The following is a 55,333-nucleotide window of genomic DNA, read 5'->3' on the forward strand; positions in this document are numbered from 1 at the left end:
CCGCAGCTGGGGTGGACCGATCGATATTCTTGTATCCCACGAATCGTGTCCCAAACATCACCCGAACATCGGCGCCCGGTGGTTGGCGGCAGAATGTAGCCCGTGGATCAGGGCAAAGGGTTGGTGCTGGTCGTCGAGGACGAGCGGCCGATCGCCGACCTGCTGCGCATGTATCTGGCCCGCGAAGGGTTCGGGGTGCACGTCGAGCACGACGGCACGGCCGGGCTGGCGGCGGCGCGGAAGCTGCGGCCGGTCGCGTGCGTGCTGGACATCGCGCTGCCGGGGCTCGACGGCACGGAGATCTGCCGGCGGTTGCGGGAGTCGGGCGACTGGACGCCGGTGCTGTTCCTGACCGCGCGGGACGACGAGGTCGACCGGATCCTGGGGCTCGAGCTGGGCGGCGACGACTACATCACCAAGCCGTTCAGCCCCCGCGAGCTGGTGTCGCGGGTCAAGGCGGTGCTGCGGCGCACGCAGGGCCCGCCGGACGTCGAGCAGGTCCGCACCGTCGGGCCGGTCACGCTCGACCCGGCCCGGCGGGAGTGCCGGGTGGACGGCGTCGCGGTGGCGCTGACCTCGACGGAGTTCGCGCTGCTGGCGCACCTGATGAACCGGCCCGGCCGGGTCTTCACCCGGGAGGAGCTGCTCGGCTCCGTGTGGGGGTACGCCGCGCATTCCGGCACCCGGACGGTCGACGTGCACGTGGCGCAGGTGCGCGGCAAGCTCGGCGACGCGGCGGCGGTGCTCCGGACGGTGCGCGGCGTCGGGTACACCGCCGATGCTTAGGTCCATCCTCGGACGCAGCGCGCTGGTGACGTGCGTGGTCGCCGTCATCTCGGTCCTGGTGACCGCGCTGGTCGGGGCGCCGCTGGCGGTCCAGGAGGCGAACAGGTCCGCCAAGACGCGGCTCGCCGACGAGGCGACGCTGACCGCGGAGTTGCTGCGGCCGCGGTTCAACACCGCCAAGAGCGAAGACGAGCAGGTGATCGTCAAGCGGCTGCGGGCCCGTGGGATCGAGGTGTACCTGATCCGGGGCGGTCAGCCGGATCGGCCCGGGCTGCCGGACGGCGTGGTCAAGACGATCGGGGCGGGGCGGCAGGTCGCGGTACGCCGGGCGATGGTCGACAAGAAGGTGCAGCTGCTGGTGGGGCGGCCGGTCGGCAACGCGGGCAACGGGGTGGTGCTGACCGAGGAGCCGCCGAGCGGGACCCTGGCGCGGCTGTGGGGACAGCTGTGGATCGCGCTGCTGGCCGGGCTCGGGGCAGGGCTGTTGGCGGGCGTGCTGCTGGCCAGGCGGATCGCGCAGCCCATCCGTACCGTGGCGGCCGCGGCGAACCGGCTCAGCGCCGGCGACCGGACGGTCACCCTCGATCCTCGCGGGCCGACAGAGGTCGCGGATCTTGCTCGGGCGGTCAACGCGTTGACCGCGGCCCTCGCCACCAGTGAGGGGCGGGAGCGTGACTTCCTGCTGTCGGTGTCGCATGAGCTGCGGACCCCGCTGACCACGATCCGTGGCTACGCGGAGGCCCTCGCCGACGGGGTGGTCGGTCCCGACGGGGCGCAGCGGGCGGGGCAGACGGTGCTCGGCGAGGCGGAGCGGCTGGACCGGTTGATCGCCGACCTGCTGGTGCTGGCCCGGCTGGAGGCCGCCGACCTGCCGGTCGAGGTGGTCGACGTGGACCTGACGCAGTTGGTGGCGGCGACGGCCGAGGCGTGGGGCGGGCGGCTCGCGGCGGCGGGGCTGCTGCTGCGCACGGAGCTGCCGCCGATGGCGGTCCCGACGCGCACCGATCCCGGCCGGATCCGGCAGATCGTCGACGGCCTGCTGGAGAACGCGCTGCGGGTCGTGCCCTCGGGTGCGCCGGTGGTGCTGGCGCTGGTGTGGCAGCAGGCGTCGGCGTCGATCGAGGTCCGCGACGGCGGGCCGGGGTTCACCGACGACGATCTGGCGGTGGCGTTCGAGCGGGGTGCGCTGTCGCGCCGCTACCAGGGGGCCCGCAAGGTGGGCAGCGGGTTGGGGCTGGCGCTTGCGGCGCGGCTGGCCCGGCGGCTCGGCGGCGGGATCGCGGCGGGGCACGCCCCGGAGGGTGGCGCGAGGTTCACGGTCACGATCCCCCTCTGAGTTTGGGTCGGGTGATCCGAGGTAGTGCACCCTTCAGCCCAGTTCCGAGGAGGTACCCCGATGCGACGCTCACGGATTGGTTTGCTGTTCTGCGCTGTGCTCCTGGTGATCGTCGGTTCGCTGCCAGGGGTCGCCCTGGCGGATCCGACGCCGTCGGGCCACCCCAGCAAGCAGGACATGCTCGCCGGTGTATTGCACGGTGAGGGCATCGTGCAGACGAAGAAGGGCCCGGTGCGGGTCGCGATGCAGAACGGCACCGCGACGGCGGCGACGGACACGTCACTGACGATCCGATCGACGGACGGCTACACGAAGACATGGACCTTGGCCAACAACGTCAGGGTGTATGACCATCACAAGAGTGTGCCGGCAAGCACGCTGCAGGCCGGCTCCAGCGTGGTGGTGGGCGGCCCGATCACGGTCAACGGCGGCTCCGCGACTCCGGCAGCGACCCCCAGCACGACCTACACGGCGCAGATCGTACTGGTCCAGTCGACGCCGTCAGGCGCGCCGACCACTTCCTAAGTCCCTAGGGACGCAGCAGTCCTTAGGGACGCAGCTCCGCGATACAGCACTTGACACTGCCGCCGCCCTTCTTGAGCTCGGTCAGTTCCACCGGCACCGGCACGTAGCCGGCCTGGCGGAGTTTGGCCGCAAGGGCGGTGGCTTCGCTGTTGAGGACCACGTGGCGGCCGTCCGAGACGAGGTTGATCCCGAAGGACAGGGCGTCCTCCTCGTCGGCGACGACCGCGTCCGGGAACAGCTGCGCAAGCACGGCCTGCGACGCGGCGGAGAACGCGCCCGGGTAGTAGACGATCGTGCGGTCGTCGAGGGACGCCAGGGCCACGTCGAGGTGGTAGAAGCGCGGGTCGACCAGGCGCAGCGAGATCACCGGCCGGCCGAGCACCTCCTGCGCCTCGGCGTGCGCGGCGACCTCGGTCCGGAACCCGTGCCCGGCCAGGACCACGCCACCGCCGAGCGCGTCGGGCAGGTAGGCGAAGTCGCCCTCGCCCTCGTTGGTCTCCGTCGGCGCGACGAACGCCCAGCCCTGCTGCTCGTAGAACCGCCGGTGCTCGGCGGCCTCGGCAATGCGCTGCGCATACTTGAACCGTGCGCCGTAGACGACGCCGTCGACGCTGAACGCGCCGTTGGCCGCGTAGACCATGTCGGGCAGTCCGGTCTGCGGGGGCAGCACGTGCACCTGGTGGCCGAGCCGCACGAGCGTCTCGCGCAGGCCCTCCCACTGCTTCACGGCGAGCTCGGTGTCGACCGGCGTGGAGACGTCCATCCACGGGTTGATCGCGTACTCCACCACGAAATGCTCGGGTGGCGACATCAGGTAGGTGCGCTCTCGCGGCAGCCGCTCGACGTGGGTCACGAGATCAAACGGTAGATTTGCCGGGTCGCACAAAACAGCGAGAACACTTGCTTTCGAGGAGGGAATCGTTGCGCCTCGACCCGATCGACCAGCAGATCATTGCGTTGCTGCAGGAGGATGCCCGCTCGTCGTATGCCGACATCGGATCCGTGGTGGCGCTGTCCGCGCCGGCCGTCAAGCGCCGGGTCGACCGCCTTCGATCAACCGGAGTGATCCGCGGCTATACCGCGCTGATCGACCCCGACGCGCTCGGCTGGACGACCGAGGCGTTCGTCGAGCTCTTCTGCACCGGGCGCACGTCGCCGCAGCAGCTGCGGGCGGCCGCGAAGCGGCATTCTGCGGTCGTCGGGGCGTACACGATCTCCGGTGAGGCCGACGCGCTGGTCCACCTGCGGGCGGTGGACATGGCGGGCCTGGAGGAGGCGCTGGAGAAGCTGCGCGCGGAGCCGTTCGTGACGTCGACCCGGAGCATGATCGTGCTGTCCAGGCTGGTGGAGCGGCTCGCGCCGAAAGTCGGCACCGGGCCGGGAACCGGATCGACACCCGCCACGTCCTAGCCTGCATGAGACGCTCGCTTGTCGTCCTGAGCGCACTGTGCGTCGCGCTTTCCGGGTGTACGGGTGGCAGGACGCCCGCCACCGGTTCCTCCTCTGCGCAGCCGGTCGCTCCGGGTCCGGCACCCGCGTTCAAGCTGGTGGCCTTCGACTCGTGCGAGCAGTTGCTGTCCTCGCTGCGGGACGCCGCGGCCGGTGTGGTCGGGCCGTGGGGGTTCGCCAACGGTGGCACCATGTGGCGCGGCGGCGGTGTCGCGGACACCAACGCGCTGGGGCGCAGCGACCTCGCCGGCGGCAAGGCGGCGGCGCCGGGCGCGCAGGAGTTCTCGGGCACCAACAACCACGAGGCCGGCGTCGACGAGCCGGACATCGTGAAGACCGACGGCAAGCGGATCGTCACGCTCGCGCACGGGGCGCTGAAGGTGGTCGACGTCGCCAGCCGCACGGTCTCCGGCTCGCTCACCCTCGGCTCCGTCGACGACGTCTCGGGCAAGAGCGCCACCAACGTCACGGACCTGCTGCTCGCCGGCGACCGGGCGCTGGTGCTCGGGTACGACTACAAGGCCAGCATCGACGGGCCGCCCGGCCGGGCGCCCGGCGTCTCCGGTGCGCAGATGACGCTGGTCGACCTTGCCGGCGCGCCGAAGGTGATCGGCCGGTTCACGATCGACGGCGGCCTGCTCGACGCCCGCCAGGTCGGCGGCACCGCCCGCGTCGTCGTGGTATCCCGCCCCATGATCACGTTCCCGGACACGTCGAAGTTCGACAACGACGACGCCCGGATCGCGGCGAACCGCTCGGCGGTCACCGCGGCGCCGGTCGAGGCGTGGCTGCCGAAGTGGACGGCGGTCGACGGCGCCGGCAAGCGCACCGAGGGGCGCGTCGACTGCGGCGCGGTGAGCCGGCCCACCACCTACTCGGCCACCTCGATGCTGACGGTGCTGACGTTCGACCTGGCCGGGGCGGCGCTCGGCGGTGGCGACCCGGTGTCCGTCGTCGCCGACGGTGACACCGTCTACGCCAACGGGCCCAGCCTGTATGTCGCGAACGACCAGCGCTGGCGGGTGATGGCCGACACGGTCCGCAAGAAGGTCGCGACGTCGCCGGCCCGGCCCTTGACGCAGGTGTTCAAGTTCGACATCAGCGGCGCCGGGCGGCCCCGGTTCGTGGCGTCGGGTGAGGTGCCCGGCTGGCTGCTCAACCAGTACTCGATGTCGGAGTGGGACGGTCACCTGCGCATCGCGACGACCACGTCGCTGGAGAACACGACGTCGTCAGCGGTGTACGTGCTGCGGCTGAACGGCGGGCAGCTGACTGAGGCCGGGCACGTCGACGGGCTCGGCAAGGGCGAGCGGATCTACTCGGTGCGGTTCATCGGCACCACCGGCTACGTGGTGACGTTCCGGCAGACCGACCCGCTCTACACGCTCGACCTGAGCAATCCTTCCTCGCCGAAGGTCGTCGGAGAGCTGAAGATCCCGGGGTATTCCGCGTACCTGCACCCGGCCGGCGACGGGCGGCTGCTGGGCCTGGGGCAGGACGCCAACGCGCAGGGCCGGGTGCAGGGCCTGCAGGTGTCACTGTTCGACGTGCGGGACCCGGCGCATCCGGCGCGGCTGGCGCAGCATCAGGAGAAGGGCGGCCACTCGGAGGCCGAATACGACCCGCACGCGTTCCTGTACTGGGCGCCGCTCGGCCTGCTCGCGGTGCCCATGTGGGACAACCAGCAGCCGACCGTGGTGGTGCTGAAGGTGAGCGACACGGCGATCACCGAGGCGGGTGCGATCACCCACCCCGGTCGCTACACGACGATTCGCCGCTCGCTGATCGTCGGTGGCACCCTGTGGACCCTGTCGGAGCAAGGGCTGAAGGCCACCGACGCGGCGACCCTGGCAGAACAGGCCTGGATCGCGCTTTAGCTGAATTTTTCGGTCTTGCGCTTTTGTACTGTCAGCGCTGGTCTTCGGTCACGTGCTGCACGAAGGCCCGCCACGCTGCCGGGTCGACGTAGATCTCGGGGCTGTTGGCGTCCTTCGAGTCGCGGATGCCGACGGCCTTGGGGTCGAGCAGCACCTCAACGCAACCGTTGCCCCCGCTGCGCGTGCTCTTGCGCCACACAATGCTCATGACGATTCCTTAATTTCGCGGAAGTTGTGCGGGCTACTCGTATTCGCGAATGGCCCGCTGAATGTATTCAAGCGTTTCTGCGTGGCTCAACGCCACCGTCCGCAACGACTCGAAGGCCACCAGGTAACGGCGCACCTCTTCGGGCCGGTTGCGGAACACCCCGCCGGTCATGCCGTCGCAATACACGAGTGGCAGCTCGGTCTCGCCGGCGAACTCGAGAATGGTGAAGGCCCCGTCGATCCCGCGGTGTGCACCCCGGTCGAACGGGACCATCTGGAGCGTCACCGTCGGCCGGTCAGCGATCTCCAACAGCCTCATGAGCTGCCGTTTCATGACATCGCCGCCACCGACCGGCCGCTTGAGGACCGCCTCGTCAAGAATGGCCCAGATCTTCGGCGGCGGGTCTCGGGTCAGGACGGCCTGGCGCGCCATCCGGACGGATACCCGCTGATTCACCACGTCGGGCCGCTCCCCCACGGACACCGAATTGATGATGGCACCGGCATATTCCACGGTCTGCAGCAGGCCGTGAAGAATGACCGCGTCGAAGATGAAGACGTCGGACGCCTCGGACTCGAATCCGATCATTGTCTCGTAGGCGCCGAGCAATGCATCGCCATACGCCTCCCACCAGGCCCGCTGGCGCGACTGCGCGGCGAGCGCGGTGATCCGGCTGCGATCGACCTCAGGGGTCTTGTAGAGCTCGAAGAGTTTCGTCAGGTCCGGGTTGCGGACGCTGCTGTTGGCGGTCTCGATCCGGCTGACCTTGGACTCCGACCATTGCAGCTCGGAGGCGACGTCAGCCGCCGTCTTGCGAGCACCCTCACGCAACCGTCGCAGCTCTGCTCCGAGCTGGCGACGGAGCAGAGTCGGGCTCGGCTTCGACGACATCATGCACACGGTACCGCACGCGCGCACAAATACTGAGAACTTTCGGCACGGCGCTGCACTTGCATCTCCGACAGTCTTGATGCGCAATGGAGACAGAAGCTTATCGGTGAGGCTGCATGATCCGCCTCACCCGGCGACGGCGACGCTTTGGCTTCACGTGCCTCTTCCCAGAGGGCACTGGACGGCGGCCGTCACCGTGGCCGGTTGCCGCCTCCTTCTTTCGTCGCGTCAGCGCCCGCGATCCGAGCGCCGACCAGCATCAAAGGGAGCGCACCCTAATGAGTTCCTTCGCCCCGCAGTCGTTTGAGTCCCGGCCGGTCGTCCACTACAACCAGCACGGGATTCTGGTGACCGACCGGGTCTTCGCCTCTGAAAGCGGTCGCTACGAGATCGCCGAGCTGACCCGCCCGACGCACGGCACCGGCAACCTGCACCCGGGAGTGCGGGCGTGCGCGGCCGTCGGGATCGCGAACGCGATCGTGCTCGCCGTCGCCGTCGCGACCACCGGCTCGGTCGCCGTTGTCCTGGTCGCGCTGTCCGCGCTGCTGATCACCTGGGTCGTCGGCCTCTTCTACGCCCGGCGCTGGCCACGGCAGCACACGCTGCTGGCCGACTACCGCGGGCAGCAGGTCACCCTGCTGCACACCCGGGACCTGGACCTGTTCGGCCGGGTCTCCCGGGCGCTGCAGCGTTCGGTCGAGACCGCCCGGGGTCGTTAGAGGTACATCCCGGTGCGTTCGCCTTCGACCTGCCTGGGGGCGTCGTTCTCCCCGAAGAAGCGCTTGCCGCCGAACTCGCCCTGCAGGCGGTCGTCGAGCTCGTCCGCGAGCCCGGTCATCACCTGCACGGCGAGCATCAGGTGGGTCGCCTGGAAGTCCCGGCCGAACACGGGCACCGACGCCCACACCGTGTCGTTGGTGCAATACAGCCGGCCGATCGGCATCCGGTTGGTGAGCTCGGACAGCTTCACGTAGAGCCGCTCGGTCGGCTCGATCTCGGTCAGGATCGGCGAGAACACGTCGACCAGCGGCGGGTTGTCCCGCACCCGGACGAACACCATCGCCGACCCGGACCGGATGCCGATGTCCCCGTCCGGGTCGATCGTGAGCTCCTCCGGCGTCGTCTTCATCAACCGGGCCACGACCGTGATCACCTTGTCGTGCAGCGGCAGGTCCTCGCCCTGCTCCGACTCGCCGGCATGGTTGTGCTTGGCCCGCACCACGGCGACCGGCCCGTCCCCGTCGGTGTCGACGATCGACGCGAGCGACCGCGCCACCCCGAGCGCCGGCAACGCCGCCACCAGCCCCTGCGCGTCATGCGCGAGATACGTGAGGAACGCGGGGTGCGGCGTGCCGTAGATGTCCCGCAACGTCCGCATGATCAGCCGGCTGAGCTGCACCGCGTCGCTCTTCGGCACCCGCAGCCCGAACGCCTCACCCGACCCCGCCACCACACCCGGCGGCGACCACCCGAGCGCCACGATCTGCGCGATGACGGTGCGCCCCAGCCGATATGCCGGGGGCAGGTCCGCGTTGCCGACCGCGGTCGCGGCGAGCATGTCGCCGTCCTCCCCGGTCACCTGCACCGAATAGATGGCGTCGCCGGTGCCCGACGCCGTCGGGTCGAGCGTCAAGTCGAGCGTCGTGCCCGGGTCGAGCTGCCGCAGCGCGTCGACCAGGTGGCGCGCGAAGTCGCGCCAGGCCTCGGCAACCTTCTCCTTGAGATCCCCGCCGATGGGTTCCTCATCGTCGAACAGTGCTGCCTCGTAGTCCTGATCATCCGCCATGACCGCCTCCAATCCCCCCGGGCCTCACCCTATCCAGACGACGCACCTCCTGGGCCAGCGCCCACGCACCAACTCCTGAGTCAGCGGGTGTCCACCAACGCCACCAGCCGCGACCGGGCCTCCTCGAGATCGGCGCCCCGCCCCACCGCCACCCCGAGCAGGAACGCGGTCACCGGCGCCCCCGGCCGGGCCACGTTGTGCGCCACCTCCCGGGCGAGGTCAAGGATCGCGTCCTGCTCCCCCACACTCAGCGGCTCAAGCCCGAGCTCCGCACACGCCCGCACCACCCAGGCCGCCAGCTCCTGATCCACGCTCATCCCACTCCGCTCCGATCGCCACTCATGCCGTCCGCTGCCGCGCCGTCCGCTGCCGCGCCTGGCGCTGCTGGGCCGCGCGCTGGTTGCTCGTCTGCCCGGCGCAGGTCTTCGTCCGTGTCGCAGTCGAAGTATGGAGCGGGCCCACCGCCCTCCCACCTGACTTCGGCAACACCCAGCCCGTCGAACACCGCCCGCATCGACTTCCCCACCGGGTCACCGAGCCGCTCAACCCCGGCGCGCAGCGCGTGTACCCGCCACACCCCACACAGCAACTGCCGCTTCCCCCGCTCGTCGACGAACACCGCCCCGTCCACCCCCGCGGTGACCGCGTCGACCAGCACCGCGACCGCCTCGCCCGTGAGGTGCGGCAGGTCGGCCGCGAACACCCCGACCAGTGCCGCGCGGTCGGCCGACGGGATCAGGGCAAGCCCGGCCGCGGTCGCCGCCGCCGGACCGCCCCCTGGCGGCTCCTCCCGAACGGTGCGCACACCGGCGGGCAGCCCGGCCCGCACCGGCCCGACCACGATCCGAAGATCAGCACCGCCCAGTGCGCCAAGCACCCGGTCCAGCATGGGCACACCAGCAACGGCAAGCATCGGCTTGTCCCTGCCTCCGAGCCGGGTGCCACCACCCCCGGCAAGGATCACGGCCGTCAGCCCCGGCCACGTACTGGCTGCCCGCATGACCGAACGGTAGCCGCTAGACCCTCCGGACGTTTCGAACCGCCCGCACACGGGCATCGCGCCCAACGTCCAACCCTGGCCCCTTTGCGTGCTGCCAGTCGTGCTTCACCCGCTCGCCACCATGATCGTGGAACTTCGGTGGTTCCCCAGGCCCAGTGAGTTTCCACAGGTCGCGGGACGTGGTCGAGGTCGATGGCTGGACGGAGGAGCACCACACTTCGGATGGCGGTCTTCGCCGCAGGGTCGGGGTGCCGGCACCACACGGACGATGCGAAACGAACACGGCCTCGCCGCACCTGTCCGCACAGTCGGCAATGCCCAGCCGCAGACCGCCGCAGCGATCAGCGGACAACCTTCCACCTGACCGACGAGGCCGATCCGACCGCAACCACGACGACCCGCGACGGCAACCGCTCAACGACGGCCGCGGTGGCAGCGACGACCGCAGCCGCGACGACGACTGCGCGACCAACGACGACGGCGACGACGACGGCGACGGCGACGGCGACGGCGACGGCGACGAACACGACCACCACGACGACCCAGCGATGGCAGCCACAACGCGAACGCGAAAGGATCTGCTCTTCGATCGGGCGGCCTCAACCCTGGCGTGGGTGAACGCCGGCAGTCGGCAGTCGGCGGAGTGCCTGCATGCACGCCGGCTCGGCCGCCCCGCCCCCTGCCGACCCGCCTCGACGAGGGGCGGGGCGCGGAATACTTGAACACCGTTGGCCGGGACGTACCGTCGAGCGGGCAACGGCCGGAACACGCTCGCACCTGGAGGCCCTCACCATGGGACGCGTCACGCAACGGCGCACGATCGCCCGGGTCACCGTCGGCCCCGCAACCGCGGAGGGTGGCGGCATCGAGGTGAAGGTCGGGCCGGACACGCTGGTGGCCGAGGAGCCGCTGGAGATCAGGGTCGGTGCGGCGGGGGCGCCGAGGCCGCCGCTGGCCGTCACCATGCGGACGCCAGGTGACGACGTGGACCTGGCGATCGGATTCCTGTTGACCGAGGGCATCATCAGGTCGGCTGGCGACGTCCGGACGGCGCAGCTGTGCGCCGGGGATCAGGAGCCGAACACCTACAACGTCGTCGACGTGGCGCTGGCGGCCGGGGTGCCGGCGCCCGAGGTCGATCCGGCAAGGAACTTCTACACCACCTCCTCGTGTGGGGTGTGCGGGAAGGCGAGCATCGACGCGGTGCGGACCCGGTCGCTCTTCGACGTCGCCGCGGACGACGTCCGGGTGGCGCCGGCGGTGCTTGCCGGGCTGCCGGACGCGCTGCGGGAGGGGCAGCGGGCCTTCAGGACGACGGGTGGGCTGCACGCGGCGGGGCTCTTCACGGCCGGCGGGGAGCTGGTCTGCCTGCGGGAGGACGTGGGGCGGCACAACGCCGTCGACAAGGTCGTCGGGTGGGCGGTGCGGCAGGGGAGGCTCCCGCTCGCCGGTCACGTGCTGATGGTGAGTGGCCGGGCCAGCTTCGAGCTGTGCCAGAAGGCGTGGATGGCCGGCATCCCCGTGCTCGCGGCGGTGTCGGCGCCGAGCACGCTCGCCGTGGACGTGGCCGCCGAGGCCGGGCTGACGCTCGTCGGCTTCCTGCGGGGGCAGACCTTCAACGTTTACGTCGGCGCGCAACGCGTCGTCGGGCTGGAGCAGGTCGCCGCTCCCGTCGCACGATCGGCGGCAGCGACTGCGGTGACAGCCCCCGGTCCAGGATCTCGGCCATGAGCTTGGCGGCGCTGTAGCCCGGATCGGCGTCCAGGGCGCGCTCGACGGCGATGCGGGAGCGCACCCCGTTGCCGGAGCGCCACGCCGCATAGGCGACCAGCATCGCGGCGGGCGCGGCGAACGCCGGGGCGCAGCGGCGCAGCACGTCGGTCCACAGGCGCTCGTGGACCTCGAGGGCGGTCTCGCCGTCGCGGTCGATGCGCATCCACGCCTCGTCGCGCAGGCGCAGGCTGTGGATGAGGAACGCCAGCCAGGCGATCTCCTCGTCGGCGAGCCAGTCGCCGGCGCGGGTGCGGCGCAGCGCCGCGTCGAGGGCGGCGATGCCGTCGGACGGGGTGCCGGTGGACTGGGCGAGGCGTGCCTGGGCGTGCCGGGCCGCGCGCTCGGCCGCATCGAGGGCGGCGCCGGTCGGTGCGGCGAGGCTGCCGACGAGGGCGGCCCGGTCGGGCAGCGCGACCATGCCGATGAGCGTGGCGGTGGCGGCGATCGCCGATGCGGCGACGTCATAGGGCACGCCGTCCGCCGGGCAGCAGCCGGCCGAGTCGCAGATGAGGGACCGGTATCGCCCCTCGTGCGCCCACAGCATCTCGTGCACGGCGATGCCGTGGCGGCGCAGCTCGGCGCTGGTGGCGAGCAGGAGCGGCTCGACGCGCTCGGATGCGCCGTAGCCGATCAGCACGACGTGGTCGACGTGCTGGCGCCGGAACATGTCGACATACCCCTCGGCGAGGGTGTTGACGTCCTCGCCTGGGTCGGGCAGGTCGTCGCGCATGTGGAAGCGGAGCCGCCGGCCGCGCACGCCGAGGCCCACGATGCTGTCGGCCGGATGGAACCCGAACAGGTAGGGCGTGCCGGCCAGGATGTCTTCGGGTGTGCGCAGCCGCAGCCGGGGCTGGGCGATGGTGGAGGTCGCGGTGGTCATGCACCCGAGCCTGGCGGTCGCCGCCACGCACGGGAACTAGCGGTTTTCGGCTGTGGACAACGTCCGTTTCGATCCACAGCCGCGACCCGGCACTTGACAGTCCGGACTAGTACTGGAACCGCTGCTCGTGCAGATCGATACCGTCCTGCCAGTCCTTCCCGCCGGGGTGCAGGTCGATGGAGAGCGTGACCCTGGCGAGGGCGTCATAGCCGGCCGCGTGCAGGCACCGGATGGCGTCGAGGTTGCGGGCCGCCGGCGAGATGCTCAGCTGCCCGAGGCCGCGCCGCCGGGCCTGGTCGGCCACGTGCTCCAGCAGCGCCCGACCGATCCCCTCGCCGCGCCGGGCCGACGCCACGACCAGCGGCTCGACCTGGCCACCGCGGCCGTCGAGGATGAGTCCGACCATGCCGACCACGCCGACGCCGACGATATCCGCGACCCACATGCCGGACAGGTCGAGCCGGGTGAGGTACTCCTCGAACGCGGCACCCGGATCACCGTTCACGGGTGGCGCGGCGGGATAGAGGTGGTGATGTTCCTCGGCCAGCTCCGCCCACAGGTGGCGGCACTCTCGATGGTCCGTCGGTCGGTACGCCCGGATCGTCGGCTGCAGCGTCGCGACGCCGCCAGCCACGCCGCCATCTGCGCGAACAGTCACCATGTATCCATGCTTACTCCGGTGCGTGGCTCCGCGACACCCACATCGCGGTATTGCACCCGAGGCGACCGACCACTGACCGTTTCACGCCTTTTGTTGCATCACGCGGATCGCGACCAGAAGGTTACTGATCCGGACGGTTAGCGATAACATCAGAAATGGCTCGCAGCTAAACGACGAAGGGACCGTCGGGTCGGGACGGTCCCTTCGCAGTTTGCTCAGATTCGTTACGGCAGGCGGAATTCGCCGTCGGTGTCGACCGCCGCGATGAAGGTCTCCCACTCGGCGCGGGTGAAGCGCACCGACCCGGCGTCCGGGGCGTTGGAGTTGCGGACCTCGACGACGCCGTCGACGAACCGCGCTTCGACACACTGTCCGTTGTTACCGCTTCGGGTGGGCTTGTGCCACCGCTCGTTCAGCGCAGCCATCTGCGCACTCCTTCGTTTGTCAGGCCGTCTCAGCGAACACCAGCTCGATCAACTTGACCGACTCGAATGGGCTGAGGGCGGCGGCTCGCAGACTTTCGAACACGTCGTGATACCGCTGGACGTCTCCGGCTTCCTGGTAGATGTCGCCGGCCATGGCTTCGGCATACACGACACTTGGTGCACCTTGGAACTTGAGGATCGCGAATGATCCAGCCATGCCGGCATAGGCCCCTCCGCTGAACGGAAGGATCTGGACCGTCACGTTCCTCGCCCGGCCCATTTCGGCCAGGTGCTTGAGCTGCGACCGCATGACGTCGGGTCCACCGATGAGCCGCCGGATGACGCTCTCGTCGAGGACCGCGATGAACTGCAATGGATCATCAGCCTTGGTGAGCAGCTCCTGGCGCTCACGACGGGCGCTGACGTGCGCCTGGACGGCGTCCTCGGACTCGCCCGACGGGGAGGCGGCGGCGAGCAGCGCTCGCGTGTACTCCTCGGTCTGGAGCAGCCCTGGCACCACCAGCGCCTCGTAGTCGCGCATCTCGATCGCGTTGGACTCGAGGCCGATGTAGCGGGAGTAGTGACTCGGCAGGTCGCCGAAGCGGGCGAACCAGCCTCGGGTCTTGCCTTCCTTCGCGAGCGCGATCAATGTCTCCGTCAGATCGCGATCATCAACGTCGTAAATCTTGAGCAACTGTTCGAGGGTGCTCCGGCGGATGCCGACCTTCCCGCCTTCCATGCGGCTGATCGTGCTGGGCGAACAGTCGAGTTGCAGGCCGACGTCCTCAGTGGTGAGCCTCGCCTGCTCGCGCAGCCGTCGCAGCTGTTTGCCCAACTGGAAGCGGGGGAACGTGGGGCTATGCGCGTGGGACACCGCTCACCTCCATTACTCAAGACGAGTGTGTCCGTTACCGGGTTGTCGCGCAAGCATGTCCGTCAGTGAGCGATTGGGTTGCTCTACTCAACTTTGACCGAACGTATTGCCCCTGGAAACCTGCACATGCATTCTGAGGCGGTCAGGTGGTTCATCTGCCGGAGGGAGATCCGTCGTGATCGAAGACGACGAGATCCTGCTCGAAGGCGCGCCGCGGCTGTTCGGCATTGTCGCCGATCCCTTCGACGACGACCATCCTCAAGTGGTCGCCTGGGGTCACGAGCTGCCGGATCAGGCCGTGCTCACGTGGCGCCTGGGCAATGGGAAGTCCGAGATCGCCGTCTTCCGCTCCGCGGAGGCCGCGCTCGCGACCGCTCAGCAGCTGTATCCCGCCCGCATCCTGTGGGCCGCAGCGGTGCAGAGGGTCTGATGGCCGTCATCTACGACCATGCCGTGACGGACGCCCGCCGCCTGGTGGCCCGCCACCAAGCGGTGCGGATCCAGCAGGTCACACGCTGTGCGGCCGGCTGCGCGCACTGGCCCTGCAAGCCGTTCTCCACCGCGTGGGCAGTGGTGACCCGCAACTCCAACACGCGCGCCGGCCGCTGACCCGCGCACACAGTGACGAACGCCGGACTAGATCGACGACGAGCAGTCCGACAGGTCTGACTGATCGGCCGACCCCTTTCGGGATCGATGGCCGCAGTGCACCTTCACCGCTTCCGGCTTGCCCTTGAGCTTGCCGTCCCAGCCCGGCCACGCCCGGTTCTGGATGGGATCCTTGGTGGGCGAGGGCGTCGGCTTCGGCGGCTTGACCACCGGCGGCGGGGTGGTGGTCACCGGCACCGTGACCGGTGGCGCCTGGAGCTCCGGCGCCGGGGTGGAGATCGGCGCTTTGCTGCCCGTACCGATGGAGATGCCGCCGCCCGAGCCACCGGACGCCTGGGCGGTGGCGTGCGGCCTGACCGCGGTTGCCGGCGGCAGCGGTGCGGTCGGTTGGGCCGCGATCGACGGCGCGCCGGAGCTGTGCAGCCCGCTGCTGGGTGTCGGATCGAGCACGAGCGGTCCGGGTCGCGGCTCGGCGACGATCGGCGCCCGGACGGACGGCGCCGTGTCCAGCGAGGCGCTGCCGGCCGCGACGACGATCAAGGTCGGCACCGAGGTCAGGGCCACGAGCAGGGCGGAAATGAGCAGCGGCCGGCGGTTCGGCGAGAAGATGCGGTGCGTGCGGACGTCGGATTCCAACTGAGCGCTCCAGTGTGCGGGGGAATGCAGTACGAAGCTCATAGGACTAACTGCCACGCACCGGACGAGGATCTGCCCGTTCTGGAGGGATTTTTCGACCTTGAAACCCCGCGGAACCCCAACTCCATGGTGTCGATCCACACGCCTTCTGCGATGCTGGACACACACCGGCAACGGGGCTGTAGCGTCCGCATACCCTGCGACTGAGCCCCAGGGCCGGCTCCCGGGCGTGATCCACTCACACCCACCGCGACGCGCCGGCCTCAACAGGGCCGCCGCGTAGCAGCCACCCCCGCTGCGCGGCAGGGTTACCCCCGCTGCCGACGCGAGAGACCGACAGGGAGATACGGATGGCGAAGGGCGACGCAAAGGCCCGGACGTCAGCAACACGGGCCGCGCCTGAACCCGCGTTCGTGCAGCTGCTCACCCCTGAGGGAGACCGGGTCGAACACCCCGACTACACGGTCGACTTCACCGACGAGGAATACCGCGCGCTCTATCACGACCTCGTCGTGGTCCGGAAGCTCGACGCCGAGGCGACCGCCCTGCAGCGCCAGGGTGAGCTGGGCATCTGGGCGAGCCTGCTGGGCCAGGAGGCGGCGCAGGTCGGCTCGGGCCGGGCGCTGCGCACGCAGGACATGGCGTTCCCGACCTACCGCGAGCACGGCGTGCTCTACTGCCGCGGCGTCGACCCGATCGCCCCGCTGACCCTGTTCCGCGGGGTCGACCAGGGCGCCTGGGACCCGAACGAGTTCAAGTTCGGCATGTACACGATCGTCATCGGCGCACAGACGCTGCACGCGACCGGATACGCGATGGGCATCAGCAAGGACGGCAAGGTCGGCTCCGACGACGGCGAGGCCGTCATCGCCTACTTCGGCGACGGCGCCACCAGCCAGGGCGACGTCAACGAGGCGTTCATCTGGGCCTCGGTCTTCAACGCGCCGATGGTGTTCTTCTGCCAGAACAACCAGTACGCGATCTCCGAGCCGCTCGAGCGGCAGACGCGCGTCCCGCTGTATCACCGCGCCAGCGGCTTCGGCTTCCCCGGCCTGCGGGTCGACGGCAACGACGTGCTCGCCTGCTACGCGGTCACCCGCAAGGCCCTCGACGACGCCCGCCACGGCCAGGGCCCGTCGCTGATCGAGGCCTACACCTACCGGATGGGCGCCCACACCACGTCGGACGACCCGACGCGCTACCGCATCGCCAGCGAGGTCGAGGCCTGGCAGGCCAAGGACCCGATCAAGCGGCTGCGGGTGTACCTGGACAAGCAGAGCATCGCCGGCGACGACTTCTTCGCCGCGGTCGACGAGGAAGCCCGGGTCGCCGCCGCCGACCTGCGCGAGCGGGTCCTCACCATGCCCGACCCGAATCCGCGGACCCTGTTCGACCATGTCTACCCGCACGGCTCACCCGAGCTCGACCAGCAGCGGGAGCAGTTCGACAAGTACATGGCGTCGTTCGAGGGGAGTGGGCACTGATGGCCGAGACCCTGACGATCGGCAAGGCGCTCAACATCGGCCTGCGCCGGTCGATGGAGCGCGACCCGAAGGTCCTCATCATGGGCGAGGACGTCGGCAAGCTCGGCGGCGTCTTCCGCATCACCGACGGCCTGCAGAAGGACTTCGGCGACGAGCGCGTCATCGACACGCCGCTGGCCGAGTCCGGCATCATCGGCACCGCCGTCGGCCTCGCGATCCGCGGCTACCGCCCGGTGTGCGAGATCCAGTTCGACGGCTTCGTCTACCCGGCCTATGACCAGATCGTGTCGCAGGTCGCGAAGATGCACTACCGCTCCCAGGGCAAGGTCCGGCTGCCGATCGTCATCCGGATCCCGTTCGGCGGCGGCATCGGCGCGGTCGAGCACCACTCCGAGTCACCCGAGGCCTACTTCGCGCACACCGCGGGGCTGAAGGTCGTCTCCTGCTCCAACCCCGACGACGCGTACTGGATGATCCAGCAGTCGATCGAGTCCGACGACCCGATCATCTTCATGGAGCCCAAGCGCCGCTACTGGGAAAAGGGCCAGGTCAACATCGACGCCGCGAGCGTGCCGCTGCACGTCTCGCGGGTCGTGCGGACCGGCGCCGACGCCACCGTCCTCGCCTACGGGCCGATGGTCCGCACCGCGCTGGACGCCGCGACCGCCGCCGCCGAGGACGGGCGCGAGCTGGAGGTCATCGACCTGCGCACGCTCTCCCCGCTGGACATGGGCCCGGTCTACGACTCGGTGCGCCGCACCGGCCGCGCGATCGTCGTCCACGAGGCACCTGGCAACCTGGGCCTCGGCTCGGAGATCGCCGCCCGGATCACCGAGGAGTGCTTCTACTCCCTCGAAGCGCCGGTCCTGCGCGTCACCGGGTTCGACACGCCATACCCGGCCGCCCGGGTCGAAGAGGAATACCTGCCCGACCTCGACCGGGTGCTCGACGCCGTCGACCGCTCGTTCGGGTTCTAGGGGGACGCGCAGTGACGGTCAAAGAGTTCAACCTTCCCGACCTCGGCGAAGGCCTCACCGAGGGCGAAATCCTGAAGTGGCTGGTCAACGTCGGCGACACCATCGAGCTCAACCAGCCGATCGTCGAGGTCGAGACCGCGAAGGCAGCGGTCGAGATCCCCGCCAAGTGGGCCGGCAAGGTCGCCACGATCTTCCACCCCGAAGGCACCATGGTGGAGGTCGGCGCCCCGATCATCGCGATCGACACCGACCCGTCGGGCAGCGCCACGCTGACCCCGCCGGCCGTGGCACCGTCCGCGGCGTCCCTGGCCGCCGTCGACATCGCCGGTGACGCGCCGGTTGAGCCCGGCATGATCGGCGGTCCCGCGCCCGGTGGCCGCACCGCCGTCCTCGTCGGCTACGGCCCCAAAACCGCCGCCGCCAAGCGCCGGCCAAGAACAACAACAAATGCAACTGCAGCCTTGGTACAGACGGAGCCTCCCGCTCCGCCCGTAGCGCCGGCTGCGATCACGGTCGAGTCCTCGGCCGCGACGCGCCCCGCGCCAGGGTCCGTGTTGGCCAAGCCCCCGGTCCGCAAGCTGGCCCGGGACCTGGGCGTCGACCTGGTCGGCATCGCCGGCACCGGCCCCAACGGCTCGATCACGCGCGACGACGTGCTGTCCGTGTCGTCCACCTCCGCGCCCGCTGAGGCCGCCGCTCCCGCGGCGGTCAGGGTCGGCCGCGAGGAGCGGATCTCCGTCAAGGGCGTGCGGAAGCTGACCGCCGAGAACATGGTGGCCAGCGCCTTCACCGCCCCGCACGTCACCGAGTTCCTGACGGTCGACGTCACCCGCTCGATGAAGGCCCTCGAACGGCTCAAGGGCAAGCGCGACTGGCGCGACGTGCGGGTGTCCCCGCTGCTCATGGTCGCCAAGGCCGCCCTGGTCGCGCTCAAGCGCTATCCGATGGTCAACTCGTCGTGGCACTCGTCCGGCGACGCCCCCGCCGAGATCGTGGTCAAGCACTACGTCAACCTCGGCATCGCCGCGGCGACGGAGCGCGGCCTGATCGTGCCCAACGTGAAGGATGCCGACGCGCTCACCACCCGGGAGCTCGCCGACGCCCTCAACGCCCTGGTCGCCACCGCCCGCGAGGGCAAGACGTCCCCGGCGGCGATGAGCGGCGGCACGTTCACGATCACCAGCGTCGGCCCGTTCGGCATCGACACCGGCACCCCGATCCTGCCCCCGGGCGAGTCGGCGATCCTGGTGTTCGGCGCCATCCGCGACACCCCCTGGGTCCACAAGGACAAGATCAAGATCCGGCAGGTGACGACGCTCGGCCTGTCGTTCGACCACCGGATCATCGACGGCGAGCTGGGCTCGAAGTTCCTGCGTGACGTCGGCGCCTTCCTGGAAGACCCGGAGGGCTCCCTGCTCGCCTGGAGCTAGTTCAAACAGCAGTCCAATTCACGGCAGGTGGCCCGGCGCAGTAGCGCCGGGCCACTGTCATATGGCCGACGAACAGGGCGTTTGCGCAGGCAGTACACCTACGAATCGTCGGCTGGTGCGCCGCGTCACGTGCTATTCGCTGGCTATGGATCTTCTGATGAGCGTGTAATGAACGGGAAGCAAGAGTCGTCCTTACACACCAAGGAGCCAGCAGTGAGCACCTTCATGGAGCGTTACCGCGCCCGCCGCAACGCCGCCCGCCGCCTCGACGCCATCGAGCGCGCCATCGCCAAGAACCCGTCGAGCGCCCTGCGCGACGAACTCCACGCCATGCTCAGCCGAAGTTGAGCGTGCGCCCCACGCCCCCAGCCATCACACTCAGCCGCCCTGGTCCGAACCCTCCCCGGACCGGGGCGGCTGCTTGTCGTTCACCTATTCTGGGAGCGTTCTGGGAGCGCAGGTCGTGCGAACCTGAGCCTCCGCTCTGCCATGTACGGTTCGGGTCGACTACGGTCGCAAGGGTCTGACCCACAGGAGGCACGATGACGTCCGACCAGCCCCACCCGTCCGAAGCGGACGAGAGTGCGGCGAGCGCGCCGAGCTCACCCCCGCCCGGCACGCCACCGGCCGGCACCGTGCGCGCCACAGCGTCGGTCCCCATGCCGACCAGGCCTCCTGCCCAGCCGACCTCACCGGCCGCGCCGCCCATACCCGCGACGTATGGCACCCCGGTCCCGCCCGCGGAGCCTTCTGCCCCGCCGCCTCCTGCCGTTCCTTCGACCGCTTCGAGCGGGGAGGCGTCCGAGGACGGCGCGCAACCAGCCCGCCCCGGGCCGTTCCCGCCGGCCGGGCCGTTCGCGCCGCCCGCCGGACCGCTTCCGGCCCGCGTGCCACCGCCGCCGAACGCGCCACCTGGCCCGCCCGGCAGCTTCCCCGGCTTCACCCCGGCCGCACAGTCCGCGGACACGCCACCCACGCCGCCCACCGGGAGCGCCCAGGTTCCCGTCCCGGGCACGGTCTCGGGTGGCCCGTCCGGCTCGGCGCAGGCTCCCGGCTATCCGGTGTCCGGCAGCCCGTCCAGCTCGGCCCAGGTGCCGGGCCAGGTCTCCGGCGGGCAGCAGGTCTCGGGCGCGGCACAGGTTCCTGGCTCGCAGCAGAATCCTGGCGCGCAGCAGGTTTACGGCGCGCAGTATGGCAACGCCCCGGTCTCCGGCGCGGCGCAGGTGTCCGGCGCGCCGCACGGCAACGCCCCGGTCTCCGCGGCCCCCGTCTCCGGCAGCGCGCGGACCTACGGCACCGCTCAGGTCTCCGGCAGCGCCCAGGTCCCGGGCGCCATCCAGCCGCCCCCGCCCGGCGCATCGCAGGCACCGGGCCAGCCGTCCTCGTACGGCACCGCCTCGGCCCCACCGGCACCCGCCGCCTCGTCCTCCGCACCGCCGGCGGGTTACGGCGCCCCGACCTCCGCTCCCCCGGCGACGTACGGCGCCCCGACCTCCGCGCCGCCCGCCGGCTACGGAGCGCCGTCGGCTTCCGCACCGCCGGCCAACTACGGTGCACCGAGTTCGCCGCCGCCCGCCGCGTACGGCGCACCGCCGGCTTCCGCACCGCCGGCTTCCGCACCGCCGGCTTCCGCGCCGCCGGTTTCCGCGCCGCCGTCCTCCGCACCGCCGGCCACGTACGGCGCACCGTCCTCGGCACCGCCGGCCACCTATGGTGCGCCGACGTCCGCGCCGCCCGCCACCTACGGCGCACCGGCCTCCGGGCCGCCCGCCGGCGCGGTCCCGGCACCGCCCAACCTGGGCAAGATCCCACCGGCGTCGTACGCGGCCCGCGCCCAGGTCTCGGTCCCGCCGGCGAGCGCCCCACCCGCGAGCGCACCGCCAGCGGGCGGACCGACGTCGGCGTACCCGACGTCGGCCCCACCGGCGACCGGCATCTACCAGGCGTCCGCGCCGCCCGCCACCAACATTCCGGCGTCCGGCCCTCCCGCGACCGGCATCTACCAGGCGGCGCCGCCCCCGGCGACCGGCGTGTATCAGGCCTCGGTGCCCAGTGCCGCCGGTGGACCGCCGTCCGGACCGCACTACAGCGACCTCGTCACCATGCCGGGCGACCCCCCGCCGCAGGCGGCGGCACCGGTCGGCGGCGATCCGGCGGTACCGACGCCGCCGGCCGCACCGAAGAGCAAGCGTGGACTCGTCCTGGGCCTGGTCGTGGTGGTGGTCGTGTTCCTGCTCGCGGTCGCGGGCACCGGCATCGTCGTGGCGCTCAACAACGCCGGCAGCACCAGTTTCGCGGTCAACTCGTGCGTCAAGCAGGACGGCGACTCGGCGAAGAAGGCCAGCTGCTCGGACAAGGACTCGTTCACCATCGTGCAGAAGGTGGAGAAGCCGGAGAGCTGCTCGGACGCCAGCCAGCCGTATGTGGTGCTGCAGCACAAAGGCCAGAAAGACGAGGTCCTCTGCCTGCGGCCCGCCGCGCAGAAGTGACGTAGGCGCCCTGGCCCAGAAGTGGACCAGGGCCCTCGGGCAGACTTGGTGGCATGACCGACCCGGCGCAGTCGCCACTGCTCAAAGCCCGCGTCCGCGCTCCCGAACTGCGGGGGCGAGGATGGCTCAACACCGACGGACTCACCCTGTCTGATTTGCGCGGAAAAATTGTCATTCTCGACTTTTGGACCTTCTGCTGCATCAACTGCCTGCACGTGCTCGATGAGCTGCGCCCGCTGGAGGAGCGCTTCGCCGACGTGCTGGTGACGATCGGGGTGCACTCGCCGAAGTTCGAGCACGAGAAGGACGCCGCGGCGCTCGCGGCCGCCGTCGAGCGGTACGGGGTCGACCACCCCGTGCTCGACGACCCCGAGATGGACATGTGGCAGCAGTACGCGGCGAAGGCCTGGCCGACGCTCACCGTCATCGACCCCGAGGGCTACGTCGTGGCGACGATGGCCGGCGAGGGGCACGCCGAAGGGCTGGCGCGGCTGGTCGAGGAGCTCGTCCGCGTCCATGACGCGCGCGGGACGCTGCGGCGCGGGGACTCCCCGCACGTCGCGCCGAAGACCGCCGACGAGACCGTGCTGCGGTTCCCCGGCAAGGCGCTCGCCCTCGCCGACGGGCATTTCCTGGTGGCGGACTCGACGCATCAGTCGCTGGTCGAGCTCGACACCGACAACGAGACGCTGATCCGGCGGATCGGCACCGGGCAGCGCGGCCGCAAGGACGGCACGGATCCCGAGTTCTCCGAGCCCGGCGGGCTGTGCCTGCTGCCGCCGCACGTGGCCGAGGTCGCGGGCTACGACGTCGTCGTCGCCGACACCGTCAACCACCTGCTGCGCGGCCTGAAGCTTGCCACCGGCGAGGTCACCACGGTCGCCGGCAGCGGGCGGCAGTGGCGCGGCACCGTCGACTTCGACGCGCACGACTCCCTGGCGGTCGACCTGTCGTCGCCGTGGGACGTGGCGTGGTTCGACGACCGGGTCGTGGTCGCGATGGCCGGCATCCACCAGCTGTGGTGGTTCAACCCGGTGCAGCGCACGGCCGGCATGTATGCGGGCACAACCGTCGAGGCGCTGCGGGACGGGCCGCTGCACGATGTGTGGATGGCGCAGCCGTCCGGGCTGTCCGCGGCTCCTGACGGCACGAAGCTGTGGATCGCGGACAGCGAGTCCAGCGCGATCCGCTGGATCGAGGACGGCCGCCTGTCGACCGCGGTCGGCCAGGGCCTGTTCGACTTCGGCCACGTGGACGGCCCGGCCGACCAGGCGTTGCTGCAGCACCCGCTCGGCCTGCTCGCCCTCGCCGACGGCAGCGTGCTCGTGGCCGACACGTACAACGGCGCCGTCCGCAGGATCGCCGACGGCGTCGTGACCACCGTCGTCGACGGCCTCAAGGAGCCGAGTGACCTGGTGTTCACCGCGACCGGCGACGTGGTGGTCGTCGAGTCCGGCGCGCATCGGCTCGTCCGCCTCGCGCCCGGCACGCTCGCGGCGGCGGGTGTCGACGTCGCCGGCGTGCGGCACCGCACCGAGCGTCCCTCGACGATGCTCGCGCCCGGGGAGGTCGAGCTCGACCTGATCTTCGAGCCGGCGCCGGGGCAGAAGCTCGACGAGTCGTTCGGCCCGTCGACCCGGCTGGAGGTGTCGGCCTCGCCGCCGGAGCTGCTGATCGAGGGCGCCGGTGTGACGCAGAGCCTGCAGCGCCGGCTGGTCCTCTCCGCCGACGTGACCGAGGGTGTCCTGCAGGTCGTGGCCCAGGCGGCGACCTGCGACATCGACGCGGAGTTCCCCGCCTGCCACCTCACCCGGCAGGACTGGGGCGTCCCGATCCGGGTCGTCAAGGACGGCGCCGCGCGGCTGCCGCTGGTGCTCCGCGGCCTGGACCAGACCTCCTGAGCCGACTAGCCGATTAGGCGACTGAGGAGACTGAGGAGACTGAGGAGACTGAGGAGACTGAGGCGAGGTCAGGCGAAGGGTGTCAGCGGTACGTCGGCGGCCAGGAGTGCCGCGCGGACCGCTGACGCCATCGCCACCGCGCCTGGGGTGTCGCCGTGCACGCAGAGCGACTCGAAGGGCACGGTCAGCACGGAGCCGTCGACGGTGACGACCTCGCCGTCGCGAGCCATCCTGACGGCGCGTTCGACGACCGCGTCGACGTCGGTCAGGACGGCGCCGTCGGTGCTTCGCGGGACCAGGCGGCCGTCGGGGAGGTAGCCGCGGTCGACGAAGCCCTCGCCGACCACCCGCAGGCCGGCCTCCCCCGCCAGCCGGGCCAGGACCGAGCCCGGCTGGCACAGCACCGGAAGCCCGTGCGCGTGCGCGGCGGCGACGACGGCCGAGGCGTGGCCGGAGTCGACGGCGGCGGTGTTGTACAGGGCGCCGTGCGGCTTGACGTAGGAGATCGGGCCGAACGCCGACAGGGCGCCGATCTGGTAGCGCAGCTCGTCGGTCAGCGTGGCCGGGTCGACGTCGATGCGGCGGCGCCCGAAGCCGGCCAGGTCGCGGTAGCTGACCTGGGCGCCGATCCGCACGCCGAGGTCGACGGCGCGGGCGCAGACCCGGCGCATGGTGCTCGGGTCGCCGGCGTGGAAGCCGCAGGCCACGTTGGCGCTGGTAACGATCTCCAGGAGGGCGTCGTCGTCACCGAGGGTCCAGATGCCGAAGCCTTCGCCGAGGTCACTGTTGAGGTCCACAAAAACGAACGGTATCGCCCGGGCGGGCCTGGGCGAGCAGTGACAGGTCGCCGGGGTCGACGACGGCGACGACCGGGTAGCCGCCGGTGGTGGGGTGGTCGGCGAGGAAGACCAGTGGCTGGCCGGAGGCGGGCACCTGCACGGCGCCGAGGACGATGCCTTCGCTGGGAAGTTCGCGCTGGTGGGCGCGGGTGAGGACGGGGCCGGTGAGCCGGGCACCGACGCGATTGCTGTCGTTGCCGATGGTGTACGCCCCAGCGAGCAGCGCCGCCGTGTCCGTGAAGTAGTCGGCGCGGGGACCCCAGGTGAGGCCGAGCGTGACCGGCCCGCCGAGCGCGGGGCAGGGTGCCACGTCCACGGTCGACGGGTCGCCGGCCGGAGCACCGATCGCCAGGGCGTCGCCGGCCCGGACGACGGGTGGACCGAGCGCGGAAAGGGTGTCGGTCGCGCGGCTTCCCAGTACCGGCGGCGCAGCGAACCCACCGGAGAGGGTGAGATATCCACGCAGCCCCGCGACGGCCCGGCCGACCTCGACGCGGTCACCGGGGCGGAAGGCGACGGGGGCGTTGATCGGCGCGGGCCGGCCGCCGACGCGGAGTGGCGCCGCGGCCCCGGTGAGGGCGAGGGTGCCGGCGAAGGGCAGCGTCGCGGCGAACGGGCCGATCGTGATCTCCAGGCCGGCGCAGGTCGCGGGGTTGCCGACGAGCCGGTTGCCGAGCAGGAGGGCCGACTGGTCGAGGGCGCCGGAGCGTGGCACGCCGAGGTGCGCGAACCCGGGTCGCCCGAGGTCCTGCAGGGTCGTCAACGGTCCGGCGACCTCGACGAGGAGGGCCCGGGTCACGCGGCCACGAACCTGACGGTGCGGCCGGGGGTCAGCAGGGCCGGCGGGGTCCGGTCGATGTCGAACAGGACGGTGTCGGTGCGGCCGACGAGCTGCCAGCCGCCGGGCGACGCGGTCGGGTAGATCCCGGCGAACTCCGCGGCGAGCCCGACCGACCCGGCCGGGACGCGGGGGCGCGGGCTGGCCAGGCGCGGCACGGACCAGGGCAGGCCGCTGAGATACGCGAACCCGGGTGCGAACCCGCCGAACGCCACCCGGAAGACGGCATCGGTCAGCGCGGTGACGACGGCATCCTTGGAAGTGCCGACCAGTGTCGCCACCGACTCGAGGTCGGGTCCGTCGAAGGTGACCGGGATGTCCAGGTCGTCGGCGGTGACGGGGGCGGCTGACGGCGGTGGCCAGGAGCGCAGCGTCGCGGTCAGGGTCGTGACGGAGGACACCCCGTCGAGCAGGACGGTGCGCGCACCGGGGACGATGTCGGTGACGTCCAGTCGACCGGCGGTCCGCTCGGCGTCCAGCGCGGCGAACCAGGCCAGCGGGTCATCGACCTCGATCAACAGGGCCGAGGTCCCGACCGGGCGGATCTCCATGACCGCCACCATAGACACGAACACCAACTCGACGACGGAACTCTACTTGCGAGTAACCTACGGTACCGTAACCTGGAGGGCGTGACTGTGAACACCGAGACCCGCCTGCGCCCGGTCGACCTCGGCAAACCCAGAATGCGCGGCTGGCTGCACACCTATGCGTTCGGCGCTGCCATCGTCTGCGGCATCGTGCTGTGTTCTCTCGCGGCGGCCCGTCCGGGCTGGTCGCCGTTCGTGAGCTGCCTCGTGTACAGCCTCACGGTGTGCGCGTTGTTCGGCACCAGCGCGCTCTACCACCGCCGCGTCTGGTCACCCGAGGGCTACAAGCTGATGCGACGCCTGGACCACTCGATGATTTTCGTGTTCATCGCGGGCACGTACACACCCTTCAGCGTGCTGCTGCTGGAGGGGCGCACCGGCCAAATCATCCTGGCCGTGGCGTGGGGTGGCGCCCTGCTGGGCGTCGGCATGAAGATGATCTGGCCGCACGCGCCGAGATGGCTGTCCGCGCCGCTCTACATCGCGCTCGGATGGGTTGCCGTCGTCGTGCTGCCGGACATCCTGCACACGGGCGGGGTCACGGCGCTGGTGCTGACGATCACCGGGGGCGCGTTCTACACGATCGGCGCGGTCTTCTACGCGCTGCGCCGGCCCAACCCGTGGCCGACGGTGTTCGGCCATCACGAGTTCTTCCACGCGTGCACCCTCGTCGCGGCGATCCTGCACCACATCGCCATCTACTTCGCGTTGTATGCGAAATAGATGGCGAGGTGAGGAGTGCGTCAGTAGGTCCGGCGGCGGCGCTCTTCGATGACTTCCTCACCCGACGGCGGGATCATCGTGCCACCGGCCGGGGGCGGCGGCGGCACCTGCCGCACCACGGTACGCCGGCGCGAGTTCCAGAAGTACAGCGTCAGGAGCAGGCCGACCAGACCCGCGAGCTGGAAGATCCAGCCAATGGTGTCGAGGTTGAACGGCCCGAGGTCAGTGTCGTCCAGGCCGAACGTAAGGATCGCTCCGACAACGATCAGAAGGATGCTTCCGCCGATACCCATCGAGGGCCTCCAGGGCGTTGGGTTGGTAACCGTCTCTGCATGTCGGGGTTACCCACCTGTGACGCCGCTCAATCGGGCACCCTGGACGGCATGACCGAGCGCACGCTGATCCTGCTCCGCCACGCCAAGTCCGTGGACCCGGATCCGTACCCGACCGATCTCGAACGGCCGCTGAGCCCCCGCGGCCGCCGCGATGCCGCCGCGGCCGGCGAGTGGCTGCGCGAGCAGGGCCTCCTGCCCGACCTGGTGCTCTGCTCGACGGCGGTGCGCACCCGCGAGACCCTGGAGGGCCTGGCGCTGACCGCTCCCGTGGTGTTCGAGCACCGCCTGTACCTCGGCCCCGCCGACGACACCCTCGACCTGCTGCGCAACGGCGCGCCGGACGTGTCGACGCTGCTGGTGATCGGCCACAACCCGACGCTGTCGATGCTGTCGGACCTGCTCGACGCGGATGCGCTGCCCGACGAGGGCCTGGCGACCAGCGGGATTGCGGTCCACACGGTGCCCGGCGCCTGGCGCGACCTGGAGACCGCCGCCCTGAAGACGCACCACAAATCCCGCGGCTGACACAGAAAAGCGGGAGGGCGCCATTGCCCTCCCGCCAGCTTCTAGAACGTTCTAGAACGCGTCCTCGGACAGGTCCATCGCGTCCAGGGTGGTGGCCTCGACGATCCGGCGGTCCGAGCCGGTCCGGGGCAGCACCTCGCGGGCGAAGAACTTCGCCGCCGCGATCTTGCCCTCGTAGAAGGCGGTCTCCGTGGTGCCGCCAGCCAGGGCTTTGAGCGCCACTTCGGCCTGCCGCTGCAGGAGCCAGCCGACGATGACGTCGCCGAGGGCGAGCAGGAAGCGGCGGCTGTTGAGGCCGACCTTGTAGAGCGCCTGCGGGTCGCCGCCCTGCGCCTCGCCGAGCCAGCCGGTGAAGATGCCGAGCATGGTCTGGACCTCGGTCAGCGCCTTGCCCAGCGCGACCCGCTCGACCTTGAGCTGACCGTTGCCGCCCTCGGCCTCCAGGAACTGCTGGATCTCGCCGGCGACGGTGAGCAGCGCCTTGCCCTGGTCCTTCACGATCTTGCGGAAGACCAGGTCGAGGCTCTGGATCGCGGTCGTGCCCTCGTAGAGGGTGTCGATCTTCGAGTCGCGGACGTACTGCTCCAGCGGGTAGTCCTGCAGGAAGCCGGAGCCGCCGAAGGTCTGCAGCGACTCGTGGCCGAGCAGCTCGTAGGCCCGCTCCGAGCCGACGCCCTTGACCAGAGGCAGCAGCAGGTCGTTGACCCGCTTGGCGATCTTCGCCGCCTTCTCATCGCCGGCGGCCTCGGCCAGGGCGACCTTGTCCTGCCAGGATGCCGTGTACAGCACGAGCGCGCGCAGGCCCTCGGCATAGGACTTCTGCAGCAGCAGCGAGCGGCGCACGTCGGGGTGGTGCATGATCGTGACCCGCGGCGCGGCCTTGTCGGTGCTGGCGAGGTCGGCGCCCTGGACGCGGCTCTTGGCGTAGTCCAGCGCGTTGAGGTAGCCGGTCGACAGGGTCGCGATGGCCTTCGTGCCGACCATCATCCGCGCGTACTCGATGATGAGGAACATCTGACGGATGCCCTCGTGCACGTCGCCGAGCAGCCAGCCCTTGGCCGGGACGTCGTGGCCGCCGAAGGTGACCTCGCAGGTCGTGGAGACCTTCAGGCCCATCTTGTGCTCGACGTTGGTGACGAAGACGCCGTTGCGGTCCTTGAGCTCGCCGGTCTCGCCGTCGAAGTGGAACTTCGGCACGACGAAGAGCGAGAGGCCCTTGGTGCCGGGGCCGCCGACGCCGGGCGTGTTGACCGGGCGGGCCAGCACGTAGTGGACGATGTTCTCGGCGAGGTCGTGCTCACCGCTGGTGATGAACCGCTTGACGCCCTCGATGTGCCAGGAGCCGTCGGCCTGCGGGATGGCCTTGGTGCGGCCGGCGCCCACGTCGGAGCCGGCGTCCGGCTCGGTGAGCACCATCGTCGAGCCCCACTGGCGGTCGACGAAGAGCTTGGCCCACTTCTTCTGCTCCTCGGTGCCCTCGATCCGCAGCGTGTTGGCGAAGGAGGGGCCCGAGGCGTACATCCAGATCGGGGCGTTGGAGCCCAGCACCATTTCGGCGAGGGCCCACCACAGTGCCCGCGGCGCGGCGGTGCCGTCGAGTTCGGCGGGCAGGTCGAGGCGCCAGAACTCGGCGGCCATGAACGCCTCGTACGACTTGCGGAACGACTCGGGCATCTTCACCGAGAAGGTCTTCGGGTCGTACACGGGCGGGTTACGGTCGGCGTCCGTGTAGCTCGCCGCGAGGTCCTCACGGGCCAGCCGCTCGACCTCCGCGAGGATGCTGCGGGCGGTGTCGACGTCGAGGTCGCCATAGGGACCCTGGCCGAAGACCTTGTCGGCGCCGAGCACCTCGAAGAGGTTGAACTCGAGGTCCCGCAGGTTGCTCTTGTAATGGCTCATCGCGGAGTGGCCCCCGTCTCTGGGTCGCTTTTGTAGATCGAGCATGGACGACCGAGGTTACCAGTCGGTAACAGGAATCTTATTACTCGTAAGTAACTTCCGGCAACCCGCCCTGATGGGTGACAGCAGTCACACCTGCGCTTTCACCTGGCTCACCTATCTCGGCAGGTCAGGGTGACCCCTGAGTAGCAGAGGGTGGCAAATGAGTAGCAGGAGGGGAGCGGGTGCGCACGACACGCCGTCACCGGCGGGTGATGTGATCGTTGAGCGGTTACTCGCAGTCAACAGGAGGGCACCGCGATGATCGTCCGGATGATGGGCTCTCTGTTCGCTCCCAAGTACCCGCGGTTCTATACCGGCCGGCACCGCGCCCCGATGCGGCGTTTCGTGCCACGCCCGCGCGTCGTCACGGAATAAGTCGGCACCGAGCAAGTCGACACCGAACAAAGTCGGCACGGAACAGCGGGCCTCAGCCGACGGTCGTCGCTCCGGCGCCGCCGATCTCCCAGCTGGGGACCGTCGCCGGAGCCTTCACACCCTGGTATTCCACCAGGACCAGCGCGATGTCGTCGTCGAGCCGGCCGCGCACCCACTCCAGCAGCGCGCTCTCCAGCGAGGCCAGCCCGTCGCCGACGGTGCCGTGGCCCAGCAGCCGCTGCGCCCGCTCCGCCGTCGGGAAGAACTGCCCGTCGCGGCGCGCCTCCGCCAGCCCGTCGGTGAAGAACAGCAGCCGGTCGCCCGGCTCCAGCCGCTCGACGCGCGGCTTGACCACCGGCATGAAGCCCAGCGGCGGTGCGTTGGACGGCGGGTCGAGCGGGATGACCTGGCCCCGGCGCAGCAGCAGCGGCGCGGGATGCCCGCAGTTGACGATCGTCAACGTGCCGCCGCGCTCCTCGATCAGCGCCGCAGTCACGAAGTCCTCGTCGCCCACCGACCGCGCCACGGCCCGGTCCAGGTCGGCCACGATCGCCCGCAGGTCGGCCCGCTCGAACGCCACGTGCCGATATGAGCCGAGAACGATGCTGGCGAGCCGGACCGCGTCCAGCCCCTTGCCGCGCACGTCACCGATGATCATGCGGACGCCATACGGGGTGTCGAGCGCTTCATACAGGTCGCCACCGATGTCGGCGGCGGCGCTGGCCGAGATGTAGCGCGCCGCGATCGTCAGCGGCCCCAGCTGCGGCCCGAGCGGGCGCAGCACGGCCTGCTGCGCCACGGAGGCGAGCTTGGACAGCTCGGCATACCGGGCGATCTGCCGCTGCCGGATGGCGCCCACGGCGGAGGCGATGCCAGCGGCGAGGATGACCGCGCCGAGGTTCAGCAGCATCACCAGGGTGCGATCGCGGTGGTGCATGAGCTCGATGCTGCAGAACACCAGGGCGAGCACCGTCGAGGCGCTGCCGACCGCGAGGACCTCCGGCCAGGAGGCGAACGCGGCCGCGAGGAACGGCGCGGCGGCCAGCAGCCCGACGTAGTTGGCGTCGGGGCCGTCGGCGACCTCAGCGGCCAGGACCAGGCAGAGCAGCACGAAGGCCGCGCCGACTCCGGCGCGGGCTTCGGGAAGCAACGGTCGTTTCATAGGTCCGATCGACAGCATGCCACCAAAGGGCCGCCGAACCGCTCAAACAAACGGCCGGGATGGGGCACACTTCAGACTTACTTGAGCACCTCGTACCGTGCGTTGATCACTCCGGCACTCACCGAAGCGACCGTGACGAACGCGCCACGGGCGAGGTCGAGACAGCGCCCGCTGACGAAGGGCCCGCGGTCATTGATCCGCACCACGACGGATTTCCCGTTGGCCAGGTTGGTGACCCGGACGCGGGTGTTGAACGGCAGCTCTTTGTGCGCGGCCGTCAGCCCGTCGGGGTCGAAGCTCTCGCCGTTGGCGGTGCGCGACCCGGTGGCGTAGTAGGAAGCTTTGCAGGTGCCGGTGCCCGTCACAGCGCCACCCGTGGCACCCGGCGTCTTGCTCGTCGACGGCTTCTTCGTCGGCGACTTGGTCGCCTCCGGAGACTTGCTGACCTGGGGCGATGCCGAAGGCGAGGCCGAGGGGGCAGCCGAGGCCGAGGTGGACGGCCGGTCGCCGCGGTCCGCGCGGTCCGCCGGGCTGCGACTGCCGTCGATCAGGTCACCGGCCGCGGTCGGCTTCGCATCATCCGAACCCATATTGACGGTTGCGACTGCACCGCCGATAAGGGCGATCGCCGCGACGACGCCGGCGATCAATGGGACGAGATGGCGTCTGGACATTGCGGTATGTCGGCCGGACAACGTCAGCACCCTTCGTTGACAGCATGGCCGTGACCGAACGTATCGGCCCCTCCCTGGCGCCAGTCAAACCGAAGTGCCGTATGCGTGGGGATTTGGCGGGATAGGTCCGGCCGAACGGCTGATACGACAAGGAGCCGAACGGCCGACCCTCCCCGCGCCGTCAGCCGGCGCGGACGATTGCGGCGATACGCTCCGCAGCACCTTCGACCGGAATTTCCTCTTTCTCACCGGTCTTGCGGTCGCGGATCTCCACCAGGCCGTCGGCCAGCCGCTTGCCGACCACCACGATCGTCGGGACGCCGAGCAGCTCCGAGTCGTTGAACTTCACCCCGGGCGAGACGTCCTTGCGGTCGTCGAGCAGCACCTCGAGGCCGGTCGCGGCAATCGCGTCGGCGAGCTGCGCGGCGCCGGCCTTGATCTCCTCGGTCTTGCCCGCGGCGACCACGTGCACGTCGGCCGGCGCCAGCTCGCGGGGCCAGCACAGGCCGCGGTCGTCGGCGGTCTGCTCGGCGACGACGGCGATCGCGCGGGACACGCCGACGCCGTAGGAGCCCATCGTCACCGTGACGGCCTTGCCGTTCTGGTCGAGCACGGTGAGCCCCAGCGCCTTGGCGTACTTGCGGCCGAGCTGGAAGATGTGGCCGATCTCGATGCCACGGGCCAGCTCGAGCGTGCCGCCGTCGACGGGGCACAGGTCGCCGTCCTGGATGCGGACCGCCTCGACCGTGCCGTCGGGGGTGAAGTCCCGCCCGGCGACCAGCTGCATCACGTGCTTGCCGGGCTGGTCGGCGCCGGTGATCCAGCTGGTGCCGGTCACGACCCGGGGGTCCACCAGGTATCGGATCCCGGAGGAGCCCTTCTCACCCAGGACGCCGGGGCCGATGTAGCCCTTCACGAGCGCGGGGTGCTGCTGGAACTCGGCCTCGGACATCGGCGCCACCTCGGCGGGGGCCACCTGGGCCTCCAACCGGCGCAGGTCGACCTCGCGGTCGCCGGGGACGCCGACGGCCAGGGGCTCGCGCTTGCCGTCGGGCAGCGTCAGCATCAGCATGACGTTCTTCAGCGTGTCGCCGGCACCCCAAGCCCGGTCGTCGCGGCGCAGGTCGTCGCGGTCGTTGAACAGCGCGACCAGCGTCTCGATGGTGGGCGTGTCCGGGGTGTCCACGACCCGCGCGGCCGGCTGGCCCTCGATGGCGACGGCGGCGGGCGCGGGGGTGGTGACCGCCTCGACGTTGGCGGCGTAGTCGCCGTTGGTGCAGCGCACGAACGTGTCCTCGCCGATGTCGCAGATCGCGAGGAACTCCTCGGAGGCGCTGCCACCCATCGCGCCGCTCGTCGCGGAGCAGACGACATAGTCCAGGCCGAACCGGTCGAAGATCTTGGCGTAGGCGGACCGGTGCCGCTGGTACGCCGCGGTCAGCCCGTCGTCGTCGACGTCAAAGGAGTAGGAGTCCTTCATGAGGAACTCACGCCCGCGAAGAATGCCGGCCCGGGGGCGCGCCTCGTCGCGATACTTGGTCTGGATCTGGTACAGCGTGAGCGGCAGGTCCTTGTAGGAGGAGTAGAAGTCCTTCACGGCGAGCGTGAACATCTCCTCGTGGGTGGGCCCGAGCAGGTAGTCGCCGCCGCGGCGGTCCTTCAACCGGAAGAGGTTGGCGCCATACTCCGTCCAGCGGCCTGTGGCCTCATAGGGCTCGCGGGGCAGCAGCGCGGGGAAGGTCAGCTCCTGACCGCCGATGGCGTCCATCTCGTCGCGGATGACCCGCTCGACGTTGCGCAGCACCCGCAGGCCCATCGGCAGCAGCGTGAAGATGCCCGGCGCGACGCGGCGGACATAGCCGGCGCGCACGAGCAGCCGGTGGCTGGTCACCTCGGCGTCCGCGGGGTCCTCACGCAGCGTCCGCACGAACAGCGTGGACATCTTCAGCACCATCAGATTCCGCCCTACTTCTCAAACAGGCACTTCTCAAACAGGCCTTCGGCGACGATACCCGTACGACTGCGGTGCGTGACTAGCGGGTTTTGCCGCCGCCGACCGGCTCAACGGCGGGCGCAACGGCGGACTCACCGGCGGCCGATCCTGGCCGGATCGAGCACCATCAGGCGATCGCCGGACGGCCACCAGGCCAACGGACGCGCCACCTGGCTGCGGAACGAGTTGCCGGACGCCTCGGGGGTGCCGTAGGTGCCGACCAGGCCGCTGCGCAGGTCCCAGACTGCGGGCTGCTTCGGGTCGTTCGGGTGCAGCAGGCTCAGCAACGTGCCGCTGACCAGCCAGCCGTCGGTGAGGACGGCGGGGTCGAACCCGTTCGTGGTCACCTGCCACGAGCCGTCGGTGGCCTGGGCGAACCGGAGCCGGTTGTCGTCGATCCCGAGCCAGGTGTCCTGGTCCGCGGCGGTCCACCACGGCGTCGGCTGCGAGCGGGCAACGGGTGTGCGACGTTCACCGGTCATGAGGTTCCACGCCGACGGCTTCGGCGCGCCCGTCGGGCCGGCGGTGACCGCCCACGGCCACCTGGCGATCTTGAAGCCGTCCGAGCCCGCGATTTTCGCCGGGGTACCGCCGTCGAGTGGCACCCGCACGATGCCGCCGTCCGTGAGCGACGACCCGTACAGCGCGCCCTCGGCGATCACGACCCGCTCGCCGGTGTCCTGATCCGAGGTGCGGAACCGCCGCTTGCCGGTGCCGTCGTCACGCATCGACCAGTATTCGAACGTCTGCGAACCGTCCTTGCCGAACGCATACGCGCTCCAGACGATCAGCCCGTCGGCGGCCGTGAACCCGCCCGGCCAGTAGGCCTGCCCCGCGGGCGGGTCGGGCAGCTCGGTGAGGATCCGCTCGGTGTTCGTGCGCACGTCGTACACGGCGAGCGACGCCACCTTGTCGACGCTGGTGCGGATCCCGAGCAGCATCCGGTGCTCGTCGAGCATCGTGATCGGCTCGTTGACGCCCGTGCCGAAGCTCCTCGGGACATTGAGGACCGCCTGCGGCCAGACCTGCTCCACCGGTGCCGCGCTCGTGACCATCGGCTCGATCACGCCCGACAGCGCCGGCGACGGTGTCGTGCCGATCTCGGGCTTCCTCGCGGCGTGGGGCAGCAGCGCCACGCCGCCGAGCACCGCGAGGACCACGGCGCCCGCGAGGCCGCTCCAGCCGGCCCGCCGCACCGCCCGCCGCCGCCGATGCCCCACGTCGACGCGGTCCAGCAGGTCGACCGGCGGCGGTGGGCCCTCGGCCGCGGCCCGCTCGAGGGTCATCCTGAGCTGCTCTTCCACCATCATCGGCTCCTGACCTCGGTGGGACGGTGCGCTTCCAGCCGCGCCCGCAGCGTCTCCAGTCCACGCGCCGCCTGGCTGCGCACCGTGCTCCTGGCGATGCCCAGCAGCACCGCGATCTCGTCGTCGTCGAGCTGCTCGTAATACCGCAGCACCAGCACCGCCCGCTGGCGCCGGCCCAGCGCTCGCAGCGCGTTCCACAGCGTGTCGTCGACCTCGACGTGGGCGAACGCGTCCTGCGGTGACGCCCGGTCGGGCGGCACCTCGACGAGCTGCTCCTGCCGCCGCCTGCGCCAGATCCTGATGTACTGCCGGGCCATCGACCGGCGCACATACGCCTCGACGGCATCCCGGCGGCGGATCCGCGCCCAGCCGCCGCGCAGCCCGATGAGCGCGTCCTGCAACAGGTCGGCCGCGTCCGCCTCGTTGCCGCTGAGCAGGTATCCATACCGCATCAGACTGGCGCCGCGCGCCTGCACGAACTGCACGAACGCCTCGTCAGGTGTCTCGCTCATCGCATCGCCTCCACTGTGTAGAGACGCACGGGCGCCGATCTGCTGCAACCACGCCCGATTCGTCACCCCTACAGCCAAGGCAGGCTCGACGCGGCCACATCCGGCGAAGTCCTAGCCGGTTGTCAGATTTGAAGAACTCTCAGTTACTGCGCTGCTACTTTGAGTAACTATCCGGGTGTAGAGCGCCCCCATCCAGGGATTTGCGCCAACCGAGCACTCCCATCCCGTGTGGACTGACGGAGGAGAAACTCAAGTGCACGTCAACAAACGAACGCGTAGCGGCAGGATAGCTGCGCGCGCCGGCGTCGTCCTGGCGCTCACGGCGACCGCCCTGGTCGTCACCGCACTCCCTAGTGCCGCGGCCACCGCGACGCCCGCAACGAACCGGGTGCCCAGTGGGGGCGGATACACACTCGACATCGGGGTCCCCACCGGCCTCGGCGGCCTGACACCGGCCACCGTCCAGGTGCAGTTCCAGGCCCGCATCCCGGGCACGCCAAGCAGCCTGACCTGCAGCGCGCTAGCGGCGGCCGGTGGCGCGATCACGGCGATCACGGCCAACGCCAGCAACGTCATCCAGGCCGGCGTGATCAATATTCCTCCGACGACCGGCGTGACGGCCGTGGGCGCCACCACGGTCACCGTCAACGTTCCCCCGGGATTCGCCCTGCCGCCGGGCGTGCCCAGCGCCGACTTCAACGTCTGCGTCTACGACACCGGCACTCCGGCGCTGGTGGGCGAGACGATCACTGCCACACCGGCGTCGATCCTCACGCTCGTCGCACCGGTGACCACGACCCCGGCCACGGGCCCGACCGTCGGCGGCAACTCGCTGAGCGTCGACAGCCAGGCGCCGATCTTCGTGTCGGGCGGCACCTACGTGCAGTTCCAGAAGGTCACCGCCGGGTCGCTGTGTGCCTCGACGCTCGCGTCGCTCACGAACAGCGCTTCGATCATCGCGCCCACCGCGGCCGCGGCGCGCGTGCTCACCGACTACAAGCTGACGGTCGGCCTGCCGGCGCTCACGCTCGTGGCGGATACCGACGCGTTCCACACCTGCGTCTACAGCGGCACCACCACCGGCGGCTCCGGCAGCCCGCTGATCGGTGCCTCGGCGTTCACCGGCGGCCGGTACACCGTCGCCCCTGGCGCCACGGTCACCGGTGTCAGCCCGTCGGCGGGACCGCCGCAGGGTAACCAGAACGTCCTGATCACCGGCACCGGCTTCCCGACCGACGGCGTCAGCATGCTGGACGTCCGCATCGGCGGGGTGCAGCTGACGAACGTCACGGTGTCCGCCGACGGCGCCACCCTGCGCGGCAAGACCGGGGCACACTCGGTCGGCGGCCCGTACGCCGTCACCGTCACCACCGCGGGTGGCACGTTCATCGGGCAGAAGGCCACGTACACCTACTCCAACGGCCTGACGGTCACGCCGAAGGTCGCGCCGAACGGCAAGGCCACCGCCACCGACCTCGACGTCTACGGCAACGGCTTCTCCGGCATGGACTTCAGCTCGTCGAACGGCCTGGACCCCAACGCCGCCAAGGCGCACGTCTACCTGGTCAAGGGTGTCTACAACGCGGCGCCGGGCAGCCCGGCGACCACCAAGACCAACGGCCAGACCGCGGAGTGCACCGACGTCCTCGTCCTCAGCGACAGTGAGCTGATCTGCAGCGTGTGGACGATCGGCAACTTCTACACGCCGGCCAACCGCACCACGACCGGTTGCACCGCCGCCACGGTGGTCGCCACCCTGACGATTGCCGGCGCCTGCTCGATCACCGCTGCCGACGTGGGCTCCTACGTCAGCGGCACCAACATCAAGCCGAACACCACCATCCTGTCGGTGGTGGGGACCGCGGTCACGTTGTCCCAGGCGGTCAACGCGGTCGTTCCGGGCACCGACACCCTGACCGTCGGTGTCGGCAAGCCGCTGATCGGCGGCACCTACACCGCCAGCGAGCTGTCGGGCGGCACCGGGCACACCTTCACCGTCGCGGACGTCGGCAAGGTCGTCACCGGCACCAACATCCCGGCGGGCACGTACATCACCGCATTCAACGCCACCACCAGCAAGGTTTCGCTGAGCAAGTTGCCCACGGGCACCATCGCGAACGCCCAGCTGTTCAACACGTCGCTGGTCCCGAGCGGTGTCTACACCGTCACGGTCGTCAGCAACGGGGCGGTCGGCGCGCAGACGACGGCCAACTACAGCCAGTCGATCATCACCAGCGGTTCGACCTTCACGGTCGCGGACTACAACTAGCCCGCAGTCCATCACGACGGCCCATCACGACGGCGGCCCGGAGCGCGGTACTGGCTCCGGGCCGCCCCGCGTAGCGGCGGGAAAGCTGACGAACACTCGCTTTTCGGAAACTCACAGTAGCTTCAGTGTTACTTTGTGTGAGCAAACGAGGTACATGCGGTCACCGTCAGGACTCGCGCCGCACAGTTCCGAGAGGACCATGCTCAATGTCGTATGCCCATCCCTGGCGACGCTTCCGCCTCGTCGCCGCCGCAGCCGTCGGCACCCTCGCAGCCACGACCCTCGCGGTGTTTCCAGCCCACGCGGCGGCCACCGGCACCATCGCCATCACCTCCCCGGCCAGCGGCAAGCTCGCCGCCGAGACGGCGAAGCAGGTCGCGACGATCACGGTGTCCGGCGCGAACGCCACCCCGCTCACTGAGGACACCGTCGCCAGCATCGGGCTCGGGCCGGCCCCCTGCAACGCGCTCACCACCTACGTGGTGGTCAGCACGACGGTCGTGACCGTCAAGACGCCGGACACCTGCGTCGCCGGCACTGGTGACGTCGTCATCAACTTCGCCAACAGCGACACGCTGACCAAGACGAACGGCGTCACCTTCGTCGCGCCGCCGGCCATCGCGCTGCTGGCCGACAAGCGGCCCGTCATCAACGACAACAGCGTGGCGCTCGCCACGGCCGATCAGGCGCGGCGCTTCTCGACGGGCGGTGGTCAGATCGTCCGGGTCAAGGCCGCCGACGGCTTCACCTTCTCGCCGGCCACCAGCGCGGGCCTGTCCGCGTCGATGGGCGGCAAGGCCGGCACCGAGGTCAAGGTCTACGCCACCGAGGACTCGACGACGCCGCTGGCGCCGACAGGTACCCCGACCGCGGGCAACGCCATGACCTTCAAGACCGCGGCCGGCATGACCGCCGGCGACAATACGATCACCATCACGCAGAACGGTGTCAGCAAAACCTTCCTCAGCGCCGCCCATCTGGCCACGGTCGTCGCGGCGCCGACGGTCACGAGCCTCAGCGTCAAGGAAGGCAAGGCGAACGCCACCGGCATCACGACGATCATCACCGGCACCGGCTTCGGCAAGTCGCTGACGGACCTGCAGGACGCGACCAAGTGGCTGGTCAAGTTCTGCGGCCTAGCGGCCACGGTCACCGCCGACACCGCGATCACCGGTCTCGCGGTGAAGGTCACGGTGCCCGCGCTCGCCAAGGACGCCGACGGCGTCGGTGCCAGCTCGGTGTCGGGCGTCTGCCCGGTCACCGTCACCGACGTGCTTGCCTCCCAGTCGAGTGCACAGACGTCGGGCGCCTACTACACGGTGCTCAGCGAGTAGCCGGCTGAACGTCTCACGGCCCGGCCCCGTCAGGGAGCCGGGCCGTTCGGCTTTCCCCGGTTTACTCAGGGAGTTCGCCGATCGGCCGATGGGTAGGTGTGCTGTCGAACGACGATCTCTCCCTGCCCCTGCACCCCGATCTGGCCGCGGCCGTCGCCGCCGCCCGGGACGCGGAGTTCACCGCCCGCCGCGGGCTGCCGGCTCTCCTACCGGTCTCGCGCCGGCCCGCCCGCGGCGCCGTGCCCGAGCGGCTGCGGCTGTGCCATCTGGTGCCGCGCACCGACGTCGGCGGCGGCGCGCGGGTGCTGTTCGAGCACGCGAACCGGCTCCACGACCGGGGTCACGACGTGACGGTGCTCAGCCACTTCACGCCGCCGGTGTGGTTCGACCTGCGGGCACGGTTCCAGCAGGTGCCGTTCGGGGTCGAGCTCGTCGAGGCGGTGCCGGCGTGCGACGTGATCGTCGCCGGCTACTGGGACCAGGTCCTGGCCGCCCGTACGCTCGGCGTCGCCCCGGTCGTGCACTTCGAGCAGGGTGACTTCCACCTGTTCGAGGACATCGACCAGGCGACGCGGGAGATCGTGGCCAGAAACGTCGAGGCCGCCGACGCGACGATCATCGTGAGCGGCACCGTCGCCGAGGTGCTCCGCGCCCGCTACGGCGTCGCGGCGACGGTGATCCCCAATGCGGTGGACCCCACCGTGTTCCACCCGGCGGTCGGCACCGGCTGGCAGCGGCCGTACCTGCTGTTCGTGGGCTGGGACGGCACCACCTTCAAGGGCATGGCCGAGATGCGCCAGGTGTGGCAGGCGGTGTCCGATCACGGTGACGGCGTCGACCTGGTCTGGGTCACGCCCCGGCCGCCGCGGGAGCCCATCGGCCGGGTGGTCATCTCGCCGGACCAGGCGACGCTCGGCGCGCTGTTCCGCGGGGCGGCGGCCTACGTCTGCTGCTCGCACTACGAGACGTTCCCCCTGCCGCCGCTGGAGGCGATGGCGTCGGGCACGCCGGTGGTGACGACCAGGAACACCGGCGTCCTCGAATACGCCCGCGATGGCGTGAACGCGCTGCTCGCCGACATCCGCGACGTCAACGGGCTGGCCGCGCAGGTGCGCCGGGTCCTCACCGAGCCGGACCTGGCGGCGCGGCTGCGCGACGGCGGCCGGCAGACCGCGGCCGGCTACTCGTGGGACACGATCATCACCCGGGTCGAGGAGACGTACCGCGGCGTGTACGCGTCCTGGTCCCCCGCAACCGCCGACGACTGGCAGTTCGACCTGGGTGGGCTGCGCTTCCTCGACGCCGACGCCGAGCAGCGGCTCCGGCAGCGCGCCGCGGCCTGCGCCGACGCCGCCGTCGCGGTGCCGGTCACGTTCCCCGCGTTCGAGGGGCACCGCGCGGTCCGGTGGCGGGTCGTCGGGCGACGGGCGGGCGGCGGCCCCGGCATCAGCCGCGCCTACCTGCCGGCGCACGCCGACGTCGTGCCGGACGACCTGCCGTACGCATCCGCGCTGCGCGAGTTCGCCGCCGGCCGCTTCGACGCGGCACTGACCGGGTTCATCGACGTCTATCGGCGCGGCACGGCCGGCGACCGCCCGGCGGCCAGCCGGTGGATCGTGCTCACCCTGCTGGAGCTGGGCTCCGACGAGCAGGCGGCATCGGTCGTGGCCGGCGGCGTGGAGGCGTTCCCCGACCACAGCGACTTCCACTACCTGCACGCGATGACCAGCATGCTGACCGGCCGGCCCATCGACGGTGCGGCCTACATCGCCGCCATCGACGCGCTCGGCCCGGCCACCCATTACGACGAGTGGTTCGACGAGCCGGGCACCCTCATCCGCGAGCGCCTGCTGGCAACCGCGCGCTGACGCGCTCCGCGTACGGTGGCCGGCCCTCACGCGCCGTCCACCGCACGCCCCCGTTCGGTCGACGTTGACCACCCCGAATATGCGTGCCGCCGCTTGCGCCAGGCTTGACACGCCAGCGGAGGTGGGATGCGGGCGAGGGGATACGGTGGGCCGCTGTGAGGTTCCGCCTGCTCGGCCCGTTCGTGATCGACACGTCTGCGGGGCCCGTCGTGCTCCGCCGGCGGCGGGAGCGGTGCCTGCTGGCCGTCCTGCTGCTGCACAACCACGTGCCGGTGCCGGTGGAGCGCCTGGCGTATCTGCTCTGGGACGGCGAGCCCGTGCCGACCGCCCGCCAGCAGCTGCACAGTCACGTCTCCCGGGTCCGCGCCGCACTGCGGGACGCGGCCGCGCTGTTGAGCAGCACCGGCACCTCGTACCAGATCGACGTCGACGACGACGCCATCGACGCGCGACGCTTCAATGGCATGGTCGCCGCGGCCCGGGCGCGGACCGACCCGGCGGAGCGCGGCGCACAGCTGCGCGCTGCGCTGGACCTGTGGCGCGGCGACGCACTGGACGACACGGTGTCGGCCTGGCTGCGCCCGCGCCTGGTGGGCGACCTCGACGAGCTGCGGCTGGTGGTGACCGAGGAGTGGCTGGCGTGCGAGCTCGCCGCCGGGCGGCACGTCGAGGCGCTGCCCGAGCTGACCCGGTTGGCCGCCGCGCACCCGACCCGGGAAGGGCTGCTGGGCCTGTCGATGCGGGCGCTGGACGGCGCCGGGCGCGGCCTCGAGGCCCTCGAGGTCTACCGGCGCCACCAGCAGCGGCTGGCGCGGGAGTTCGGCCTCGACCCGGGGCCGGAACTGCAGCGCCTGCACCTGGCGGTGCTGCGGGGCCATCCGGCACCGGCCGCCGTGGCGCCGGCGTCACGTCCGGTGCCGCGTCCGGTGCCTGCGCAGCTGCCGCCGGCCGTACGCGGGTTCACCGGCCGTGGCGAGGCGCTCGCGAAGCTGGACGCCCTCGCGGCAGGGGTGGCGCCGAACGCGACCGTGATCTGCACCGTCGCCGGCACCGCGGGCGTCGGCAAGACCACGCTGGTGGTGCACTGGGCGCACCGGGTCGCCGACCGGTTCCCCGACGGCCAGCTCTACGTGAACCTGCGCGGCTTCGACCGCACCGCGCCACCGACCGACCCGGCCGAGGCGATCCGGGGATTCCTCGACGCGCTGGACGTCGCCCCGCAGCGCGTGCCGGTCGGCCTCGAGGCGCAGGTCGCCCTGTACCGCAGCCATCTGGCCGGCCGACGGATGCTGCTCGTGCTCGACAACGCCCGCGACTCCGAGCAGGTCCGCCCGTTGCTGCCCGGCGCCGGCGGCTGCGTGGTCCTGGTCACCAGCCGCAACGAGCTGTCCGGGCTGCACACGTCCGAGGGCGCCGAGCCGCTGCTGGTGGACCTGCTGCCGCACACCGACGCGCGGTGGCTGCTGGCCGCCCGCCTCGGCGCCGGCCGGGTCGCCGACGAGTCCGCCGCCGTCGACGAGATCGTCGAGTCGTGCGCCGGCCTTCCGCTCGCCCTGGCGATCGTCGCCGCCCGCGCCGCGGGCCGTCCCGCGTTCGCGCTCGCCGACGTCGCCGCCTCGCTGCGGCAGGTCGCCGGCCGGCAGCTCGACGCGTTCACCGGTGCCGAGCGGGACGTCGACGCCCGCGCCGTGCTCTCCTGGTCCTACGCCGCGCTCAGCCCGGCGGCGGCCCGCATGTTCCGTCTGCTGGGCCTGCACCCGGGGCCTGACGTCACCGGTCCGGCCGCGGCCGGCCTGACCGGCGGGCGCGACGGTTCGCTCGCCGAACTGGTGCGGGCCAACCTGCTCACGGAGCACGTTCCCGGCCGGTACACCTTCCATGACCTGCTCCGTGCCTACGCCGCGGAGCAGGTCGAGGCCGTGGACCCGCCGGCGGACCGGCTCGCCGCCCAGCGCCGGACGCTGGATCACTACCTGCACACCGCCTACGCGGGGACCCGGCTGCTGAGCCCGCACCGCGAGACCCTGGACCTGGAGCCGTCCGACGCCCAGCCAGAGCCGCTGGCGGACGCCCGGCAGAGCCTCGCGTGGTTCACCGCGGAGCGGCCCGTGCTCCTCGCCGCGATCGACCAGGCCGCGCGGTCCGGGTTCGACAGGCACGCCTGGCAGCTGTCCTGGGCGCTCGCCACGTTCCTGGACCGGCAGGGCCTGTGGCGCGACTGGCTGCACGCCGCGCAGGTCGGGCTCGCCGCCGCCGAACGCCTGACCGACCGCCGCGGCGCGGCGCACAGCCATCGCCTGCTCGCTCACGTGTCCCTGAAGCTGAACCGCACCGACGACGCCCAGCGGCACGCCACCCGCGCCCTGGAGCTCTACCGGGAACTGGGCGATCACGGCCGGCAGGCGCAGGGCCACCTGAACCTGGCCGAGATCGCCGTCCACTGTGGACAATATGAGGACGGCTTCCGGCAGGCTTCGCTGGCCCGCGACCTGTTCCGGGCCGCGGCCAGCCCCACCGGCGAGGCCAACGCGCTCAACGCGATGGGCTGGTTGCACGCCCAGCTCGGCGACCACCGCATGGCCCTGGCCACCTGCCGTCAGGCGCTCACGCTGCACCAGGAGCTGAGCAACCGGCAGGGCGAGGCCGAGACCTGGGACAGCATCGGCTTCGCCCACCACCAGCTCCACGAACACGAAGCAGCGATCTCCTGCTTCCAGCGCGCGCTGGCCCTCTTCGAGGACACCGGCGACCGCTGCTTCGAGGCCGACACCCTGCACCACCTCGGCGACAGCCACCTGGCGCTCGGCGACGTCAAGGCCGCCCGCGACGTCTGGCGCCGGTCCCTGGACGTCTTCGAATCAGTCGAGCACCCCGACGCCGCCGAGGTCCGCACCAAACTCGCCGACGTCACAGGTGGCGTAGCGGGCCGGTAGCACCGCCGGCACCGTGTTACGGATGGCCGTCATCGCCGCCTTCGGCCTCGCTCGGCGTGGCGGGCTCGCTCGGCTGCGGAGGCGTGCTTGCCGGCGTGCTCATGGTCGGGGACGCGGCCGCCGATGGTGATGTCGTCGGAGTCGGGGCCGGACCCGGTGACGCCGATGCGCTCGGGGTCTGCTGCTTGCCGCTTTCCCCGGCCGTCACCTTCGCCGCGGGGATCGTCACGTCGTCACTCGGCGCGCTCTCCGCGCCCTGCCAACTGCCCACGACCAGCCGGAGACTGTAGGTGTAGCTCCTGCCGCTGCTCGCGCTGCCGTCCACGCACGTGGTCTCGCCGGTCAGGCACACGCCGACGACCGGGGCGCCGGCAGCGTGGCGGCTGACGCGGTAGGCGACGTTCGGAATCTGCACCGGGGTCCAGGAGATCCTGACGCCGTTCACGGACGATGTCGCCACCGGCGCCGGTCCGGCCGGGAGGGTGCCGGCCTGGGCCGCGAGTTTGAGGCCGGTGGCCGGAACCCCCCACGCGGCCAGCGCGACGGCACCCGCGCTCAGCACCGTCACCGCCGCGACGATCGTGAGCAGGACCGCACGGCTGATTCCGCGGACCGTCATCGGCGTACCTGCGTTCCCGTGGCCGTCAGCTTGATGGTGAACGTCGCGTTCTGGCAGCCGTTCGCGACCGTGTTCGGCATGTAGATCGGCAGTGACCCCATCGCGCCCCGGCTGTGCGCCCGGACCGTGGCGGACCGCGGGCTCTGCCATCGCCGGATCACCAGGTTGGCCGAGGTCGGCGCGCAGCCCGGCTTCGAGGTGCGGACCACCGCGCCCGACAGGCCCGTGACCCGGAGGTCGAACCGGCCGACGTTCGACACCTGCAGCACCAGCGGTTTCACGGAGCCGGGGTACAGCCCGCGCACCGGCGGCGCCTCGACGGAGAAGGACAGGTCGCCGTAGGCCGCCGGCTGGAACGCATGGCTGGCGCCGTTCCAGCCGATCACGTGGTGCTCCAGGTCCAGCCGCAGGCCGTCCGATGACGGTTCCGAACCGATCAGGAACAGCGTCAGCAGACCGCACAGCGGGATGAGCCCCTTGTTCATCACATTCCTTGACTCAATGCATGGACGGTGGACGGCGGCGACCCCACGCCGCCGCCCACCCGCCGGACGTCCGTCATCCGCTGTGCGCGGTGATGGTGATGGGGATGCTGAACGCCGCACCCTGGCAGGCGTTGCTCGCGTTCACGTCCATCCGCATCGCGTCCGGCAGCGTGAACGTCTTGTCCTCACCGACGGCGAGATGCCAGTTCACGTCGAAGGTGTCGTCGTCCTCGGTCGTGTCCAGAACGGAGCCGGGACAGCCCGAGTGCGCCGGGTCGGTGGTGATCGGCTTCGACGTCCGCACCACGGCGCCGATAGTCACCGGGAAATGGTTGTCGTTGCGCACCCGGATGACCAGGCCGGCGGTGCCGCCGGGATACAGCAACGTGGCCGGCGAGGTGCTGGCGGACACGACTGCCAGCGCCACCGACGTGCCCGCTTTCGCTTGCGTCGTGCCTGACCCGTGAACACCCCAGGCCGCCCAGGCAACACCACCAAGGCCGAGCGCGAGAACCGGCACGGCAACAACGCCGAACCTTACGAGGTTACGCACGAGTATTTCCTTTCACCGCACCGAAGGAGCGGCGGCATCGGTGCCGCCGCCCCCACGAAGATTTAAGAACTCGCGCTCACGCCGCTGCCGGCGATGGTGATCGTGAACGACACACCCTGACAGTTGTTGTCCGCGGTGTTGTCCATACTGATCGTGCCGACGACGACGTCGGCGCCGGTGGCATTCGCCGGCAGGTGAACGGCCGTGGCGGCCGGGGTGAAGACCACGGCACTCGTCGGGGTGCAGGCACCGGCGTTGACCGTGGAAGCGTTCGAAACGGTGAAGTCGACCGGGAACGGATTGGTATTCACGCCGCTGGCGTGAACGGGCACTCCCGAAGCACCAGGATACAAATTCTGCGTCGGCGTCGCCGCATTGAAGGAAACGGCCGAGGCACTGCCGGCCTGCGCCGACGCAGAGCCGGACCCGCTGATGGTCCAGGCGGCAAAGGCAACTCCACCGGCGATGGCGACCGCGGAGACGGTGCCGATGATGGCCGTACGCTTGGTGAGACGGGCAGCGATACCCATTGTGCGTTTCCTCCCGAGAATCGTTTCGGCGGTCAGTTTTCTCGCCGCTTGACGATTACAAATCTCGCATGGAGTGAACGCCTCGACCATGGGCAGAACATGCGGCCATTCACAGTCGATCCGAGGCCGCCGAGCGGCACTCGTCTGACCCCGGACGGATGACCGGAACGACACTTTCGATACCGCAATACACGGCAGTGGCGCCGCCAGTACCACAGCCGCCATCTTCGGCAAAACCCTTGACCACGAACGTGCGGATGCTTGCCCTTTATTGCATTCCGGCGCGTCCCGTGATGCCGCCCAGGGACTCGACGAAGCGGGTCAGCAGCAGGGCGAACGCCGCACGGTCCGCGTCGCTCCAGTCGGACATCGCCGTGGCGAAGACCGAGCGGCGAAACCGGTGCAACTCCTCGAAGACGGCATCGCCGCGCTCGGTCCGGACGAGCGGCGCACGCCGGCCGTCGGTCTGATCGGCCTCCCGGCGCACCAGCCCCGCCTCGACGGCGGCGGCCACGAGCTTGCTGGCCCTCGGCTGGTCGACGTTGAGGGTGGCCGCGACCCTGGAGACGGTGGCCGGAGTGCCCGCCTGCTCCGCCGCGTCGATGGCATCGAGCACGTCGGCGGCCGCGCTGCTGACGACGTCAGCCCCGTCCCGCGCTTCCGCAAGCTGGCTCAGCGCACGCCGGGTCTGACTTCTCCGGATCGCGACCATGGCACGCTCCACCGCCCGGACGTGTTCATCGTCCTGCCCCTGCCCACCACCGGACTGCTTGCGCGCCACGACACCTCCAATGCATGATGTTTGACATCTACTTGCTAAATGACATCTTTGGAGGACGCGATGACGACCGAAGGACCGCAAGGATATTCGCTAGGACGCCCGACCGACGGACCCGCCGGATACCCGATCGGATACTGGCTCAAGCGGCTGGACGGCGCGATCGACGGCGCCCTCGCCACCACACTCGCCGCCGAGGGCCTTGCCCGCCGGCATTGGCAGACCATGAATTTACTGTACGAGGGACCCGCCGACGGACCTGCGCTGACGGAGGCGCTGCGCCCGTTCTGGGGGCAGGGTGCGATCACGCTCGATGAGGTCTTGAGCGACCTAGGGCACCGGACATTGGTCGTCGATGACGGGGGTCTGTACACGCTTACCGCCGCGGGCGAGGCCGTCCGGGCCAGGATCGCCGAGAAGGTGGACGCTACCCGGAGCCGGCTGGTCAACGGCGTCGGCCGCGAGGAGTACCTCGCCACTGTCCAGGTGTTGCAGCGCATGACCGCCAACCTGGAGGCCGCCCCCGCATCCTGAACCAGACCCGCCAAGTCGAACGCGCCGAAGTCACGCGAGCTGAGCGCCCATGCTGGTCGCTGTCCCTGCAGACGCGACCGGGCGATAGTCCGCGACTGCTCGGTAATGACGAACCCGACTGGGCGGCTGGTGGGGTGCACCGGAACGCGGTGCAGCCAGCCGGAGCGCTCCCGTGTCGTCACCGGGAAGCACGGTAACGAGCGCCTCTCCGGTCAACCGCAGGTGGAACGCACTGGAGACCACGAGCACCGGACGACGGCCGGCATGCTCGCGGCCTTCGGTCGGGTCGAGGTCAACCCACCAGACCTGCCATGGCTGAACGGCCGTCACGCAGCCTCATCCCATGCGTCAGCAGTCGGCGCAGAGACTCGATCTTCGCGGTCAGCCTCGGCTACGTACTCTTCCCAGCCCTCCGGATCGTTCGCCCGGTATGCGGCCATAGCGGCGATGGCCTTCATCTGCGCTTGGCGTTCACGCCCTGGTCTGTCGGCGGCCAGTCCGAATTCCCCAGTGGGGGCCATTTGTTGGGGAGACATCTGGCCGCGTGCAGTTACCGAGTGTCGCGTATCCACCGGGCTCTCGTGGGTTGGTGGGGCCTGATCCGGTCGTGCGGGACTGATTCGCCGGCGCCGCTGAGGGCCGCGTGGATGACCGAGATCGCGTAGCCTTCCGCCATGCATCGCAGTCGATTGGTGGGTGTCGTCTTCGACACGCCAGCCGCGGAGGTCGGCCTGGAGGTGGATTTCTGGTCCAAGGCGCTGGGCACCCCGACCTACTCGCCTCCCGGCGAGGAGCAGTTCACCGCCCTGGTTGGCGCCGTCCTCGACTTCTTCACCGTCGTCCAGGCGATTGGCGACGACGCGCCGCGCTACCACGTCGACATCGAGACCGATGACCTGGCGGCAGAGGTGGCCCGCCTGACGGCGCTCGGCGCGGAGTCGCTGACTCGCTGGAAGGACGCCTTCGCGATGCGCTCACCAGGCGGGCACCTGCTCTGTGTGGTGCCCGTACACAGCGATCCCGAGACGTTCGCCAGAACAGCTCACACCTGGCCGTAACGCAGCGATGCACGGCGGCGTAGAACACCACGGCCGCGCTTCCCCCAACCCCACGACACGTCGACTCGGCACGATCGCCGCCTGACCAACCAACTGGCCGGCCACGCGCGCATTCAGAGCCGAATACCAGCGACGAACGGGCCAACGAGTTGGTGTGAGGTTGGTGCGACCGACCACTGCGGAGGGCGACCATCGATCGCGGGGTCTGGGGCTCGGGCCCCAGGGGGAATGGCGAAGGACCCCCGGTTCGCGCTTTCCGCGAACAGAGGGTCCCCAGGTCCGAGCGGGTGAAGGGAATCGAACCCTCACTGTCAGCTTGGGAAGCTGATGTTCTGCCATTGAACTACACCCGCGAGCGACGCCTACTGTACCGAATCCGCGGGCGTCGTGCACGGACCATTCCGGCGGGCGCGGGGAACTCTGGCTAAGCGGTCGCGCCACAGGGTCTTCGTCGACGTGAGCGGGGAGTCGCGCTGGACGATCATTGCCACCTCGATGGTGAGGGCGTAGAGCTTCCAGTCGACGCGCTGGGCGGCTCGCATCTGGAGGGCGAGTTCGGCCACGAGCAGCGGATCCATGACGGGTGTTGCGCGGCCGGAGAGGTACGCCTCGTCGGAGGTGTCCTCGGCGGGGAAGCTGTGCAGGGCGTAGCGGCCGTCGCGGTCCAGGTCGTGGCGTTTCGGGGAGGGGAGGATGAAGCAGTAGAGGCCGGTCTCGGTGATGACGGGCATCACGGGGTGGACGCGGGGTCCTCCGTCGGGGCGGATGGTGGCCAGGTAACCCATGCCTGGGCCGTACTGGCAGATCAGAGTGCGGATGGCCGTCGCCAGCAGGGGCTCGGCCGCGGAGAGTTCAGCCCACGTCGCCATGCCTCCAAGTTACTCGTACACATGTACGAAGAGTGTGTGATTCCTCGAATGGAGGACAATAGCCCGGTGGGTGACCCGGACGAGCTGATCGACCTGTTGCGGACCTTCAACCTTGAGGCGGATCGGTTCGTCGAGGTGTTCACGCGGGCGCACGGGCTGCACCGGACGGATCTCAACGCGGTGGCGTACATCTGGCGGGCGGCCGAGGAGCACAAGCCCCTCACGCCGGGCGAGTTGGCCAGGAAGTTGCGGTTGAGCCCGGCGGCGACGACCGCGCTGCTCGACCGGCTCACACGGGCGGGGCACGTCGAGCGGCGGCACGACACGGCCGATCGGCGTCGGGTACACCTCATGATGCAGCCATCGGCAAGGACCTTGGCGCAGGCGTTCTTCACGCCGCTGGGGCGGCACATGCGGGCGGCGTTCGACGAGTTCGACCAGGAGGAGCTGGCCGCCGCCGCACGGTTCATGGCCAGGGTCAACGAAGCGACCGCTGCCGCCGCTGACGAGGCAAACCAAACGGCGTAATAAGGTCAGGGACGTGTTGCTCTCCGACCGTGACCTGACCAAAGAGCTTGCCGACGGCCAGTTGCGACTGGAGCCGTTCGAAAAGGACCTGGTGCAGCCGTCCAGCATCGACGTGCGGCTCGACCGGTGGTTCCGGGTGTTCAACAACCACTTGTATACGCACATCGATCCGGCGACGCAGCAGGACGATCTCACCGCGATGGTGGAGGTTGAGGACGGGCAGCCGTTCGTGCTGCACCCGGGCGAGTTCGTGCTCGCCTCGACGCTCGAGGTGATCAGCCTCGGCGATCAGCTGGCCGGGCGGCTGGAGGGCAAGTCCAGCCTGGGGCGGCTCGGGCTCCTCACCCATTCGACGGCGGGGTTCATCGATCCAGGGTTCTCCGGGCATGTGACGCTGGAGCTCTCCAACGTGGCCAACCTGCCGATCATGCTCTGGCCGGGAATGAAGATCGGGCAGCTGTGCATCTTCCGGCTGTCCTCGCCGTCGGAGCATCCGTATGGTTCCGCGGTCTACGGATCCCGATACCAGGGGCAGCGCGGGCCGACGGCGAGCCGCTCGTGGCAGAACTGGCGCACCTGGCCCACGACGACATGAAAAAGGGCGGCCCCAGAGGAGCCGCCCTTTAAAGAGAAAGCTAAGCGACCCGGCCGTAACCCGCGATCGGCGCGCTGTCGATCTTCTTCATCCGGACCACGTCGCCGGAGGTCGGTGCATGGACCATCCAGCCGCCGCCGACGTAGAGGCCGACATGATGCAGGTCGCTGTAGAAGAAGACCAGGTCACCGGCCTTCAGGTCGGCGCGGCTGACGCGCTTGGTGTCCGAGTACTGCCACTTGGTGTAGTGCCGCAGCGTGTGGCCGGCCTGCTTCCAGGCGTAGAGCGTCAGGCCGGAGCAGTCGAACGTGTTCGGGCCTTCCGCCGCCCACACGTACTTCTTACCGATCTGCTGGCAGGCGACCTGTGCGGCCTTCGCCGCGTCGCCGCCGGAGTATTCGACGGGGCAGGCAACGGGACGCAGCTCGCCGGTCGCGCCGGAGGCACCATATGCCTTGGTGCGCAGCTCGTTGAGCGACTTGATCTCGGCGTTGATCGTGGTCTCTTTCGCCGCCATCTCGGCCTCGGCGGCCTTCTGGGTGGCGATCAGCTCGTCGAGGGGCTTCTTCTGGTCGTCGAGGACCTGCTTGCTGTCCAGGACGTCCTTGATGCCGGCCGCCTCGTCCTTGGCGAGCATGTTGAGCATGACCAGCTGCTCGGCGAACGTGTCCGGCGAACCGGTGGTCATCAGGGCGTTGAAGCTGGAGACGCGGCCGGTCTTGTATTGCAGGACCGAGAACGCGCTCACCCGCAGCAGCGCGGTGTCCACCTGCGCCTGCAGCGGGTCGATCTGGTTCTTCAGCGTCGCCTGTTTCGCCAGGTTGGCCTTCAGCTCGCCCTTGAGCTGGTTGTGCTGCTCGATGATGGGCTCGACTTCATTCCACTTCTTGTCGATCTGCGCTTCGAGCTCGGCCGGGGTCGGCTCCGCGTGTGCGGCACCGGTGATCCCGACGGCGAGCGACAGACCGCCGAGCGTCGCGACGAGGAGTCGCACCAGACGCTGAGGCCGCCTCGTATGGGTCTCCACCGAGGAGATGCTCCTTCTTCCAGCCGCCTACCGGGTTAGCTGACGGGTTCGGACGGGAAGTTCGTCCTACCGCGACCTGGTCGCGGATACACCCCGATGGTGCAGTTGGGTCCCCGGTTCAAATTTCGACTCGGCGGTGCCGTCTGGCGCACCCGTGCTAGGCGCGGACATCCATACGGCCGGAATTCACGGTATGGCGAGCGCTCCCAAGGGGCAAGTCGATGCACGATTGTTGTCTGATTTGGCCCGAAAAGTCACGGGAGCTTCGTGACGTACACATCATCAATTGCACCGACGAACTGGTCGTTGTTCGCGCTGGTTCCCTTGCCACCAATACAGAGTGGATCCGCGTTCGCTATGGACAGTGACGAAGGAATGGCCGATCGCCCCTTGAGCTGACCGTCCACAGCCACCGTGAGCAGGGCGTCACTGCGTGAACACTCGACCCGGTGCCACCGGCCGTCAGCCACGGTCAGCGATGCGAGTGCTACGTAAATGGTAGGTCCGGCAGTGCCAACAATCACACAACTGGGATGTCCGGCGGCGCCATCCACCTGCAACTTGAACTGACTGTCACCAACCGAGAACCCTTTTTGGATGACATTGGCGCCCTTGGAAGTCTCATCGGGCCCGACGAGCACACTTGCGCCATACGTGAACGCACCCTGGCCCGGATTGAGAAAGTCTGCCGGGCCGCTCTGCAGGATGGCACGTGCACAACTCTCCGCACCGTAATGCTCACACGGCTTGGGGAATCGCACTGCGAGTCCGCCGGCGTGCGGGACGCTCGACAGCTCGCCGCCGGCCTTGCGGACCCGCAGCGGCAGCCGGCCTCCGCCGTCCATGACCTGGCCTGCGATCCCGCCGTCAAAGGTGTACCGGACGGTCGCCGCCGGACGCACATGCGGCGCGGAGGCGGCTGCGGTCGACGGCACGGCCTCCACCTTGGACGAGGCAACCGTGGACGCGGGCGCCGAGCCGGCGGGCGACACGCTCTCGGCAAGGCTGTCGCCGTCAGAGCCCCGACGCAGCGCCCAGCCGCCGGCCGCGACCACCGACGCGACTGAAACAAGAATCATGAGCCGTCGCCGGCGGGGCCACGTACGCATAACCGGACATTATGCCGAGCAGCGGACGGCGAACGGCGGCCAAACGGGCCGGGACAACACCTTAGAGGGACGCGGGTGCCGGGCGGTCGGCGTCGGGGACGGCCTGGCCGACGACGGCCGTGAGGACATCGTCCAGGGTGACCACGCCGATCGGCACGCGACCGTCGCTCACGAGGACGATGTGCTGCCGTTCGCGGCGCATCGCGAGCAGCAGCTCGGCGAGGGTCCGCGTCGGCGGCACGATGCCGAGCGGGCGGATCAGGTCCAGCGGGATCGGCGCCCGCCGCTGCGGGCCGACGAACCCGATGACGTCCTTGACGTGCACGAAGCCCAGCACCCGCCGGGACGAGCGCTCCACGACCGGGAAGCGGGACCGGTTGGTGCGGGTCGCGAGGACCTCCAGCGACGCCGGCGAGACGTCCTCCGCCACCGTGGTGATCTCCGACCAGAGGCGCAGCGCGTCCCGGGCGGTGCGCTGGCTCAGCGCGAGGGCGCCGGTGATGCGGGCGTGCTCCTCGGGCGCGAGCAGGCCCTCCGTGGTGGCCTGGGCGGCGAGCCCGGCGAGCTCCTCGGCGGTGAAGACGGTCTTGACCGAGCCGGTCGTCTCGATCCGCCACAGCGACAGGATCATGCGCGACGCCCACTTCATGGCGACCAGGACCGGCTTCGTCGCCATGCAGAACGCGAGCATCGGCGGGCCCAGCCACAGCACGGCCCGCTCCGGCGACGCGAGGGTCAGGTTCTTCGGCACCATCTCGCCGACGACGGTGTGTGCGAACACGACCACGCCGAGCGCCAGGATGAACGCGACCGGATGGATCAGCTGCTCCGGCACGTGCAGCGCCTCGAACGGGCCCTGGAGCCCGTGCGCGAGGGCCGGCTCGGCCAGCGCGCCCAGTCCGAGGGAGCAGATCGTGACGCCGAGCTGGGCGCCCGCGATCATCAGCGGGATCTCGTTCATGGCCCGCAGCGCGGTGCGGGCGCGGCGGGACGTGGCGGCCATCGGCTCGATCACAGTGCGCCGGGACGCGATCAGCGCGAACTCGCTCGCGACGAAGAAGCCGTTGCCCAGCAGCAGCGCGATCGTGATCAGCAGTTCATTCATCGTAGGGCTCCGGGCGCACGACGCGGACCTGCTCGATGCGGCGCTTCTCGACCTCGACCACGGTGAACTCCCAACCGTCCTCCTTCCAGATCTCCCCGACGGCGGGGATGCGGCCCAGGCGGGCCATCAGGAAGCCGGCAAGCGTCTCGTAGGGGCCTTCGGGCATCCGGAAGCCGGTCACCTCGGCCAGCTCGTCCTCCCGCAGCACGCCGTCGACGAGCATGGTGAGCTCGTCGCCGGGGGCGGTCAGGTCGGGCATGCCGTGCGCGGTGGTCGGCTCCTCCTCGATGTCGTGCTCGTCGACGATCTCTCCGACGAGCTCCTCGACCAGGTCCTCGACGGTGACGACGCCGTCGGTGCCGCCGTATTCGTCCACGACGATGGCGAAGTCGGAGCCGCTGCGGCGCAGCGCCTGCAGGACGCCGTCGAGGTCGAGGCTCTCCGGCACGAACACCGGCTCGCGGGCGACGGCGCCGACCTTCGTCGTGGGCCGTCGCACCGGCGGCACTCCGAGCGCGTCGGTGACCGTCACCACCCCGGTGACCTGGTCCAGCGTCTGCACGTACACGGGGAAGCGGCTGTAGCCGGTCTGCACCGAGGTGGCCAGCAGGTCCGCGACCGTGGCGTCGGCACGCAGCGAGATGACGTCGACGCGGGGGGTCATGGCCTCGGCCGCGCGCTTGTCGCCGAAGCGGATGGTGCGCTGCAGCAGCACCGCGGTCTCGCGCGGCAGCGCTCCGGCCCGCGCCGAGATCGCCGCGAGCAGGCCGAGCTCCTCGGGTGACCGGGCGCTGGCCAGCTCCTCCTGCGGCTCGACGCCGAACCGGCGCACGATCCAGTTGGCGGAGTTGTTGAGCAGGCTGATCAGCCACGAGAACAGCTTGGAGAACGTGCGCTGCGGGCCGGCGGTCGCGCGGGCGACCGGCATCGGCTTGGCGAGCGCGGCGTTCTTCGGCACCAGCTCGCCGAACAGCATCGACAGCAGCGTGGCCAGGATCAGCGCCGCGACGTGGGCGGCGCCCTTGGTCACGGTGCCGAACACCGGCTCCAGCAGCGGCTCGAAGATGTGCGCCAGGGCCGGCTCGGCGAGATAGCCGGCGAGCAGTGCGGTGATGGTGATGCCGAGTTGGGCGCCGGAGAGCTGGAACGACAGCTCCCGCAGGGCGATCCGGACGGTCCGCGCCTTGCGGTCACCGGCGCTGGCCTGCTGCTCGATCTCCGCCCGGTCGACCGTGACCAGGGCGAACTCGGCCGCGACGAAGCCCGCATTCGCCGCGGTGAGCAGCGCGAAGGCCAGGAGAGGCAGCAGGGTGGTGAACACGCGCTCG

At 70.3% G+C, this 55,333-nt stretch carries 58 protein-coding genes, 1 tRNA gene and 1 riboswitch; of the genes, 25 read left to right on the plus strand and 34 right to left on the minus strand.

Translation table 11 applies throughout. The features are described 5' to 3' along the window. Nucleotides 1-102: 102 nt before the first annotated feature. The 3 genes from AB0K00_RS01770 to AB0K00_RS01780 are packed head-to-tail and all read left to right on the plus strand — an operon-like array spanning nt 103 to nt 2,647. Entirely contained in the window at nt 103-786 is a 684-nt protein-coding gene (locus AB0K00_RS01770; protein WP_363513657.1) for a response regulator transcription factor, read from the plus strand. Then, entirely contained in the window at nt 779-2,122 is a 1,344-nt protein-coding gene (locus tag AB0K00_RS01775; protein WP_363513660.1) for a histidine kinase dimerization/phospho-acceptor domain-containing protein, read from the plus strand. The genes AB0K00_RS01770 and AB0K00_RS01775 overlap by 8 nt, the downstream gene beginning before the upstream one ends. Before the next feature lie 60 nt (nt 2,123-2,182). Then, entirely contained in the window at nt 2,183-2,647 is a 465-nt protein-coding gene (locus AB0K00_RS01780) for a hypothetical protein (RefSeq protein WP_363513663.1), read from the plus strand. Between the two features lie 22 nt (nt 2,648-2,669). On the opposite strand, the gene ddaH is transcribed toward AB0K00_RS01780, so the two are convergent. Then, nucleotides 2,670-3,500, minus strand: coding sequence for a dimethylargininase (gene ddaH, locus AB0K00_RS01785; RefSeq protein ID WP_363513666.1), 831 nt, complete (start codon nt 3,498-3,500; stop codon nt 2,670-2,672). A gap of 68 nt (nt 3,501-3,568) precedes the next feature. Here ddaH and AB0K00_RS01790 point away from each other — a divergent pair, with 68 nt between their 5' ends. Both AB0K00_RS01790 and AB0K00_RS01795 read left to right on the plus strand, forming a co-directional pair. Further along, nucleotides 3,569-4,057 (plus strand): Lrp/AsnC family transcriptional regulator, encoded by a 489-nt coding sequence (locus AB0K00_RS01790; protein ID WP_363513669.1) that lies wholly within the window; start codon nt 3,569-3,571, stop codon nt 4,055-4,057. Between the two features lie 5 nt (nt 4,058-4,062). Next, nucleotides 4,063-5,973, plus strand: coding sequence for a beta-propeller domain-containing protein (locus AB0K00_RS01795; protein ID WP_363513672.1), 1,911 nt, complete (start codon nt 4,063-4,065; stop codon nt 5,971-5,973). 31 nt (nt 5,974-6,004) lie between these two features. On the opposite strand, the gene AB0K00_RS01800 is transcribed toward AB0K00_RS01795, so the two are convergent. Together AB0K00_RS01800 and AB0K00_RS01805 are read right to left on the minus strand one after the other, a co-directional pair. Beyond that, nucleotides 6,005-6,181 carry a DUF397 domain-containing protein gene (locus AB0K00_RS01800; protein ID WP_363513675.1) on the minus strand — a complete coding sequence of 59 codons (177 nt, stop codon included), beginning with the start codon at nt 6,179-6,181 and terminating at the stop codon, nt 6,005-6,007. 33 nt (nt 6,182-6,214) lie between these two features. Next, the gene (locus AB0K00_RS01805; protein WP_363513678.1) at nt 6,215-7,075 is read right to left on the minus strand and encodes a helix-turn-helix transcriptional regulator; all 861 of its coding nucleotides are present in this window, start codon (nt 7,073-7,075) and stop codon (nt 6,215-6,217) included. A 275-nt stretch (nt 7,076-7,350) separates the two neighbouring features. Here AB0K00_RS01805 and AB0K00_RS01810 point away from each other — a divergent pair, with 275 nt between their 5' ends. Then, a complete protein-coding gene (locus AB0K00_RS01810; RefSeq protein WP_363513681.1) occupies nt 7,351-7,791 on the plus strand; it encodes a DUF6232 family protein in 441 nt (146 codons plus the stop codon). Here AB0K00_RS01810 and AB0K00_RS01815 read toward each other — a convergent pair. From AB0K00_RS01815 to AB0K00_RS01830, 4 genes are all read right to left on the minus strand, one after another. Next, nucleotides 7,788-8,858: a hypothetical protein gene (locus tag AB0K00_RS01815; RefSeq protein ID WP_363513684.1), complete on the minus strand. Its 1,071-nt coding sequence runs from the start codon at nt 8,856-8,858 to the stop codon at nt 7,788-7,790. The two genes, AB0K00_RS01810 and AB0K00_RS01815, sit on opposite strands and share 4 nt — an antisense overlap. 80 nt (nt 8,859-8,938) lie before the next feature. Next, nucleotides 8,939-9,175, minus strand: a complete 237-nt coding sequence (locus tag AB0K00_RS01820; RefSeq protein ID WP_363513687.1) for a DUF6457 domain-containing protein — start codon at nt 9,173-9,175, stop codon at nt 8,939-8,941. After that, nucleotides 9,172-9,858 carry an NTP transferase domain-containing protein gene (locus tag AB0K00_RS01825; RefSeq protein ID WP_363513690.1) on the minus strand — a complete coding sequence of 229 codons (687 nt, stop codon included), beginning with the start codon at nt 9,856-9,858 and terminating at the stop codon, nt 9,172-9,174. The genes AB0K00_RS01820 and AB0K00_RS01825 overlap by 4 nt, the downstream gene beginning before the upstream one ends. A gap of 341 nt (nt 9,859-10,199) precedes the next feature. Then, entirely contained in the window at nt 10,200-10,394 is a 195-nt protein-coding gene (locus tag AB0K00_RS01830; RefSeq protein WP_363513693.1) for a hypothetical protein, read from the minus strand. 256 nt (nt 10,395-10,650) lie between these two features. On the opposite strand from AB0K00_RS01830, the gene fdhD reads away from it, so the two are divergent. Next, nucleotides 10,651-11,589, plus strand: a complete 939-nt coding sequence (gene fdhD, locus AB0K00_RS01835; protein ID WP_363513696.1) for a formate dehydrogenase accessory sulfurtransferase FdhD — start codon at nt 10,651-10,653, stop codon at nt 11,587-11,589. On the opposite strand, the gene AB0K00_RS01840 is transcribed toward fdhD, so the two are convergent. The 4 genes from AB0K00_RS01840 to AB0K00_RS01855 form a co-directional block, all read right to left on the minus strand. Then, nucleotides 11,474-12,511: a DUF4192 domain-containing protein gene (locus AB0K00_RS01840; protein ID WP_363513699.1), complete on the minus strand. Its 1,038-nt coding sequence runs from the start codon at nt 12,509-12,511 to the stop codon at nt 11,474-11,476. The two genes, fdhD and AB0K00_RS01840, sit on opposite strands and share 116 nt — an antisense overlap. Nucleotides 12,512-12,617: 106 nt before the next feature. Next, nucleotides 12,618-13,172 (minus strand): GNAT family N-acetyltransferase, encoded by a 555-nt coding sequence (locus AB0K00_RS01845; RefSeq protein ID WP_363513702.1) that lies wholly within the window; start codon nt 13,170-13,172, stop codon nt 12,618-12,620. A 224-nt stretch (nt 13,173-13,396) separates the two neighbouring features. Further along, nucleotides 13,397-13,597, minus strand: a complete 201-nt coding sequence (locus AB0K00_RS01850) for a DUF397 domain-containing protein (protein ID WP_033359839.1) — start codon at nt 13,595-13,597, stop codon at nt 13,397-13,399. A 19-nt stretch (nt 13,598-13,616) separates the two neighbouring features. After that, nucleotides 13,617-14,471, minus strand: coding sequence for a helix-turn-helix transcriptional regulator (locus tag AB0K00_RS01855; protein WP_363513706.1), 855 nt, complete (start codon nt 14,469-14,471; stop codon nt 13,617-13,619). 175 nt (nt 14,472-14,646) lie between these two features. Between AB0K00_RS01855 and AB0K00_RS01860 the strand changes: the two genes are divergently transcribed. Beyond that, nucleotides 14,647-14,901 (plus strand): hypothetical protein, encoded by a 255-nt coding sequence (locus tag AB0K00_RS01860; RefSeq protein WP_363513709.1) that lies wholly within the window; start codon nt 14,647-14,649, stop codon nt 14,899-14,901. Next, nucleotides 14,901-15,080: a hypothetical protein gene (locus AB0K00_RS01865; RefSeq protein WP_363513712.1), complete on the plus strand. Its 180-nt coding sequence runs from the start codon at nt 14,901-14,903 to the stop codon at nt 15,078-15,080. Before AB0K00_RS01860 ends, AB0K00_RS01865 begins: the two co-directional genes overlap by 1 nt. 27 nt (nt 15,081-15,107) lie before the next feature. Here the strand turns inward: AB0K00_RS01865 and AB0K00_RS01870 are convergent, their stop codons facing one another. After that, a complete protein-coding gene (locus AB0K00_RS01870; protein ID WP_363513715.1) occupies nt 15,108-15,857 on the minus strand; it encodes a hypothetical protein in 750 nt (249 codons plus the stop codon). 209 nt (nt 15,858-16,066) lie between these two features. On the opposite strand from AB0K00_RS01870, the gene pdhA reads away from it, so the two are divergent. From pdhA to AB0K00_RS01900, 6 genes are all read left to right on the plus strand, one after another. Continuing rightward, nucleotides 16,067-17,200: a pyruvate dehydrogenase (acetyl-transferring) E1 component subunit alpha gene (gene pdhA / locus AB0K00_RS01875; RefSeq protein WP_363513718.1), complete on the plus strand. Its 1,134-nt coding sequence runs from the start codon at nt 16,067-16,069 to the stop codon at nt 17,198-17,200. Next, on the plus strand, nt 17,197-18,177 hold the full coding sequence (locus tag AB0K00_RS01880) for an alpha-ketoacid dehydrogenase subunit beta (RefSeq protein WP_363514992.1): 981 nt from the start codon (nt 17,197-17,199) through the stop codon (nt 18,175-18,177). Before pdhA ends, AB0K00_RS01880 begins: the two co-directional genes overlap by 4 nt. Nucleotides 18,178-18,188: 11 nt before the next feature. After that, nucleotides 18,189-19,607 carry a dihydrolipoamide acetyltransferase family protein gene (locus AB0K00_RS01885; protein ID WP_363513721.1) on the plus strand — a complete coding sequence of 473 codons (1,419 nt, stop codon included), beginning with the start codon at nt 18,189-18,191 and terminating at the stop codon, nt 19,605-19,607. 213 nt (nt 19,608-19,820) lie between these two features. Further along, on the plus strand, nt 19,821-19,955 hold the full coding sequence (locus AB0K00_RS01890; protein WP_327007138.1) for a hypothetical protein: 135 nt from the start codon (nt 19,821-19,823) through the stop codon (nt 19,953-19,955). A 194-nt stretch (nt 19,956-20,149) separates the two neighbouring features. After that, the gene (locus AB0K00_RS01895; protein WP_363513724.1) at nt 20,150-22,096 is read left to right on the plus strand and encodes a hypothetical protein; all 1,947 of its coding nucleotides are present in this window, start codon (nt 20,150-20,152) and stop codon (nt 22,094-22,096) included. Between the two features lie 53 nt (nt 22,097-22,149). Further along, nucleotides 22,150-23,997 (plus strand): NHL domain-containing thioredoxin family protein, encoded by a 1,848-nt coding sequence (locus tag AB0K00_RS01900; RefSeq protein WP_363513727.1) that lies wholly within the window; start codon nt 22,150-22,152, stop codon nt 23,995-23,997. Between the two features lie 68 nt (nt 23,998-24,065). Here AB0K00_RS01900 and AB0K00_RS01905 read toward each other — a convergent pair whose 3' ends face one another. From AB0K00_RS01905 to AB0K00_RS01915, 3 genes are read right to left on the minus strand one after another with little or no spacing between them, the layout of a single operon-like run. Continuing rightward, nucleotides 24,066-24,794, minus strand: a complete 729-nt coding sequence (locus tag AB0K00_RS01905) for a 5-oxoprolinase subunit PxpA (RefSeq protein WP_363513730.1) — start codon at nt 24,792-24,794, stop codon at nt 24,066-24,068. Next, the gene (locus AB0K00_RS01910; protein WP_363513733.1) at nt 24,778-25,635 is read right to left on the minus strand and encodes a biotin-dependent carboxyltransferase family protein; all 858 of its coding nucleotides are present in this window, start codon (nt 25,633-25,635) and stop codon (nt 24,778-24,780) included. Before AB0K00_RS01910 ends, AB0K00_RS01905 begins: the two co-directional genes overlap by 17 nt. Further along, complete coding sequence (locus AB0K00_RS01915; RefSeq protein WP_363513736.1) at nt 25,632-26,225, minus strand: allophanate hydrolase subunit 1; 594 nt, start codon at nt 26,223-26,225, stop codon at nt 25,632-25,634. Before AB0K00_RS01915 ends, AB0K00_RS01910 begins: the two co-directional genes overlap by 4 nt. 81 nt (nt 26,226-26,306) lie before the next feature. On the opposite strand from AB0K00_RS01915, the gene AB0K00_RS01920 reads away from it, so the two are divergent. Beyond that, nucleotides 26,307-26,987 (plus strand): hemolysin III family protein, encoded by a 681-nt coding sequence (locus AB0K00_RS01920; protein ID WP_363513739.1) that lies wholly within the window; start codon nt 26,307-26,309, stop codon nt 26,985-26,987. Nucleotides 26,988-27,007: 20 nt separating this feature from the next. Here the strand turns inward: AB0K00_RS01920 and AB0K00_RS01925 are convergent, their stop codons facing one another. Beyond that, nucleotides 27,008-27,280, minus strand: a complete 273-nt coding sequence (locus tag AB0K00_RS01925; protein WP_327007146.1) for a DUF6458 family protein — start codon at nt 27,278-27,280, stop codon at nt 27,008-27,010. 90 nt (nt 27,281-27,370) lie between these two features. Between AB0K00_RS01925 and AB0K00_RS01930 the strand changes: the two genes are divergently transcribed. After that, nucleotides 27,371-27,847 carry a histidine phosphatase family protein gene (locus AB0K00_RS01930; RefSeq protein WP_363513743.1) on the plus strand — a complete coding sequence of 159 codons (477 nt, stop codon included), beginning with the start codon at nt 27,371-27,373 and terminating at the stop codon, nt 27,845-27,847. Between the two features lie 51 nt (nt 27,848-27,898). On the opposite strand, the gene AB0K00_RS01935 is transcribed toward AB0K00_RS01930, so the two are convergent. The 6 genes from AB0K00_RS01935 to AB0K00_RS01960 all read right to left on the minus strand — a co-directional run bounded on the left by AB0K00_RS01935 (nt 27,899) and on the right by AB0K00_RS01960 (nt 35,811). Continuing rightward, nucleotides 27,899-29,746 (minus strand): acyl-CoA dehydrogenase, encoded by a 1,848-nt coding sequence (locus tag AB0K00_RS01935; RefSeq protein ID WP_363513746.1) that lies wholly within the window; start codon nt 29,744-29,746, stop codon nt 27,899-27,901. 469 nt (nt 29,747-30,215) lie between these two features. After that, a complete protein-coding gene (locus tag AB0K00_RS01940; protein WP_363513749.1) occupies nt 30,216-31,325 on the minus strand; it encodes a PP2C family protein-serine/threonine phosphatase in 1,110 nt (369 codons plus the stop codon). Nucleotides 31,326-31,402: 77 nt separating this feature from the next. Beyond that, the gene (locus AB0K00_RS01945; protein ID WP_363514995.1) at nt 31,403-32,020 is read right to left on the minus strand and encodes a septal ring lytic transglycosylase RlpA family protein; all 618 of its coding nucleotides are present in this window, start codon (nt 32,018-32,020) and stop codon (nt 31,403-31,405) included. A gap of 160 nt (nt 32,021-32,180) precedes the next feature. Then, entirely contained in the window at nt 32,181-33,953 is a 1,773-nt protein-coding gene (locus AB0K00_RS01950) for a proline--tRNA ligase (protein WP_363513752.1), read from the minus strand. Nucleotides 33,954-34,084: 131 nt separating this feature from the next. Continuing rightward, nucleotides 34,085-35,302: a hypothetical protein gene (locus AB0K00_RS01955; protein WP_363513755.1), complete on the minus strand. Its 1,218-nt coding sequence runs from the start codon at nt 35,300-35,302 to the stop codon at nt 34,085-34,087. Further along, nucleotides 35,299-35,811: a SigE family RNA polymerase sigma factor gene (locus AB0K00_RS01960; protein WP_363513758.1), complete on the minus strand. Its 513-nt coding sequence runs from the start codon at nt 35,809-35,811 to the stop codon at nt 35,299-35,301. The genes AB0K00_RS01955 and AB0K00_RS01960 overlap by 4 nt, the downstream gene beginning before the upstream one ends. Before the next feature lie 253 nt (nt 35,812-36,064). Between AB0K00_RS01960 and AB0K00_RS01965 the strand changes: the two genes are divergently transcribed. The 4 genes from AB0K00_RS01965 to AB0K00_RS01980 all read left to right on the plus strand — a co-directional run bounded on the left by AB0K00_RS01965 (nt 36,065) and on the right by AB0K00_RS01980 (nt 44,215). After that, nucleotides 36,065-38,080, plus strand: coding sequence for an IPT/TIG domain-containing protein (locus AB0K00_RS01965; protein WP_363513761.1), 2,016 nt, complete (start codon nt 36,065-36,067; stop codon nt 38,078-38,080). Between the two features lie 206 nt (nt 38,081-38,286). Next, the gene (locus AB0K00_RS01970; RefSeq protein WP_363513764.1) at nt 38,287-39,414 is read left to right on the plus strand and encodes a hypothetical protein; all 1,128 of its coding nucleotides are present in this window, start codon (nt 38,287-38,289) and stop codon (nt 39,412-39,414) included. A gap of 98 nt (nt 39,415-39,512) precedes the next feature. Beyond that, nucleotides 39,513-41,282, plus strand: a complete 1,770-nt coding sequence (locus AB0K00_RS01975; protein WP_363513767.1) for a glycosyltransferase family 4 protein — start codon at nt 39,513-39,515, stop codon at nt 41,280-41,282. Between the two features lie 155 nt (nt 41,283-41,437). Continuing rightward, nucleotides 41,438-44,215 carry a BTAD domain-containing putative transcriptional regulator gene (locus tag AB0K00_RS01980; RefSeq protein WP_363513770.1) on the plus strand — a complete coding sequence of 926 codons (2,778 nt, stop codon included), beginning with the start codon at nt 41,438-41,440 and terminating at the stop codon, nt 44,213-44,215. A 16-nt stretch (nt 44,216-44,231) separates the two neighbouring features. Here AB0K00_RS01980 and AB0K00_RS01985 read toward each other — a convergent pair whose 3' ends face one another. The 5 genes from AB0K00_RS01985 to AB0K00_RS02005 all read right to left on the minus strand — a co-directional run bounded on the left by AB0K00_RS01985 (nt 44,232) and on the right by AB0K00_RS02005 (nt 47,183). Then, nucleotides 44,232-44,834, minus strand: a complete 603-nt coding sequence (locus AB0K00_RS01985; protein WP_363513773.1) for a hypothetical protein — start codon at nt 44,832-44,834, stop codon at nt 44,232-44,234. Then, entirely contained in the window at nt 44,831-45,319 is a 489-nt protein-coding gene (locus tag AB0K00_RS01990; protein WP_363513776.1) for a hypothetical protein, read from the minus strand. The genes AB0K00_RS01985 and AB0K00_RS01990 overlap by 4 nt, the downstream gene beginning before the upstream one ends. Nucleotides 45,320-45,392: 73 nt before the next feature. After that, nucleotides 45,393-45,731, minus strand: a complete 339-nt coding sequence (locus AB0K00_RS01995) for a hypothetical protein (protein ID WP_363513779.1) — start codon at nt 45,729-45,731, stop codon at nt 45,393-45,395. A 203-nt stretch (nt 45,732-45,934) separates the two neighbouring features. Further along, nucleotides 45,935-46,492 (minus strand): hypothetical protein, encoded by a 558-nt coding sequence (locus tag AB0K00_RS02000; protein ID WP_363513782.1) that lies wholly within the window; start codon nt 46,490-46,492, stop codon nt 45,935-45,937. A gap of 178 nt (nt 46,493-46,670) precedes the next feature. Further along, entirely contained in the window at nt 46,671-47,183 is a 513-nt protein-coding gene (locus AB0K00_RS02005) for a MarR family winged helix-turn-helix transcriptional regulator (protein ID WP_363513785.1), read from the minus strand. 60 nt (nt 47,184-47,243) lie between these two features. Between AB0K00_RS02005 and AB0K00_RS02010 the strand changes: the two genes are divergently transcribed. Beyond that, the gene (locus AB0K00_RS02010) at nt 47,244-47,714 is read left to right on the plus strand and encodes a MarR family winged helix-turn-helix transcriptional regulator (protein WP_363513788.1); all 471 of its coding nucleotides are present in this window, start codon (nt 47,244-47,246) and stop codon (nt 47,712-47,714) included. 30 nt (nt 47,715-47,744) lie between these two features. On the opposite strand, the gene AB0K00_RS02015 is transcribed toward AB0K00_RS02010, so the two are convergent. After that, a complete protein-coding gene (locus AB0K00_RS02015; protein ID WP_363513791.1) occupies nt 47,745-48,044 on the minus strand; it encodes a type II toxin-antitoxin system PemK/MazF family toxin in 300 nt (99 codons plus the stop codon). A gap of 344 nt (nt 48,045-48,388) precedes the next feature. On the opposite strand from AB0K00_RS02015, the gene AB0K00_RS02020 reads away from it, so the two are divergent. Next, complete coding sequence (locus tag AB0K00_RS02020) at nt 48,389-48,772, plus strand: VOC family protein (RefSeq protein ID WP_363513794.1); 384 nt, start codon at nt 48,389-48,391, stop codon at nt 48,770-48,772. A 282-nt stretch (nt 48,773-49,054) separates the two neighbouring features. Here the strand turns inward: AB0K00_RS02020 and AB0K00_RS02025 are convergent. Both AB0K00_RS02025 and AB0K00_RS02030 read right to left on the minus strand, forming a co-directional pair. Further along, a tRNA-Gly gene (locus AB0K00_RS02025) sits at nt 49,055-49,125 on the minus strand. A 9-nt stretch (nt 49,126-49,134) separates the two neighbouring features. Then, nucleotides 49,135-49,641, minus strand: coding sequence for a pyridoxamine 5'-phosphate oxidase (locus AB0K00_RS02030; RefSeq protein WP_363513797.1), 507 nt, complete (start codon nt 49,639-49,641; stop codon nt 49,135-49,137). Between the two features lie 66 nt (nt 49,642-49,707). On the opposite strand from AB0K00_RS02030, the gene AB0K00_RS02035 reads away from it, so the two are divergent. Next, entirely contained in the window at nt 49,708-50,169 is a 462-nt protein-coding gene (locus AB0K00_RS02035) for a MarR family transcriptional regulator (protein ID WP_363513800.1), read from the plus strand. A 13-nt stretch (nt 50,170-50,182) separates the two neighbouring features. Continuing rightward, nucleotides 50,183-50,764, plus strand: coding sequence for a dCTP deaminase (dcd, locus tag AB0K00_RS02040; RefSeq protein WP_363513803.1), 582 nt, complete (start codon nt 50,183-50,185; stop codon nt 50,762-50,764). Between the two features lie 40 nt (nt 50,765-50,804). Here the strand turns inward: dcd and AB0K00_RS02045 are convergent, their stop codons facing one another. The 4 genes from AB0K00_RS02045 to AB0K00_RS02060 all read right to left on the minus strand — a co-directional run bounded on the left by AB0K00_RS02045 (nt 50,805) and on the right by AB0K00_RS02060 (nt 55,326). Then, on the minus strand, nt 50,805-51,758 hold the full coding sequence (locus tag AB0K00_RS02045; RefSeq protein WP_363513806.1) for a C40 family peptidase: 954 nt from the start codon (nt 51,756-51,758) through the stop codon (nt 50,805-50,807). A 41-nt stretch (nt 51,759-51,799) separates the two neighbouring features. After that, a riboswitch (cyclic di-AMP (ydaO/yuaA leader) is annotated at nt 51,800-51,937 on the minus strand. 108 nt (nt 51,938-52,045) lie between these two features. Continuing rightward, the gene (locus tag AB0K00_RS02050; protein ID WP_363513809.1) at nt 52,046-52,870 is read right to left on the minus strand and encodes a LamG-like jellyroll fold domain-containing protein; all 825 of its coding nucleotides are present in this window, start codon (nt 52,868-52,870) and stop codon (nt 52,046-52,048) included. A 91-nt stretch (nt 52,871-52,961) separates the two neighbouring features. Then, entirely contained in the window at nt 52,962-54,005 is a 1,044-nt protein-coding gene (locus tag AB0K00_RS02055; protein ID WP_363513812.1) for a hemolysin family protein, read from the minus strand. After that, nucleotides 53,998-55,326 carry a hemolysin family protein gene (locus tag AB0K00_RS02060; protein WP_363513815.1) on the minus strand — a complete coding sequence of 443 codons (1,329 nt, stop codon included), beginning with the start codon at nt 55,324-55,326 and terminating at the stop codon, nt 53,998-54,000. The genes AB0K00_RS02055 and AB0K00_RS02060 overlap by 8 nt, the downstream gene beginning before the upstream one ends. Between the last annotated feature and the right edge of the window lie 7 nt (nt 55,327-55,333).

The organism is Dactylosporangium sp. NPDC049525 (assembly GCF_040676755.1).
Lineage (GTDB): Bacteria > Actinomycetota > Actinomycetes > Mycobacteriales > Micromonosporaceae > Dactylosporangium.

Coding starts and splice junctions, on each gene's coding strand:
- AB0K00_RS01925 (WP_327007146.1), bottom strand. CDS start 27,280: ATGGGTATCGGCGGAAGCATCCTTCTGATCGTTGTCGGAGCGATCCTT.
- AB0K00_RS02050 (WP_363513809.1), bottom strand. CDS start 52,870: ATGATTCTTGTTTCAGTCGCGTCGGTGGTCGCGGCCGGCGGCTGGGCG.
- AB0K00_RS01815 (WP_363513684.1), bottom strand. CDS start 8,858: ATGGCGGATGATCAGGACTACGAGGCAGCACTGTTCGACGATGAGGAA.
- AB0K00_RS01865 (WP_363513712.1), top strand. CDS start 14,901: ATGGCCGTCATCTACGACCATGCCGTGACGGACGCCCGCCGCCTGGTG.
- AB0K00_RS01820 (WP_363513687.1), bottom strand. CDS start 9,175: ATGAGCGTGGATCAGGAGCTGGCGGCCTGGGTGGTGCGGGCGTGTGCG.
- AB0K00_RS01930 (WP_363513743.1), top strand. CDS start 27,371: ATGACCGAGCGCACGCTGATCCTGCTCCGCCACGCCAAGTCCGTGGAC.
- AB0K00_RS01840 (WP_363513699.1), bottom strand. CDS start 12,511: ATGACCACCGCGACCTCCACCATCGCCCAGCCCCGGCTGCGGCTGCGC.
- AB0K00_RS01990 (WP_363513776.1), bottom strand. CDS start 45,319: ATGAACAAGGGGCTCATCCCGCTGTGCGGTCTGCTGACGCTGTTCCTG.
- AB0K00_RS02030 (WP_363513797.1), bottom strand. CDS start 49,641: ATGGCGACGTGGGCTGAACTCTCCGCGGCCGAGCCCCTGCTGGCGACG.
- AB0K00_RS01810 (WP_363513681.1), top strand. CDS start 7,351: ATGAGTTCCTTCGCCCCGCAGTCGTTTGAGTCCCGGCCGGTCGTCCAC.
- AB0K00_RS01795 (WP_363513672.1), top strand. CDS start 4,063: ATGAGACGCTCGCTTGTCGTCCTGAGCGCACTGTGCGTCGCGCTTTCC.
- AB0K00_RS01895 (WP_363513724.1), top strand. CDS start 20,150: ATGACGTCCGACCAGCCCCACCCGTCCGAAGCGGACGAGAGTGCGGCG.
- AB0K00_RS02000 (WP_363513782.1), bottom strand. CDS start 46,492: ATGGTCGAGGCGTTCACTCCATGCGAGATTTGTAATCGTCAAGCGGCG.
- AB0K00_RS01985 (WP_363513773.1), bottom strand. CDS start 44,834: ATGACGGTCCGCGGAATCAGCCGTGCGGTCCTGCTCACGATCGTCGCG.
- AB0K00_RS01800 (WP_363513675.1), bottom strand. CDS start 6,181: ATGAGCATTGTGTGGCGCAAGAGCACGCGCAGCGGGGGCAACGGTTGC.
- AB0K00_RS02055 (WP_363513812.1), bottom strand. CDS start 54,005: ATGAATGAACTGCTGATCACGATCGCGCTGCTGCTGGGCAACGGCTTC.
- AB0K00_RS01780 (WP_363513663.1), top strand. CDS start 2,183: ATGCGACGCTCACGGATTGGTTTGCTGTTCTGCGCTGTGCTCCTGGTG.
- AB0K00_RS01850 (WP_033359839.1), bottom strand. CDS start 13,597: ATGGCTGCGCTGAACGAGCGGTGGCACAAGCCCACCCGAAGCGGTAAC.
- AB0K00_RS01775 (WP_363513660.1), top strand. CDS start 779: ATGCTTAGGTCCATCCTCGGACGCAGCGCGCTGGTGACGTGCGTGGTC.
- AB0K00_RS01900 (WP_363513727.1), top strand. CDS start 22,150: ATGACCGACCCGGCGCAGTCGCCACTGCTCAAAGCCCGCGTCCGCGCT.
- AB0K00_RS01955 (WP_363513755.1), bottom strand. CDS start 35,302: ATGATGGTGGAAGAGCAGCTCAGGATGACCCTCGAGCGGGCCGCGGCC.
- pdhA (WP_363513718.1), top strand. CDS start 16,067: ATGGCGAAGGGCGACGCAAAGGCCCGGACGTCAGCAACACGGGCCGCG.
- AB0K00_RS01960 (WP_363513758.1), bottom strand. CDS start 35,811: ATGAGCGAGACACCTGACGAGGCGTTCGTGCAGTTCGTGCAGGCGCGC.
- AB0K00_RS01950 (WP_363513752.1), bottom strand. CDS start 33,953: ATGGTGCTGAAGATGTCCACGCTGTTCGTGCGGACGCTGCGTGAGGAC.
- AB0K00_RS01940 (WP_363513749.1), bottom strand. CDS start 31,325: ATGAAACGACCGTTGCTTCCCGAAGCCCGCGCCGGAGTCGGCGCGGCC.
- AB0K00_RS01935 (WP_363513746.1), bottom strand. CDS start 29,746: ATGAGCCATTACAAGAGCAACCTGCGGGACCTCGAGTTCAACCTCTTC.
- AB0K00_RS02010 (WP_363513788.1), top strand. CDS start 47,244: ATGACGACCGAAGGACCGCAAGGATATTCGCTAGGACGCCCGACCGAC.
- AB0K00_RS01805 (WP_363513678.1), bottom strand. CDS start 7,075: ATGATGTCGTCGAAGCCGAGCCCGACTCTGCTCCGTCGCCAGCTCGGA.
- AB0K00_RS01915 (WP_363513736.1), bottom strand. CDS start 26,225: ATGGAGATCCGCCCGGTCGGGACCTCGGCCCTGTTGATCGAGGTCGAT.
- AB0K00_RS01845 (WP_363513702.1), bottom strand. CDS start 13,172: ATGGTGACTGTTCGCGCAGATGGCGGCGTGGCTGGCGGCGTCGCGACG.
- AB0K00_RS01825 (WP_363513690.1), bottom strand. CDS start 9,858: ATGCGGGCAGCCAGTACGTGGCCGGGGCTGACGGCCGTGATCCTTGCC.
- fdhD (WP_363513696.1), top strand. CDS start 10,651: ATGGGACGCGTCACGCAACGGCGCACGATCGCCCGGGTCACCGTCGGC.
- AB0K00_RS01970 (WP_363513764.1), top strand. CDS start 38,287: ATGTCGTATGCCCATCCCTGGCGACGCTTCCGCCTCGTCGCCGCCGCA.
- AB0K00_RS02020 (WP_363513794.1), top strand. CDS start 48,389: ATGCATCGCAGTCGATTGGTGGGTGTCGTCTTCGACACGCCAGCCGCG.